The following is a 57671-nucleotide window of genomic DNA, read 5'->3' on the forward strand; positions in this document are numbered from 1 at the left end:
TTGCTTGCCGTCCTTTGGCTGCCCGGACTTTTGAGGGAGGAAGACTGACTTCTGCTCTTTATAATTTGGAGAAACTATTAAAACAACAGCATAAAGAGTAATCTTTATCATAAAAAAATAATGGAAATGCGGCTTTATAATATAAGGTTATTATTATTTTTTCTCCTGTATTTGTTTGTTGGTCATACGTTTACTTGCCATTCGCAGGAAGAAACGCCTTCGGAGTGCAGGGAACTTCTATACCTCCAGACAGACAAGGGGATTTATGAGACCGGTGAAGACCTTTGGTTCAAGACCTACACTTTGGACGCTCAGAGCCTTGCCCTCTCCGACCGAAGCAAGACGCTGTTTGTGGAAATGCTCAATGCCAAGGACAGCATCGTGTGGCAGGAGAAATACCCCATCCTTTCCGGCATTACCGAGGGGCACGTCTATGTGGACAAGGACTTGAAGGAGGGCGATTACCGCATCCATGCCTATACCCGCTTTTCTTTTCTGAATGACACGTTGCGTCCGGTCTATCCCAAGAAGATACGTGTTATAAAGAGCATAGCCTACAAAGGAACGAATCCCCCGCAGGAAAAAGACCAACCTGTTGCCCGGTTTTCCTTCTTTCCCGAAGGTGGTTATCTGATTGACGGAATTCCCACCAAGGTGGCTTTCAAAGTACTGGATGTCAAAGGAATGCCGGCAAAAGTGGCAGGCCGGTTGCTGGAGAATGGTAAGGACATTGCTAAATTAGAGTCCGTGCACGACGGTATGGGTTTTGTGTTTATCCTTCCGATAAAAGGAGCTTCATATAAGGCGGTGTTGTCCGATGGAAGGGAGTTCCCATTTGCGGAAGTGGTATCTTCGGGGTTGTCCGTCCATTTGCGTAAACAGACGGATGAGTATCTGGAGTTTCTTCTTTCCCAACCGAAAGGGGCAGCGGCGCAGGCAATCAAGCTGGAAGGCAAAATGCGCGGCGGGCTTTGCTGCACGGCAACAGGCACCTTGAGCGAGAGATTGAAAATCCGAATCCCATTGAAAGAGTTTCCGATGCAGGGCATTGCCGAGTTTACTTTATACAATGCCGATGGTCAGCCCATGGCGGAACGCTTGGTGTATGTCCATCCCGAACGGAAATTGCACATCGAGTTGAACACGGACAGTGCGCGCTACTTTACCCGTGGCAAGGGCAAACTGAACGTAAAGGTAACGGACGAGAAGGGCAATCCTGTACAGGCGCATCTGGGGCTGAGCATTTTCGACCGTGCTTATCAGAATGAACTGAATCCTGAGAATATGCTTTCGTATTGCTACCTTTCCACCGAGATAAAGGGTAATATCCATAATCCGGCGTATTACTTTGATAGCAACAACAAAGACCGCCAGGCTGCTCTCGACCTGTTGCTGCTTACCCAAGGGTGGCGCAGGTATGTATGGGAAAAAGCTGATACGGCAATGTTGGCGGACTGTTTCCTTTCGGATGAAATCAGAGGAAGGCAGATTATCGGTAAGAAAAAGAAGCAGAAAGAGTTGGGAAATGGAGAGCAGTTGCTACAAGTTTCCGGTCCGAACACTGAAAACCGTTTTGTGTTTATAGACTCTTTGGGAAAGTTCGTGGTGCCGACGGACTTGATGCTCGGATTGCGAGGCGGATATGTTTATTTGAAGCCGATGCTGGATAAAGATGAATACAAGCCTTCCATTGTGATAGAAGAATCTTTCAGTAAGGTGGATAGCTTGCGGAAGTCTTGTCAGTCTTATTTCCCATATATGAATCCTTCGCAAGTGTTTTCGGAATTGCAGCTTGATTATCCTGTTATTAGTCAGGATAATAGTATCCTTTTATCCGAGATAACAGTTACAGGTAAGAAAGGAAGAGTATTTCGGGATAAGATGATGGGAAGGTTAGATAGCTTGGCACAAATGAAGGTTGGAGCAGCATGGGTATGCTCTGGGTGTATATCGGGGGGAGGTAATATAGAGTACCTTAATGATTATAAAGGTTATTCACATCATCCTATAGGATGTCCGGTACCTCCTCCTGGAAAAATAAGCTCCCCCGTTATCGGTCGGAAATATTATCTCATAAAATATGAGCCAAAAGGAGAGAATAACAAATGGATTCTAACGAAACTAGACGAGATTATTTGGAAAGGTGAGGAATTTACCGAAGAAGAACTTCTCCGCATGAACAACCTGTGGCGTGTGAAAGGCTATTACGGCACGCGTGAGTTCTACCAACCCGATGAGCTGGACGTGCAAAGTCCGCTACCGGATGCGCGGAACGTCTTGCTGTGGAAACCGGACATTGTCACCGATGAGAAAGGAATAGCCGAAGTAGAATTCTTCTGTTCGGACATCAATACAAGCTTTGTGGGCGTGGTAGAAGGAACGGATGGCTTAGGAAACTTAGGCACATCTCAGTGCGAGTTTAGGGTACTAAAACCATAAAAAATGATAGGATGACAAAATTAAAAAATAGATGGCTCTTGTGGATATTGCCTTTGGCTTTCTTCGTTTCCTGCAAATCGAATGAAGGACAATGGGAAAACAAGCAAATTTCCTTTCCTGAAAATATTGTATTTACAAAAGCCGGAAAGGATACGATTTATTTTGATTTTGACAAGTCGAAATGGAAGTTCTTTATTTATGCAGATACAACAGACTGCATGGGGTGTAAATTGTATCTGGACAGATGGAGCGATTTGATTGCTAAAATCAAGGCGGACGAGTCATTAAGCAAATCAGTTTCATTTGCTTTCTTCTTGTTTCCTAATGACGTGGAAGAGATGAAATTTATGCTGGACTGTGATTTACCCGACTATCCGGTCTGTATTGATGCAGATAATCGAATTGGTAGATTGAATGAATTTTCTTCTGATAAATATTTTCTATTGGATGAGCATAACCGGGTTGTTTTAGTCGGCAATCCTGTCTCCAGCCCTCAGATGGAAAAATCTTATTGGGATGAAATTATAGATAAACCTGTCAAATAACTATAACCATGAAGAGGGCTCGAAAATGGATGAATAAGGCAGTTAATGCTATCTTTGGTTTGGCCGCGCTGTTGGTGCTGTATGTTTTGGCGCAAATATTATTGTTCGCTACATTCAAAATTCCCAGTGACTCGATGGAGCCTACATTGATAGAAGGGGATGTCATATCTGTCTGTAAACCGGCTTTAGGCGCACGGATATTTAACATTTGGACTGCTCTGAAAGGCGAAGAGGTTGACGTATACAGATTGTCTGGCTTTTCTAAGGTCAGAAGGGATGATATCTTGGTTTTTAATTTTCCTTATTCGGAGTGGAATCAATGGGATGAGAATATGAAAATGAACATATCAAACTATTATGTAAAGCGTTGTGTGGCTGTCCCCGGAGATACTCTGTTTATCCATGACGGAATCTATATGATTGGTGATGGGAATGTATTGGCCGGCAATATTGAATCTCAAAAGCGAATCATGAAATTTAATCCTGATAATATTCCTGACGACCAATATTACACGCTTCCTTTCGACAGCATTGTCCGATGGAACATCAGAGAGTTCGGTCCTTTTTATATACCGGGAAAGAACGATTCCATTCCAATGAACAGAACAAACTACCTTCTGTACAAAAAAATAATAGTGTGGGAACAGGGTGAGGAAGTGCTGTTTCAGGATGAGAAAGTTTATTTGGGCAATAAAGAATTGGACGGATATCGTTTTAAGAGCAATTATTATTTCATGAGTGGGGACAATAGCATGAATTCCGTAGATTCGCGTTTTTGGGGATTGATACCTGAAGACTTTATTGTGGGAAAGGCCACCCTGGTCATTACTTCGCGCAGCCGTGATACGGGAAAGATACGTTGGAACAGAGTATTTAAAAGAATAGAGTAGTGTGATGAGAATTATAACCTATATAATATTGTCGTGCTTTATAGCTGCTTGTTCGCAAAGCCGTAGCGGTGGTGAACTCGAGCAAGCCTTGAAGCTGTCTGGAGAAAACCGCAATGCGTTAGAGGCAGTTCTTGGCCATTACAAGCACGATTCTTTAAAATACCGGGCATCCTGCTTCCTTATCAAGAATATGCCTTATCATTATTCGCAGGAAGACTATTATTTATCGCCGGAAGGGGAAAAATATAGGCCTGATATATGCAAGTTCAAGAACAAGGAAGAACTGGGAATGCATTGCGACTCATTGACACGGTGTGGGTATCTGGAAAAACATGATATGATATATGATGTCCTCTCTGTTAACAGTTCTTTTCTGATTAAGAATATAGATTTGGCTTTCATGGCATGGGAAAAGCCTTGGGCAAGGGATGTGCCTTTTGAAGTGTTTTGCGCATATATACTTCCTTACAGGGTGCAAACGGAGCAAATATCTTTCTTGCGTGAAGAGATGATGAAGCGGTTCTTGCCTTTGTTGGATTCCGCAGGAGTAAAGACACCGCTGGAAGCTTGCGTGGCATTGAATGAACATTTAAAATCGGTTGTAAGATACCAAGATACCGGCCTGCCTTTCTATCCGACCATCGAAGAGACTTATCAGTCCGGAATTAGCCGCTGTGACGGCATTTGCAATTTGGGTACATTTATAATGCGTGCGATAGGTATACCTGTTGCCGTTGATTTTACCATTTGGCCGAAAATGGATTTGGGGCATAGCTGGTGCGCGGTTTGGAATGACGGACGATTTTATAGCTTTGGTCCCGGAGAAGACCAGCCGGAAGTCCATGCAAGAATGTTTTCTCAAAAACGGCACAGAAGGCCTGCCAAGGTTTACCGTTACCAATTCAATCCTTTGCATTACGGCAAGATTTCTTCGACAGGCGGTTATCAGACATTCCTCAATACTCCTTTATGGCGTGATGTAACCCATGAATATCTTGATAAAACAACCGAATTTGAAGTACCTATCTTGGACAAGGAAAAAAACAATCTTCACGACAAGGCCTATTTGTGCGTACATAATTATTATGAATGGAAACCATTGGCTGTTGGCTCATATTTAGAAAACGGGATGTGTTCTTTTAAAAATGTGGTGGGTGATAATATCTTTATGGTAGCTGACGTAACAGACAATGGTGCTTTACGTTACCTGACCGCTCCTTTTTATGTGAGTTCAAATGGTGAAGTGCATTTGTTTATACCCCGGTCAGACCAAAAGTTCAGTTATACATTCGATAAGAAAAAAAGAAGTAGGAATTATACATTGCACTATTGGGATGTTGATAGGGAATCCTTTGTATCCATTCCTTGCAAAAGCTCAACAGATTCTACGCAAACATACGAACAGATACCAGAAAATGCATTATATTGGTTGACTTTGCCCGAACGGATAGTGAACCAAAGAGTGTTTTTTATAGAGCAGGATACCATAAGAAGGTATTAAACAGTTGAGAACCTCAGGAGGTGCAGAGCCTTTCCACCACCCGGCCGAGCGGGTACATACCGCTAAGGGGAATGTGTACCGGGTGGTGGAATGCTAGGCAGGATACTCTTTGAGAATGTTTACAGTTCTCTGAAGATTTCTCCTACTGTGGGGTGAGGGAACACATATCGTTTCCAATCATCCACTTTCTTGCGGTCTTCGATAGCCATGCCCGCCAACACAATCAACTCGGAAGCAGGATTACCCAGCATGTGGGCACCCAATACCGTTCCGTCGTCGGCAGTCAATACTTTGCAAACCCCGTTTACTCCTTCATTTTCCGCCACAAAGCGACCGGAATATGCCATCGGTAGTTTTATGGTATGATAAGTAATGCCGGCAGCCTGCAGAGCTTCTTCACTCATGCCTGCACCCGCTATCTCAGGATTGGTATAGACTACGCCCGGAATGGCACGGTAACTCATCGCATCTTCTTTTCCAAGAATATGATGAACAGCCACTTCCGCTTCGCGCACGGCCGTATGTGCCAACAATGAGACACCGTTCAAGTCTCCGCACACATAGACACCGGGAACCGAGGACTGCATGTGTTCGTCCACCTTGACGCACTTACGTTCCGTCAATTCCAAATTCAGATTCTCCAATCCGAAACCTTTCATTACGGGGTGACGGCCTACACTCATCAGTAACTTTTCGGCTGAAACACTTCCCGCCCCTTCTGCATTTTCGTAAGAGACCGTTACTCCGTTCTCCTCTTTTGCCACTCCTACCACCTTGGTACTCAGCAGGAACTTAATTCCTTTCTTGGCATACTCGGCACGCAACATTGCCGAAAGCTCCTTATCCATTCCACCGAGGATTTCATCCATCATCTCGACCACAGTAACCTGTACGCCCAAACTATTGAAGAAAGAAGCAAATTCCATTCCGATTACGCCACCTCCGACAATGGCCAGTGAAGCAGGCACTTCCTTATTGTCCAATGCATCACGGTGTGTCCAATAATCCACGCCATCCACTCCCGGAATGGGAGGAATAAATGTATCGCTACCGGTACAAAGCAACAGGTTCTCGCATTCGTAAATCTCCTCGCCGCATTTCACCGTATTCTTGTCTATGACAGTAGCCTCTCCCGTCACTATATTCACCTGATGGGCAGTCAGTTTCGCCTTGATGCCCAACACCAGCTTACGCACCACCTTTGATTTCCGGGCAACAATCTTGCCCAAGTCAAAAGAAGCTTCGGGCACAGTGACCGCATATTTGGAAGCGTGCTTGGCATAATCATACACTTTGGCGGAATAGAGCAATGTCTTTGTGGGAATGCAACCTTCATTCAGGCACACGCCCCCCAGACTCCTCTTTTCAAACAACACAACACTGAGGCCGGCTTTTCCGGCAACTTCGGCAGCAGTATAGCCGGCAGGCCCTCCACCGATAATCGCAATTTGATATTTCATGGTATTTATTAAAATTAATCAGTTCTTTATCAATTCAAAACCTTCGACCGCCAGGCCGGGACATACCTTCTTCAAAGCTTCCACAAACTCCAAAGGCCTGTCGGGACTTATCATCACAAATCCTTGTGCATGTTCAACTTTTATCTTTTGCATCCCAAGGACATGAGGCTGGTAAGTAATTTTCCTGATGCCATCCACACAGAATCTTTTGCCCCATACCGATTTAACTTCCAGCACACCGCTATCTTTAATCGTATAAATAGTCTTCGACTGAGAATAAAACAGCATGAGAGGTACAATTAAACCACCCAAAGCCGTCCATTCCTGCAGCCAAAAAAAGATAACAATCACGACCAATATGGCGACCCCCATTTCTACATATTGCCAATCGGGAACCCATTTTGTCTTAAATACTTGTTCCATGTTTTCCGATTTTAAAGGTTGTATGTCCGAAAGATACTAAAATAACCGGTTTCCTGCTACATATTTTCTTCAAAAAGTATCTTCATCCTCTTCTTTATGTTCCAACCGCCTGACCAATGCATTCATAAATTCCTCAGGCTTCTCCGGCAGAAGGTCTATCACCTTATCATTGTCATAATGCACCAATACATATCGGGTGAATCTCAGGTGTTTCAATCCGAAGAGACGTTTCAGTTCTACATCCGTAATCCGTGAAAGCGGAATGTTTTTCTCCTTCTGGAAACGTCCGTTATAAATCACCAAGTTTCCGTCTGCCGTCAGTGTATAGGTGGAATGAATGATACGCTCTATATTGATAATGACAATCATAGCGAAAAACATTCCTATCAGTGCCGCCCCTTTGTACCAAAAGGCAACCAGCATGATCAAAGTAAACAAAATAAGAAACAAATGAGTTGTTCCTGAAATCTTTACATGGAAAGTCCGATTCATCATAATTTTAAATTTTGGCGCAAGTTAATCATTTGTTCTCAATTATTTTAAAAGAGCTGATTGTTTTTCTTCCATCCCCACAATCACGGAACAAGATTCCCACGACCATAAAACAACAAACGAATCCATTTTAAACGAAAAGAAGAACACCAATAAAATACATATCATACCGTATCTTTCAAAAAAAGGCAGCAAATAACAGCATTAAAATGTACAATGAAAAAAGGTTTTCTTTACCTTTGCAACCATAAATCACATTATCATGGTTAGAAAATTCGATTTCCTTGTGATCGGCTCCGGAATTGCCGGAATGAGCTTCGCACTGAAAGTGGCTCACAAAGGCAAGGTTGCCCTCATTTGTAAAGCCGGGCTGGAAGAAGCCAATACCTATTTTGCTCAGGGAGGTATCTCATCTGTTACCAACCTGAAAGTAGACAATTTCGAAAAGCACATTGAAGATACAATGATTGCCGGTGACTGGATTAGTGACCGTGCAGCCGTGGAAAAAGTTGTGCGCGAAGCTCCATCGCAGATTCAAGAATTAATAAAATGGGGAGTAGAGTTTGACAAGAAAGAAAACGGAGAGTTTGACTTACATAAAGAAGGAGGACATTCCGAGTTCCGTATCCTGCACCATAAAGACAATACCGGCGCAGAAATACAGACAAGCCTCATCAAAACTGTAAAAGCCCACCCCAATATTACGGTTTTTACCGATCATTATGCAGTAGAAATCATTACTCAACACCATTTGGGTATCATCGTCACCCGTCATACTCCGGGCATCAAATGTTTTGGCGCGTATGTGCTGAACGAAAGCACCGGAGAAGTAGATACTTTCTTATCCAAAGTGACTATTATGGCCACAGGAGGCTGTGAAGCCGTTTATCGCAATACCACCAATCCGCTGGTAGCCACCGGTGACGGTATTGCCATGGTATATCGTGCCAAAGGCGCAGTGAAAGATATGGAGTTCATTCAGTTCCATCCCACTGCCCTCTTTCATCCGGGCGACCGTCCCAGCTTCCTCATCACTGAAGCCATGCGCGGTTACGGTGCCGTGTTGAAAAACCAGAGTGGTGAGGAGTTTATGCAAAAATACGATCCGCGTCTGTCTCTTGCTCCGCGTGATATCGTGGCACGTGCCATCGACAGTGAAATGAAACAGCGCGGTGAAGACCATGTTTATCTGGATGTCACTCATAAAGACCCGGAAGAAACCAAGAAGCATTTCCCTAATATATATAAGAAATGTCTCAGTCTGGGTATCGATATCACCAAAGATTATATTCCTGTTGCTCCGGCAGCTCACTATCTGTGCGGAGGCATTAAGGTGGATTTGGACGGACAGTCCAGTATCAACCGCCTGTACGCCATCGGCGAGTGTTCCTGCACGGGACTGCACGGCGGCAACCGTCTGGCATCCAACTCACTGATTGAAGCAGTGGTTTACGCCGATGCTGCGGCCAAACATGCTTTGAGTGTGCTCGACCGGTATGATTACAATGAGGACATTCCCGAATGGAACGATGACGGCACCATGAATAATGAAGAACGTGTGCTGATTACACAGAGCATGAAAGAAGTGAACCAAATCATGGAAGCCTATGTGGGTATCGTGCGCAGTAATACGCGCCTGATTCGTGCCTGGAACCGTTTGGACATCCTGTATGAAGAAACCGAACGACTGTTTAAACGCTGCAAGGCATCACGCGAACTGTGTGAATTGCGCAACATGATTAACATCGGATATCTGATTACGCGTCAGGCAATGGAACGCAAAGAAAGCCGCGGCCTGCACTACACGATTGATTATCCGCATGCTAACGCAGAAAATAAATAATAGAATGAAACGAAGCATTTTGACTCTATGCCTGCTGGGACAAGTATTGTTCCTGTGGGCACAGAATCAGTATTATGTGGCTCCCAATGGAAATGACAATCACGACGGAAGTTTTCAGAAACCTTTCCAAACCATTGAACGGGCACAATTGGAAGCTCGAAAAGCTCAGGGAGAAACAACCATCTATTTGCGTAAAGGTATCTATCGGCTGGAACGCCCTTTAATCTTCACCCCCGAAGACGGTGGAAAAGAGAAACCATTATCCATACGTGCCTTCCGCAATGAACAAGTAACGCTATCCGGCGGAAAAGTATTACACCCTGTGTGGAAGCCTTATAAAAAAGGTATCCTGACAGCTGTTCTCCAAGATGACATACGTCACCCGGATATGCTGTTGAGTAACGGAAACATCCGCCACATGGCACGTTATCCCAATTTCGATTCCACAGCAGTGCGTTTCAACGGTACCTCAGCCGATGCCACCGCTCCCCGGAGGGTAAAGAGCTGGAAACATCCCGAAGGAGGATACCTCCATGCCATGCACATAAGCGACTGGGGTGATTTTCACTACCGCATCACCGGTAAAGACAAAGCCGGAAAACTGATACTGGAAGGCGGATGGCAGAACAACCGCCAATCAGGATTACACGCCAAAAACCGGATGGTGGAAAATATATTCGAAGAATTGGACGCTCCGGGTGAATGGTTCTATCAGGCGGAATCTTCCACCTTATATTATTATCCCATGCCGGACGAAGACGCAGAAACAGCCGTCTTCGAGACTCCCATACTCAAGCATCTGATTGAATTCCGCGGTTCGGAACAACAGCCGGTCACTCACATTACTATACAGGGAATCGAACTGACACAAACATTGCGTACTTTTATGAATAAATACGAACCGTTGCTCCGCTCGGACTGGATGGTCTATCGGGGTGGTGCCGTGGTGTTTGAAGGTACGGAAGATTGCTCGCTGAAAGATTGCTATCTTCATAATTTGGGAGGAAACGCAGTCTTCTTCTCCTGTTATAACCGCCGCTCCACCGTATCGGGTTCTCATTTTACCCGTATCGGAGCCAGTGCTGTTTGCTTTGTGGGAGACCCGAATGCTGTCCGCTCTCCAAGCTTCGAATATAATGAGTTTGTACCGGCCGGGAAACTGGATCGTACACCCGGTCCTATAGGAAATAACTATCCGGCTCATTGTCTGGTATATGACAATCTGATTCACTCCATCGGTCTGTTCGAGAAACAGATTACGGGAGTGGAGCTATCCATGTGCCGACACATCACAGTCAGCCACAATAGCATCTATGATACTCCGCGTGCCGGCATCAACGTCAGCGAAGGAACTTGGGGCGGGCATATCATCGAATTCAACGATGTATTTGACACGGTAAAAGAAACCGGTGACCATGGCTCTTTCAATTCCTGGGGACGTGACCGTTTCTGGCATCCTCACCGACAGGTAATGGATTCGTTGGTAAATGCCGAAGCCTCACTGATTCTGGCAGACGTCACTTCTCCCATCGTATTACGGTATAATCGTTTTCGCTGCGACAGAGGTTGGGACATTGACTTGGATGACGGCTCCGGTAATTACCACATTTATAACAATCTGTGTCTGAACGGAGGCATCAAACTGCGTGAAGGCTTCTATCGGGTAGTAGAAAACAATATCATAGTCAATAACTCTTTCCATCCTCACGTATGGTTTAAGAACAGCGGTGATGTGTTTACCCGTAATATTGTGATGTCTTCTTACCGGCCGATTCAAGTCCGCCATTGGGGTCTGGAAGTGGATTATAACATCTTTACCGACAGCACTGCTTACCAAAAAGCCCGCAAACAGAATACCGATGCACATTCCATTGTATGCACCCCTGCCTTCCTTAACCCGAGCCGGGGAGATTATCGGATTGACAACCATTCGGACGCTGTTTTTCGTTGTGGCTTCCGCAACTTTGACATGGATAGATTCGGAGTTGTCTCACCCCGATTAAAAGCTTTGGCCAAGACGCCCGAATTTCCCAAACCCATTCTCATGGAAGAAGGAAAAGCACATGCCACTATCGAATGGCAAGGACTACAAATTAAAAACTTGGATACCCTGGGCGAACGTTCTGCCACCGGTATGGATACGGAACGCGGCGTTTATGTCATTTCGGTCAATGCACTGGGTAGTGTGTTGCGTGACTATATCCGCCCCAACGATGTGATTTTGGAGCTGGGCGGCAAAACCGTGAATAACCTGGCTGACTTGCAGAAAGCAGTTCAAGAAACAGATTTAAAGCAACCGCAAACCATGGTTATCTTCCGAAGTCAAAAAGAGAATAAACTGACTTTACCGGGAAATTTGCTGAAATGAATATCTACTTCGGATATAAAAAATCATTGTAGTATATCGAGGTATGAAAATGATGGTTTACAAAGAAGTGTAACCCAAAAACGAAGGGAGTGTGTCAAAACGTGGATAATGCTGTCGTTTCGCTCGTAGGGGCGAGGTTCGCTCGCCCGAAAACAGTTGGCTTGTGTCTTCAGGCAGGCAAACCCTGCCCCTACAGCTGACAATTCTATCAGAATAAGGCAACTTGCAATTTCTCACGAGGAGAAACAATCAAGTTCTCCACCTCATATTGAACCTTGCCTGTGTTATTGTCATCTTTAGACAAAACAACTGTCACAGAATGTCTTGCCGGTATCTCTATCCGTTCGGGATATCCTTTCCGAGCTTTATCCACTTTCTTCAATCTGAAAGGTACATCACTACTGTTTTTTATTTCCAGATAATTACGCTTTTCACTGCTATAATAAACCGGACTTACTTGAACTGCTCCCCAAAAGAACTTATCCAAATATTCTTTCTTGCCCATCAAATTATCGTAAAAATAGACCATAGTACGCCGATTAAACAAAGCATCCTTTATTCCCTCCTCTGTCCTTTCTTTAGCCAAAACCAAAGTCATAGGGCGATGAGTGGTTGTTTGAAAATCATACAAACGCTCGATAACATCGTGCACATCTGTATTGCCAAGCAATGTCAGGTTCTTTTCATTGACCCAATCCAAAGCCACCGGATACCACTCGAACTCATTGAACACTTCAATGCCGTTCAACCACCCTTTCTTGTATAATTCCTCGTGCACATCGTGCCACTTGATTTCGTTCACTCCCCATCCCGGATGATTCCACTGGATGAACGCTCCCTGATTGTGCGCTTCCTCGATGGCTTTCATATAGTCTTTTTGGTCGAGCACATTCAGATCTTCCACAAACAAAGCATTCAAATGTCCGGGAGGCATGGAACGGGTAATTTCTCCTCCCTTTATTAAAATGATATTTCTCCGGAAAGCCTCTTCACGAGCAGCATCAAACGAATAATTGTGATTACCTGTCTGCAACCCCCGGCGAGCCGGCTGGCCCTCAATATGATCAGTTATTGCAATGGCGTCCAATCCTTCTTCCCATGCCTCCTGCACACGAAGCGAAGGCCACACAATACCATCGGAAAAAATAGTGTGGATATGAAAATCACACTTCAGCAACTGATAGTCATCGATTTGTGGCAGACATATTTCATGACGCGCCTTTATACGTTCTTTACCTACTTTGACTTCCTTGGGCAATGCTTCCTGAGCCTGCACACCTATCTGACCGCACAACAAAGCTGCCAGTATCCATACATTTCTTGTTTTCATATACATTAGTTATTATTATTTCCTACACTCCATCCATAATCCACATATTCCCAACTGAAACGGTTATTCTCGTCCACACGAACTAGCAAATAACCTTCTTCCGTTTCAAGGAAAGCGCCTCCCCACCAATATGCCGACACTGCTCCGGCGGTGACAAACCAGCGGTTTCTTTCCTGAATTTGCTCGTAAATATGCTGATGTCCTTGAAGGACAAGCTGCACATTATAACCATTCAGCACCTCAAAAACGTCCTTAGTGTTGCATATCATGTCGGCTCCCTTGAAATTACCTTCCACCACCGGATAGTAAAGCGAAAGCATAGGCACATGAATGGATACTACCACCGGAACTTCTTTTCCCACTTTTTGCAAATCGCTTTTCAGCCATTCCATTTCTTCAGGGCTTACCGAATAAGGGCCTTTTTCGCAAGGGAAAAGACCGTTTAGTGTAATGAAATGCACTCCTTTATGGTCGAAAGAACCGAATGTGTTTCCAAAGTACTTTTCAAACAAGCCGAATCCCAATGTATCCGTCTCGCCATTCCGACGATAATAACGGTCATGGTTTCCTATCGTGAAATAAAGCGGGATTCCAGCCTCATCTACAATCGACTTGAAACGTTCATGCAAAGAATCTGCCGTATGCTCTGCATCTCCCAAAGCATCGGTATCCGCATTATCTCCTCCAAACAAAATAAAGTCCACCCTTTTGTTCTTTGCGTCAGACAATGCCATGCGCAAAGCAACATCACCATTGCCACGATTATCCTTGTTCAAATGAACATCTGTAAAATAAGCAAAGGTAAACTTCTCTTTCACTTCCGGTTCTTGCCCGGGTTTCACTTTGTTTGCACAACTGCCCAACAAAAATAAAAAGGCAGCCGACAAAAACCAATTCAAACAATTTTTCTTCATAACTATTCTTATATTTATTATTCCCAACCAAATAATTGAGGACCCAAATTCGGGTTCAAATCCATTTCATGCTTGGGCACCGGACGATAATAGTATTTAGGCTCTTGAAAAGTACCCATATCTTTAATGGTTAATATATTGCCTTTGGTTCCTTCGCGCAAATAAACCGTTGCATTTACATCGTCAATGCTTCCTGTTCTGTAGTACACCAGTTTCTCTCCCAACGAATTGGTTTCCTTATCGGCCTCGGCAGGAATGTTCGCATCCGAAGGAATCAAATAAATGTCTTCTATACCGTCACCCGTCAAGTCGTATTTGCCCAATCCCGGAAAATAAAGTCCTTCCGGTTCCTTTTCCAACAATTTTCCGGCTTTCCAGCGCATCAAATCGTCAAAACGGAATCCTTCAAATACCAGTTCCACCCGACGTTCGCGACGTATCTCCAACAGCAAAGGAGACACTCCGGGAAAAGCTTCCTGCAAAGCAGGGTCAGCCTGCGGAGAAAGCAACATGTGAGGCATACCGGCACGGTCGCGGATTAAATTGATTGTATTATCCAAATCACTCTGAGTCAGTTCATTCAGTTCGGCACGTGCTTCGGCATAAGTCAACAACACCTCGGCATAACGAATGACCGGATAGTCAATGCTGTAATAATAATCTTGATCCTTGTTGTTGATAAAACCTTTTATTTGATGATAACCGGAGAAATTCTTATTCAAGTTCTGCACATATATACCTGCACCGGGTGCATAAGTCATGGTATTCACCAATTCCCACCCCGGATAAGCCAATGTTTGGCTCATACGAGGATCTCTATTCTGAAACTCCTCGACAAATTGCTTGGTCTCATATCCCGGCTGGGCAGAATAGTAAGAGCCGTCACTCATCAAGTAAGCCTGCACCAAGTCCTTGGTAGGACAAGGGATATAATTTCCGAACATATAAGCCCAGAATCCGTTGCTAGCAGTAGCTTTTTCATAATAGTGGGCCTGAATTATCTCAGGATTAGTAGTCAGATCCAACGAATTGAACAAGGTTGAGTAATCACTTTCAGGATTTCCCGTATTATATAAACTGAAACCACCCTCTTCCATAATCTGCGATGCAGCATCCACTGCTATTCTAAGATAAATATCTGCCGTATTCTGCAAATTCAATTCTTCGTGATATTTGCGGTATGTACCTTCATAAAGCGCATGACGTGCCATGGTAGCCAGCACAATCCATTTGTCTATGGTTCCTTTGGGTTGCCCTGTTTTTACATGCTCTGCTGCAAACTGATAGTCTTCGAATATCTTGGTAACCACATCCTCCCGTTTGTCACGCCCTTTGTATAAGTCCTGGTCATCAGTGGTCAATGTCTTATCATACCAAGGAACATCCGAAAAACGCTTCACCATATCCATATAAAAGGCAGCCCGGTAGTAACGGGCTATTCCCTGATAATGTGCAAGCACATCGGAAGGAACGACAGCCTTTTCGCAACGTTCCAAGAAGAAATTGATATTGTACAGGCGTTCCCACGACCAACCTGCAGAAATAGTTACCGACGTAGGATTGGCCGAAGTCATGATGTTCTTTACCTCTACATTATCTGTAGTAGCCTGGTCATCTGTACCGGCATCTGCCGTATAGTTATAACCAGGTGTGTTGATCAAGCCATAACAATACATTTTCAAATCTTCTTCCGTATTGAAATAACTGTCCGCACCTATTTCTGTATGAGGCTGACGGTCCATAAAGGCATCATTGCATGAAGTAGCCAACAAACCTGCTACCAAACTAAGCCATATATAAAATCTACTTTTCATTATCATGTTTCTATTAAATATTTCTTTTTTAGAGAGTTACATTTATACCAAACGAATATTGGCGGTTGAACGGATAGACATATCCGTAAGAATCGGAATTGGTTACCGCTTCGGGATCGAAATATTTCTTCAGCCCGCTCCATTCAAAGAGATTGTCGCCACTGACATAAATACGAACACGGTTCAAGTGCGTCTTCTTAGTCCAACGGGCCGGTAATGTATATCCTATCGTTATATTCTTAATTCTCAGATAAGAACCGTTCAACATATAGTTGGTTTGCGGAATGGCAAGCCCCATACCGTTAATGCCTGTTCCCAAATTCTTATCGGCCAGCCAAGACTGGAACACCGGATATTTAGAATCCAGATTCTGATTAGCCAAGCCCGCATTGATGTAAGACTGGGAATGTTTGGCCATTTCTACATCGCTGTCTGTCGTAGGGCGATAGAAATCAAAAGCATGCACCTGTCCGCCGGTATACGGTTGTTGGTAGAAACTCCAATATAGATAGCTGACAGGGTAATAATCGCGCTTGCCTATTCCGTGCAAGAAAGCCGATACGTCAAACCCGTTCCATTCTGCATTCAGGTTTAAACCAAAACGAAAGCGAGGTGATGAATTTCCTATAACACTCAAGTCACCCGGTTTGTCTACAGTAGTACCCTTCGTTATGCGCTGGTCGCCATCCAAATCTTTGTATTTAGGCCATCCTTCCACGATTTCCAATGCACCCCAAGGTATAATTTCTGTTTCATCCAACGCAGCAATTTCTTCCTTGCTCTTGAACAGCCCATCACTTTGCAATCCCCAAATTTCGCCCAATTCCTGTCCTTCATAATATTGACTAAGGTTTTTGGTAGGATTGTCAAACTTTGTAATCCATGAACGATTGTCGGACAATACGAAGCGTGCCCCCCAATTCAGAGGTTTACCTTTCAGTTGAAACTCATCCCGATAAGCGACAGACAATTCCCATCCTCTTGTCTTCAGGTCGGCGGCATTCTCTTTCGGCTCTGTCTTGCCCAACACACCCGGCAATTCTTTTCCTAATGTAAGCATTCCCTTTGTATCACGACGGTAAATGTCAAAAGAGACCACCAATTTATTGTTCCACAACGCCAAGTCAATACCTCCGTTCAATGTACGCACCTGTTCCCAAGTGTAATCGGGAGAAACCAAGCCCGGAGCTGTAACGGTTTGTTGCAATTTTCCATCAATCAGGTAACTGCCCAATGACGAATTCATAGAAGGAATATATCCATATTCGGTTACCAGCTGATTGCCCAATGAACCATACGAAGCACGTATCTTGAATTGTGAGAATAAAGACCGGAGCGGTTCAAAGAAAGGTTCCACATCGACACGCCATGCTACCGAACCCGAAGGGAAAAAGCCATATCGTTTGTTTTTGGGGAAACGTGAAGTTCCATCATAACGGCCGTTCAATTCAAAAATATAACGGTTGTCATACATATAATTAGCACGGAAAAACAAGCCACGAATAGCCCAATCCTTATAAGTTTCGTCTACATACTGTTCGCCTGAGGACAAGCCGATGGAAGGCAAAGAGGTAGATATGATGTCGTAACGGTCGGCAGTGAATTTGTCCCAACGGCTATATTCTTGATTGAAACCTAACACACCGCTCACCAAATGCTTGTCGAACGACTTGGTCAACGTGGCATACAAGTCAAGCACGGTATATAGTTCGGAAGTACTGCCTTTGTAAGCACGGCTTGTACCCTGTTCGCGAACATCATCCGGTCCGTAGCCAATGCGATACTTAGTCTTATACCAGTCGTAATCTTCATGGCTTTTTGAAAAAGTAAAGTTAGCGTTCAGCACCAACATTCTTTCCCAAAAATTCATTTCGGCCGAGAAAGTACTTTGCAAACGGTCGTAAACGGTTTTCTCCTCGCCTCCGTCCACCAATTGTGCCAATGCAATACCCAGTTCACTGTTTGCCCATGTACCGTCGGGGTTCACGTCCATGTCGTGAGGCTCTGCATCGTAAAAATCACTCAAATTATAATAACTCGGTTTTTTACGGGTAGTAGAGACAAAAGAGGTATTATTGGAAACAGACAACCAGTTCCAAATCTGATAATTAACTTTGCCTCGCATACTGTAACGAATATACTTGTCATTTTTTACCACACCTGAGAAAACACCGTCTTCACTGTCCACACCTCCCGACAAATAAAACTTGGTTTTCTCTGTCGCACCGGAAATGGAAAGCTGATGTGCCTGACTGAATGTACTCTTATCCAGAAAATAATTTGTCCAGTTGCGATTACCCATATACTCCCACTGCGTGTTGTCCAACGGATTCAGGCGTATGGCTTCCGTTCCATCGGGATTGTCAGAACGTTGACGTGCCCACTCCAAACGCTCGTCACTGGTCACATGACCGGAGCTCCAAGGAGTGTTTAACACCGCAATGTTCTTCAGTTTCAAATAAATATAAGGATCGGAAGTTTTTTCAGTCAATGAAGAAGGACGCTTCCACGAGAAATTATTGTTATAATTCACCTGAATTCTATCGCCCTTCCCTTGCTTGGTCGTAATCAAAACAACCCCAAAAGCGGCACGGGCACCGTAAATGGCAGCCGAAGAAGCATCTTTCAATACCGAAAGACTCTCTACATCTTCGGGTAACAAGCGATTCATCTCTTCAGCATCCGAAGCTACGCCATCTATCAGAATCAGCGGAGAACCACCGTTGATGGAAGCTTCACCACGAATATTAATATTGGCAGCCTGTCCCGGCTCTCCACTGGTAAAATCAACATTCAAATTAGGTACCATTCCCTGCAATCCTTTCGACAAATCCGTCATAGGTCGTTGCTCCAACTGGGTTGAAGTGATTTGGTCTACCGACCCCGAAAGATTGGCTTTCTTCTGAATACCGTATCCCACGACCACTACCTCACCAAGCGTTTCCGTATCGTCTTCCAGTTCTATTTTAAAAGATGTTTTCCCATTCACCGCAATAAGTTTGTCCCGATATCCCACATAACTTACCACAATTACGGCATCAACAGGAATGGAAAGTGTAAACTTTCCGTCTACATCGGTTATTGTTCCGTTTCCACTTTCTTTTTCACGAATCGTTGCACCAATCAATGGTTCGCCATTGCTGTCCACAACAACTCCAGACACCTGAATTTTTGTACGAACCTGTTCTGTAATAGGACTTTCCTTCATTTTATCATCAGCAACAGCATAAGGCACAGCCAATCCCCACATACCTGCTGATAACAACAGAATATTCCTAAACCACAAATAATTGAACTTTCCCATAAATACTTTAGATTAATTTGCCGCAAAAGTACAGTCGGGACGTTACGATGGCATGAACAGCCAATTTCATTATCTTAACCGAATGGTTAATTTTATATTACAAAAGCATTTGTTTTAATTTCAATCGGGCATTATAAAAAAACTCCAAAGTCTTTTCAACCCTGCATCATTACGCTTAAATCATACAGGATATTCTAATGAAACAAAAATCCGGCTTCCCCCAATCGGGAGAAGCCGGACACGGTAAACGGATAATTCTATCTCAATTAATAATTGTTCTTCTTTACTTCAAAGTAAGCCTGCGGATGCAAACATGCCGGACATACTTCAGGAGCTTCTGTACCTACATAAATGTAACCACAGTTACGGCACTGCCATACAGTCTCTTCTGCTTTTTTGAATACTGTACCTTCTTCCACATTCTTCAATAAAGCCAAGTATCTTTCTTCATGGCCCTTTTCTGCTTCAGCAATTCTGCGATACATCGTAGCAATAGCAGGAAAACCTTCCTGATCGGCCACATCAGCAAAGTGAGGATAATCAGTCGTCCATTCTTCATTTTCTCCGGCAGCAGCGGCTTTCAGATTTTCCATTGTTGTACCGATCATACCTGCAGGATAGCTGGCAGTAATTTCTACCATACCACCTTCCAACCACTTAAACATACGTTTTGCATGTTCCTTTTCCTGATCAGCTGTTTCTGTGAAAATAGCAGCGATTTGTTCATAACCTTCTTTTTTTGCAGTACTTGCAAAATAAGTATAACGCATTCTAGCTTGTGATTCACCTGCAAATGAAGTTAACAAGTTTTTCTCTGTCTGTGTACCTTTAATGCTCTTAGCCATAATTATTTGTTTTATTGGTTAGTTATTATTTTATTACCCTTGCCTTATACCACAAAGATATATATTATATTTCAAATTTGTATTTATTACAATTATAATTTTATGTTTAATTAAACATTCTATTTATATAAAATAAACGCAATACGGCTTGAATATGTTCATCAACTACAAAAGTTTCTTAAACAAGAAAGCTATTTATGCTCAAACTCCCCAATAATATACGAAGAACACCCTTCATGCAACAAAAATAAGAACTTAAAATCAATAATCCCTTAATTTATAGATAAATTTTGTCTAATTTTGCACCTCCATTCTGTGTTGAACACATTTCGTAGCATAAAGTAAATTATAAAATGAAAGCATTTGAATTTAAACCGAAGCTCTTCACTACATTAAAAAATTATTCGAAGGAGAGCTTCATGGCCGACCTCATGGCCGGCATTATCGTAGGTATCGTTGCACTTCCTCTGGCTATTGCATTTGGTATTGCTTCAGGAGTATCTCCCGAAAAAGGTATTATCACTGCTATTGTTGCAGGCTTTATCATTTCTTTATTGGGAGGAAGCAAAGTACAAATCGGCGGACCGACAGGCGCGTTTATCGTTATCATCTACGGTATCATACAAGAATATGGCATCAGCGGACTGACAGTGGCAACACTGATGGCAGGTGTACTCCTTGTTTTATTAGGAGTGTTTAAACTGGGAGCTGTCATCAAATTCATTCCCTATCCCATCATTGTCGGCTTTACCAGTGGTATTGCCGTTACCATCTTCACTACACAGATAGCTGATATCTTCGGACTCAACTTTGGCGGAGAGAAAGTCCCCGGAGACTTTATCGGCAAATGGATGATTTATTTCCGCCACTTTGATACAGTAAACTGGTGGAATGCCATTGTCAGTGTGGTCAGTGTATTCATCATTGCCATCACTCCCAAATTCTCAAAAAAGATTCCCGGTTCGTTAATATCCATCATCGTAGTGACGATTGCAGTCTATCTGATGAAAACATACGGAGGAATTACCTGCATTGATACGATTGGCGACCGATTCACCATTCAATCACAACTTCCCGATGCAGTGGTACCCGAATTGAATTGGGAAGCAATCAAGAACTTGTTTCCCGTAGCCATCACAATTGCTGTATTGGGTGCCATCGAATCATTACTTTCGGCTGCCGTTGCCGACGGTGTAATCGGTGACCGTCATGATTCAAACACAGAGCTGATAGCCCAAGGTGCAGCCAATATCATCGCTCCTCTTTTCGGAGGTATTCCTGCTACCGGAGCCATCGCACGTACCATGACCAATATCAACAATGGGGGAAAGTCTCCGGTGGCCGGCATTATTCATGCTGTCGTATTACTGCTCATCCTGCTCTTCCTGATGCCGTTGGCACAATACATCCCGATGGCTTGTCTGGCCGGCGTGTTAGTCATTGTATCTTATAACATGAGTGGCTGGCGTACCTTTAAAGCATTACTCAAGAATCCGAAATCGGACGTGACAGTGTTATTGATCACTTTCTTCCTGACAGTCATTTTCGACTTGACAGTCGCTATTGAAGTAGGATTGCTGATTGCCTGCGTGCTATTTATGAAACGCGTTATGGAAACCACCGATATTTCGGTTATCAAGAATGAAATCGATCCTAATAATGAATCCGATTTGGAAGTGCACGAAGAGCATCTCATGGTTCCCGAAGGCGTAGAAGTATACGAAATCAATGGTCCGTATTTCTTCGGCATCGCCACTAAATTTGAAGAAATCATGTCTGAACTGGGCGACCGCCCGAAAGTGCGTATCATCCGTATGCGTAAAGTGCCGTTCATTGATTCTACCGGTATTCACAACCTCACTAACCTTTGTGAAATGTCTAAGAAAGAAAATATCCATATCGTACTTTCAGGCGTAAACGAAAAGGTGCATAAAGTATTGGAGAAAGCCGGTTTTTATGACTTGCTCGGCGAAGACAACATTTGTCCCAATATCAATGTAGCTCTGGAGAAAGCCAAAGCCATTGTAGAGAAATAAAACAATTATACCAAAAATAGGTGTCGTTACTCGTTCGTTTAGCTACCTTCATGGTTAATTATTGCCATGTAGGAGGCAAAACAAACGAGTAACGTTCATTTTTACTTCTTGCAAATCAAGTACCATACCACAGAAGAAGCGTCTAAAAAATAGACAGCAAAGAAATCCCTGTATTGTGATACCCAATCAAAATGAAACGAACAAAATAAAGAAAAGGCGTATAATACCCATAGCCCCCATCCTATAGCTCTTCTTTTTTCATTGACTAACCTCCCAACGATTATTATCATCCAAACAAATTACTGAGTCAAACGGAATACTAGCCTCAGTATTACAAACCTGGACGTTGGGCAAACTCTGCATTGATTTTACACCAACATCAGAAGCTTCTTCCGGGAAGCAGAAAACGAACAAACTCCCTATAGACACAAATAATGAATAAACAGAGAAAAAATGCATACCTATAAGTTTTTAATTAGTTAGTAAATTGTATTCATGTTAATATCACAAATGTAAATCGCTCTTCCCAAACTCTGTGTTATTGGATTGTTATCGTCATGTTAATTGTGTATCTATAGAATTTGAGACTTTGATGTTGCTAATTCAAAACAATTTCTAAGTCCGCTAAAGAGTGGCATGAATAAAATGCCAATATCCGTTCTTTCAGTAAATAGGTATATTTAGCTTGTGATTGTTGGGACAACGCATCTGCCAATTTCATTTTTATCTCATTATACTCATATACAGCCGACTTTCCAGCCATATACTTCTCTAACGCATACCGATGCGCCTCCCGATTGGCAACTACCGCTTTGGTAGTAGACTCGTATTTCTCAAAAGCTGCCAGCGCATCCATATATGCTTTCTCAATATCCTTATAGAGGCTTTTCTTTTCATTTTCCAATGACAAGCGGGCATTATTCTCTTCCAAACGCGCTGTTTTTACCTGATTCCTGGTAGAGAAGCGGTCAAAAAGAGGGATGCTTAATGTGAAATAAATGCTTTTCTGCATATTGTTTTTAAACTGCTGATGAAAAGATGGATTCATTGCACCACGAGAATAATAGTAACCGGTATTGATTCCGGCACCCAAAGAAAGCTGCGGGTAATATCCTGACTTGACAACTTTTATACTTTTCACTTTACTCTGCAAAGAATAATGAGCTTGCTTTATTTGAGGCATACAGCTTAATGCCGAGGCATAAATCCCCTCAGGAGTGACAGACTCCATAGAAACTATACTTTCATCCAAAGAATCTACATCAAAATACTCCTCACCCTTCAACTCCATCAATTGCATCAAGTCAAGAAAAGAAAGCCGCAGCGAGTTCCTGGCTTCTGTTGCCACCAGTTCATCATCAGCTAATTGAGCTTTTATATCATATAATTGAGACTGCGGAACTTTTCCATTCTCTATCAGAATCCGTGTTCTGATTTCTTGTTCTTTTGTCAACCGGATTTGTTCTTGAGCGATACGATAAATTTCTTTATTCAACAGTATCTGAAAATAATAGTTGGTTACATTGAGTGACAAGTTGTTTTCTATCAATTCCTTATTTGCCTCGGCCGCCAATACATCGAATTTATTTCGAGAAATGGATGCACTTGTTTTGAATCCGGTAAAAAGAGGCATTTCGGTACTGGCAGAGAATGAAGAATTTTGTATGTTTCTATCCTCATAGGTATTATCCTGATTCAAAGCCCTGCCAAAAGAAAAACGTTGTGAAGCTCCTACATTCAGATTGGGCAGAAAACTGCTCTTCAGTGTATTTCTCTCTACTTTTAAACTTTTAATCCGGTTTTGACTCTGTTTCACCTCTATATTGTGCAGTATGGCATAATCTATACATTCTTTGAGACTCCACTTCTTATTTTGTGCTTGCATATTTGCTATCAATGCGATGGCTGCAACAGTTACAACTATTAACTTTTTCATACTATTCATTCTTTAACCTATTTCATCAAACTGTTCCTTCCACAAACGATGATACATTCCATCCGAATTGAACAATTCTTCATGAGTACCTGCCTCAACTACTTGTCCCTTATCAATCACCACAATCTTATCTGCATTCTTCACTGTACTCAACCGATGAGCAATCACGATAATCGTTTTCCCCTTCCGTGCCAATGCATCAAGTGTCTGCTTTACATAGCGTTCGGAAATAGAATCAAGCGAAGATGTCGCCTCATCAAAAATAAGTATCTCCGGCTCTTTATATAAGGCACGCGCTATAGCAAGCCGCTGCCGCTCGCCACCCGACAAGGATGCACCATGTTCACCGATATAAGTCCGGTACTCCTTAGGCAAACCATCTATAAAATCCTTTAAACCTAATTGTTCCGTCAAATCTACAATTTTCTTCATGTCCGGATGCAAATCGCCTACCGCTATATTCTCTGCAATGCTGCCGGCAAATAATTCAATCTGTTGAGGTACTGTTCCCACCCGGCGACGAAGACTGCGGTTATCTATTTGCGCAATATCATAATCGCCTATGCGAATGCGGCCCTCCTGTATAGGATAAATATGCTGTAATAACGAAATCAAAGTCGTCTTGCCCGACCCGCTTTCTCCCACTATAGCAGTAGTCTTCCCCTTTTCTATCTTCAAGCTCAATTCCTTGAACACATCCTTGCGCGAACCATAGCGAAACGAAACATTCTCAAACATAATATCGCCCACCATATCCGGTTCTAATATTATCTTTTGGTTATTATCCTGTTCACGTTCCAAGTCCATAATCTGGAATAAGCGGTCGGCAGCAATCAGTGCATCCTGGATAGTCTGATTGGAAGAAATCAGCGAGCCGATAGGAGAAATTACATAACCAACCAAAGAATAAAACACCATCAGAGCGCCGGGTGTCAACTCCTGATCAACCACCAAAAGACTTCCTAACCAAAGAACGGCAATCGTAATGCCTGTAGATACAAACTGAATGCCGCCTTGCGCCATAATGGAACCATATATACTGCGATATGTATTCTTTAATAAATGTACGAAACGAGTTTCCGTCTTCAAATTAGCATATTCTTCTATACCGAATCGTTTGATAGTAGAAATAGAATTAAGAGATTCCACCAATTGCGCTTCCAAATCAGCACTACTTTCCATAATACCGCGCTGATATTTCCGGTTCAATTTGTTAAACCCCCAGAAAATAAGCAGGAATAAGGGAGCAGACACTAAAGTAATCAATGCCAACTCCCAGGAATAAACAAACATAAGGCATACAGAGAAAACAAGAATCATGATGTTAACCACCAAATCCAACGAAACATTATTGATAAAATTACGGATTTTCACTGCATCATTGACGCGCGAAATAATTTCACCTACGCGCATCGTATCAAAGAATTGTTGAGGTAAAGTCAACAGATGCTTATAATATCCCAAAATAAGTGCAGCATCAATCCGTTGCCCTGTTTTTAAAGCCAGAATACTTTTCATTGCTCCGATAAAAGTCCGCAATAACAGGATGACCAGCATGATAACTCCCATGAGATTAAGCAAATTGATATTTTTATCTACCAATACATAATCTGTAATTTTACCTACATAGATGGAGGTAGATAAACCCAAGATACTATAAATAAGCGCACCAAACACGGCTTGCAGCATCACGCTTTTATGAGGAGCCAGCAGAGAAAAGAACTTCTTTGTCATACCGGTTTTCATGTTTCCGGTCTTGAAAGTTTCTTCCGGTTCCAATAACACCAGTACACCGGTCCACATTTTCTCAAATTCCTGATTGGTCACGCGATGCATCCGCCCGTCACCCGGATCCATATATTCTATGTATTCTTTCTTTTTCTCCACCTTATATATCACTACAAAATGCTGAAGTTGTTCGTGTACTATAACATGAGCAATAACAGGTTTAGGAACAATATACAATGCCTCGAATTTAGCTCGCACTCCTTTAGCTGACAAGCCCAACTTATTAGCAGCCTCTATCAACCCCAAAATATTTGTTCCCTTCTGGTCGGTAAACGCATATTGGCGGATACGTGCAATGGGAAACTGCAAACCATAATAGGCACATACGGAAGCCAGACAAGCCGCTCCGCAATCCGTAATATCAAACTGTTTGATTTTAACTCCTTTTTTCATCTTGCATTCGTGTTTAAAATTTAGCCATCATTCTTTTATTCTCATATTGTTTGGGATTCGCCCAGTCGTCTATCTTCTGATACAATAAATCAAACAATGAGCGCCGGGTTATCATAAAATGAGCACTGACGGTCATACCTTTTTTCAAGACTCCTTTTTGTCCGCTTTTCAGCATCAGATAGTTACGTTCCATCCGGCATTTCACTTTATAGAATGAGTTTCCCTGACTGTCCGTCAGAAAGTCCGATGAAATTTCTGTTACTTTTCCGGGTAATGTTCCCCATTCATTATAATTAAATGATTCCACCTGTACATTGACCGGCATCCCGATATTCATAAAACCTATGTTCCTGGGCGTGACATATATCTCCATACACAAGGTAGAATCCGGACTGACCACTGCCAATGACTGCCCTGCCTGTATGCTGCTTCCTCTGTATATGCCCGAAAACTGGTCAATGGTTCCGCTCACCGGACTACGGACTATATAGAGTTCTTTATCTTTCAACTCCTGCTGCAAGGTGGTATTCATTTCACTACGGGAATTACGATAGGTATTCATATCTGCCTGCCATGTACTCAACTGGCTTTGTATCAATGAAGCCAATTCATTTTGCTGGCTCTGATACTGGAAATAATATTTATCATATTCTTCTTCTGAAATCACCTTCTTATCAAACAGGTTTTTATTGCGCATATATTCTTTTTCCGCCTGCGCCAAAGAGGTTTCCAGTTCTTTTTTCTTTTTGATAAAATAGGTATATTCCTGCTGACGAACCGGAGAATGGAACACCACAGGGCATTCACCTTTTGCCAGATAAGCTAAATCTGTCAAATGTGCTTGATAATCATTCAGACGATTAGTCTGATAATTGATTTTATAATCGGAATTATTAGTTCGGAAACGGAGAAGGACATCTCCTTTGTTTACCCGATCGCCTTCGCGTACATAAACAGAATCTACCAATTCTGTTATAGCCGATTTTATTTCGGTTTTTTCAGTCACCGGCCTCACTACCCCACTTCCCTGCACGGAAATGTCTACATAGATAAAAGGCAATGCAATAATAGCGGCAGCAACGGCAGCCAATACCACCCAATAGATAATCTGGGATTTTGTGGTGTGTTGATAGATGTATGTTTCAATACTGTTCTCTATCCATTCGTTTGGTAATAACATAACATTTCTACTTTTACTGATTTATACCGCAAAAGTAAAAGGAAAGAAAAAGGAAATGTGTTATCGGATTGTTATCATTAGGTTAATTATTTATCCATAAAACATGATACATAATTCTTATAATTCTCTATTCTGCTTTCACTGTACATTTATATTCTATCGCCATCCATTCCCAACTGCTTTATCAAACTAAAATTATTCAGAAAGATAATGCTACTTCCTATTATAAGGAATTACGGGAAATTTTATTTAGATATTTTTTTAAGTAAAGAAGCTAGGACAGAAGAGCCAACAAGAGCAAAAGCACCCCCACTGAAAGATACAATTAAATCTTGTACACTATAATACCTCCAAATGACAAAAAGTAATAACATGCACATAATTATATAAATAATTCTGTAGATAAAAGTTTTGTCGCTATATGGAAAGACTATTATAGAAGGGAAAAAAAATAGGATATAAAATGAACTGTCAATGTCGACAATGCCGATACCGAGAATCTCCAGTCCCCGTTTCATTGCAGAAGCGCATCCCGACCAGAACTTGCCGATATAAGGAGTCTTCTTTCCCGACTTTGAAATGTAGCTTGCGTCGATGGCAATGGATTTTCTTGTACTTTCACCAAAACGCTGCCGCATGAGGAAGAGGTTGAACTGCATCCGGTCAAACTCACGTTCAAACAACTGGCGGAAGCGTTGCTCTGAGCTGTCTGAGTAACGCCCCATTTGGGTGAAATTAATCTTTCTTGGCAGTACCATATACAAAATCATGAGTTGGATGAATGCTGTTTTAAAACTTTTGCGTAACTTCGCAGAACAACTTTTCAAAGCATCGGTTACGATTTCCTCATATTGGTCAAATGCTGTTTTGTTCATTACTTTAATGTGTGGTGGTTTACCATTAAAGATGCTGAAAATCAGTTACTTGACCTATTTTATCTTGCTAAATTATTTAAATTAACTTGTTTATTTTCAACGGATTAGTTACAAATTTAACGAAGTATTAATCTTTCAAATTCATATCTTTTACAAATATCACCACAACAAGTCAGTTTCTGAGAAGTAGGTATACCTATCTTCTAATTAACAACTATATCGAATAACCATTTTATTGATTGCATAAGATAATAAAGCACCTATAAAAGTTGCAATTATATCTTTATAATCAAAAGTCAATCCTATAACTTCATAGCATATCAGCCCCAAACAAACTGCCATACTATAATATATTTCCTTATATACCAATTTCTGTGTCAATGCCATGCCCAAACAAGTCGCTATAGGAACTCCCCAAATATTAGTAAAGGTATCTGCAAAATAAAAATCATATATACCATTTTCATAAATATAGGGTCTATAAGCAAAATTGATAACAGAAATAACAAGGAGTAAAGAAACACAGACTATAAAAAATACTAATCTTGTTCTTTTAGACAAATACATAACATTGTCTCTTTTGAAAATAATCAGGCGTCCCATAATATCTTAATTGAATGCGCCATACTAATATGGCACATTCAATTTTAAAGTTAAACAAATTATTTATAAGGCATTACAGAAGGAGCAAAATTATTTGCCTCAAATCCATTATACTCACATTGGAATAAAAAGCCAAGTAGTTCCCAAACATTTTTTAAACCACCTGCGATATTTATTTCTTCATATTTTGATAAACTAATATAATACTTTTCCATTTTTTTAGATGATTATTTATTCCACATAGCATTAGCTGCATCTCGACCGGCATTAAATGATTCTATGGTTTCGCCAGTATGAAATGTTAAATCATAAAGCATTCCACCTAAGAATGTACCAACAACCCAATCCCAAAAGCCTCCAGAAATGTGTTTCTGTGCTTGCAAATCTAACTCTTTAATTAAATTATCCATAATATTAAATATAATTATTGTTTTCTATTTTATAAAATTTATCGATTCAATCATTCTGCATCTAGATAGAAGCTACCAGCAAATAAGATCTGCTAATGGCCCATATATTTTACGAAGTTCTTCCATCTGTTCCTCCGTAGGAGGCACATAACCTCCCGATACCTGTACATGTTCCTCACCACTGAGTGGCTTCATCATGTAATAATCATTCTTTTTCATACTTCATTTTGTGTTTTGTTGTTATATACTAAAAAATAATTCTCTAAAACGGCTGGGTACTACAAATACACTAGTCAGACTAGTACTGCTACTGTAAATATAGCATCCACCATAAATATTCATACATTCTGCTAACGTCAGCGTTTCCATTTTATTAAATTTTTATCGTGTTTTGTGTTTGTGTTATTATTTCCCTTATTTATAGACTCGGGCAGTCCCTTATTCTTCGTCTGAACAAGCGGTGAGCAAAAAGATGAGGCATGCCATTCATCCGTTTCCCTTCCTGATCTTGTTCGTTTATACTCGTTTATTTCATATCTCTCTGCTTGTTTTGATGCAACAAAGATAAGCTGTCTTTTCTTACCCCTTTGTTATTGAATTGTTATTTTCACATGAACTACTTTTACACGCTAAAATCAAGCGAAGAATTTCTGAAAAGTAGGCATACCTATCTCTTATTCACTCGTTTGAACAACAGAAAAATTAAATAAGTTAATAATCCACTGATATATGTTGCTATCAAATCATAAAAATCAAAAGTTCCAAATGGAATTATTTCATATAAAGTAAAAACAAAAATACTATAAAGAATAGCTTTAGATAAACTCTCATATTTTCTCATAGCCAATAATAACAAAGAGAGAGAAGGCACTGCTACCAAATTTCCTATTGTATCAGCCAAATGAAAATCAAAAATATGATTCTCATAAATATACGGTCTGTAAGTATTGGATAATACAATACCTAAGATAAAGAAAAATCCAGAACCCATATAATACAGCTTTTTCCTCATAATGCAATCTTTAAAGAGATGAGTACATCTTTATAAAACACACTCATCTTTTTGTTATCAATTAAAATACTCTACCACAAACATCGGCACCATTTTCTTGTGTTAGTCCATGACATAATTTGCCAAACATCTAATGCAACAAAGATAAGCTGTCTTTTTTTACCCCTTTGTTATTGAATTGTTATCTTTATGTTAATTGTTTGTCCATATAACTTGAGGTTTTGGATTTTTATCCTTCCTTGGTTCCCAATTATAGATTCTTTTCATGTCTCCTCCATAAATAGAAGTTTGTTCTTTACTGCTTAATGTTACTATTGTTTTTTCCATAATATTATATCTTTAAATTATATGTATGAGTTTTAGTTTGATGTTGCAAACATAATAGGAAATTGTATAATAATATGTTATAAAAATGTTATCCGATTTTAAGAATAAGTTATTATATTTGCTACATGATAAAGACTAAGTACTTGAAAATAATCACTGCCATAAGCTTAACCTCCATATTAGCATTACAATTAATGTGGTTATGCAATACTTATATACTTATCAGAAACAATATATCTGAAGAAATAAATCAAATTCTATATACAGGAATGGAAGACGAGGCTATTACTCGTCTTAATAAGACCCCTAAAGGAACAAATATAAAAGGAGAAGCAGCAACCGACAGCATCCCCGAAATCACTTATTTAGAAGAAGGACTCTATAACTTAGGTTATTATATCTCTATAGAAGACGTGGACTCCATCGCTTCCACTCTCCTCTTAGAGCATAAAATAAGCAGCGATTTCATATTGAATCTTATTAATCCGAAGACCGGAGAAGTGCTTCAACAAAGCAAAAAAGGAAACTTTTGTCTATGGAATGCCATTCACTCTAAGGAAATTCCTATCCGCACAGACCTATCACAAACTGTACAAATGATATTGGTGAATCCGCATTGGAGCATATTTGCACGCATGGGAATCTTGTTGCTGTCTACAGCGGTTATGGTAGTATTCGCTTTCATCGGATTGTTTTACCAAATAAAAATCATCATCACAGAAAGGAAAATAGCCCGGCTGAAAGAAGATTTCTCCTACGCCATGATTCATGACATGAAAACGCCCATCAGCTCTGCCATCATGTGCACCAGCAGGCTGCATAGCGGAAAGCTGGATGATAAGCCGGAAATAAAGAACCATTATTTTACTATTGTGGAAAATGAACTGGAACATTTGTTGGCTCTTTCCAACAAAGTGCTGACGCTGGCGAAACTGGAACAGCACAAACTGGAGATGAACAAAAAAGAAGTTCCATTATCTCCCATGATAGAAGACTTAATTGAAAAGTTCACCATAAAAACTGAAAAAACAATCCATTTCACTACAGACTTAAAAACAGAAAAAGTATATGCCGACGAAGAGTTTCTGAAGGAAGCAATCAGTAATCTGATAGACAATGCCATAAAATATTCCAAGGAATCGGTAAAGATAAACATCAGTTCTTCAAGTGATGCCAACCATGATATTATCAACATATACGACAATGGTATTGGAATTCCGCAAAAAGACCAAAAGAAGATTTTCGAGAAGTTTGAGCGTGCATCGGCCATTAAACAAACCCGAAAAGGAGGCCCTTCAGGATTCGGACTAGGGTTGAACTATGTTTATCAGGTAATGGAAGCCCACGAGGGAAGAGTATATATTAACAGTATAGAAGGGGAATTCAGTGAATTCAGCCTGTTAATACCTAAAATAATAGAAAGCTATGATTAAACTATTATTAGTGGAGGATGATTCCACTTTCAGCTACATCGTAAAGAATGAATTGCAGGAAATTATCGGTGGCTACGAAGTGATAACCGCTACCAATGGTGCGGAAGGACTGAAAGCTTGGAAAGAATATCATCCTGATATTATTATTTCGGATATCGATATGCCTGTGATGAACGGTTATCAAATGGTGGAACGTATCCGCGAAATGGATGGGGATATTCCTATCTTGTTCACCTCTGCATTGACATCTCCCAAAGACGTGAAAGAAGGATATAAACTGGGGGTTAATAACTATGTGAAAAAGCCCTTTGTGCCCGATGAATTGGACGCACATATACACGCCATCCTGAAAATGAAGGCAGGAGTCAAATTACGCAATGAAAATGAACACTATGCATTGGGACGCTTCACCTTGGATGCCAAACATGCCACACTGCATAACAATGAAAACGGAGAGAACAAAACCCTGACGGTGCGCGAAGCCCAAATACTTCAGCTCCTGTGCGAAAACATAAATGAAATAGTGGAAAGGAAGGCTATCCTAAGTCGCTTTTGGAATACGGAGGACGATTATTTTGCCTCACGCAGTTTGGATGTCTTTATCACGAACCTGCGGAAATCACTGAAAGATGAACCTCTCATCGAATTGAAGAATATCCGGGGAGTAGGCTTTGTATTATTGCTAAGCTGAAAAACACTCCCATGCCGCATTTAGTGATGTTAGAGCATACTGTCACTTCTACCTTCATAAAAACTAAATTGTTTCTTACTGTCAGCTAAGGACTTTTAAACGTAAGATTATTACAGTCACAGTCCATTATGGAAAACTATACGGTCCACTGCGGGAAACTGTAGTAATTCTGCTTATAGAAAGGCTTAACCAACGTTCATTGGGGATTAATATCACTGTATCGAAGGAAGTATATTCTTGGCCGATTGAACCAATTCGGAAGGATAACCACACAATTCCAATATCCTGATGGCATTTCCCTCCTGCGCCACTCCTTTCTTCAGTTTATAATCAAATTGAAGTTTGTCATCGGCTATTGTTTCACTAAAGTGATATAAGTCATACTGACTATGAAGCAATGCGGTCAGTTCCAAATCATGTGTTGATGCAAGGACCAAATTATCCGTCTTTGCCAAATCCGAAAATACGGCAGAATTAATCGCTATTCTCTCCACTGTATTCGTCCCTTTGAACAGTTCATCGAAAACCAATAGATAATTTCCCTTTTTTCCTTTATCAAGAGCTGCTTTCACATTCTCGACTTCTTTAAAGAAGTAACTTTTCCCTTCCAACAGATTATCTTCTGTGTGAATCACAGAATAAAGATGTCTGTTTATATCTATCCGAAAGTCTTTTGCAAAACAAGTATTCAATGTCTTTGCTGTCAGCAAGTTAATGGCAACAGTGCGAATAAAACTGGTTTTTCCCGACATATTGGAGCCGGTTATAAGCATGGACTTATCCGATAACGACACACTGTTAGAAACACATCCCCTTATCAATGGATGATATATACTATCGGCATACAAGCGTTCGCCCGATTTATTATCGGAAGGCTTGCAATAATAAGGAATCTGTTCACGCAAAAACGATATGGAACACAGCAAATCCAAAAAACCTACATAACAAAACACTTGTTCTATTTCTTCTTTTTCCTTTTGAATAAACCGAAAAGAGGTTACAATATTGATAGTGGAATATAACGTAAAAATATTAATAAGCTCAGTCAGCAGATAAACAATCATGGCCGAGTCGCTTTCTAACGCTATACCTAAACGGAATGAGCCCAGTTTGCGGACAAGCTCTTTCAAATTTCGGATAGTGTTCTCTATTTTAACATTTACAGACAGGAATGAGGGAACAGCACTTAAGTAATCGGCTGTTTTCAACAACTTATATAACTGGGGTACAGAGAAATAATAACATGAAAGAATGTTTTTCTGTTTAAAATGTAAGTATCCATTAAATATATAAGATACTAATAAAAATAAAAGAGGAACAGGTGAAGAAGGAATTTGAAACATCAAGATTAGAGATACAGCAGGTAACCACCTGCATATTTGGAGCAACAATAAATAACCGCGCGAATAGGTATGTTCTTTTTCGGCCAAAATATCCACTATGGAGTAAGCATCCGGTTTATTCAACTTCTGAAGAGCATTTACCAGTTTATTCCGAAGCAGATAATCTGTTTGCAGTTGCTCTATGAATTGTTCATGCGCGGTAACATCGGAAATCTTATCGGTACATAAAATATGATAAAGATATTGTCTTCCTACACAAGAAGAGGTGTAATCTAGCTGCTCGCACAAATCATCTAAGTTCAAATCTTCACAAACAGTCTCTGATAACGCTTCCTTTGCATCACCGAAACTTAAATATGAATGGTATGCTTTTATTCCTTTCTCCATATCCTGACAATTTTCCTTATTTACTTATACCCACAAAGATAAAATACTTTTCCGTAACTCTGTGTTATCGGATTGTTCATTCATATTCCTGTTTCAGTTTCAATACGAAACCGAAACAGGAATATTTGCTTCTTTTACCAACTCTGCAATTCTGTCCAACTCTTCGTGAGCAGCTTTTTTCAAATCATGGTCAGGAGTTTCACGGTCTATTGTATAAATCATCACTTGGCGGGGAGCTATTTCTTTTACTGCCTCCAACCAGGGAAGAACATATTCATCTGTCGTATTGTCCACACTTTTTCCTTGGCTTTCCCCCTTCATAAACATAGTTTGAATAATCAAATTACCCTTGAAAGCTTTCATCTCTTCTATAATCTCGTTTACATCATAATGTCCGGTAGGACGGTCTACTTTATTGATATAATCAACATTCACCGTATCCAGCTTCAAGATATTATTGTCTATCTTATTTAATGCCTTAAAAACCTCCGCTTTATGAATGAAAGTAGAATTACTCAACACGCTCACCTTTGCTTGCGGAAAGTATTTATCACGAAGCGCTAACGTATCATCTATAATTCCGGCAAACTCAGGATGGGCAGTAGGTTCACCATTGCCGGCAAAAGTCAGGACATCCGGTTTTGGACCGTTTTGCTGCATATCGAGCAGACGGGCTTCCAAAGCTTCACGAACCTGCTCACGGGCAGGTAATTTCTTCTTCGGACGATGGTCTTTATTAAAACCACACTCACAATAAATACAGTCGAAAGAACAAAACTTGCCGTCTTCGGGAAGAAGATTGATTCCCAAAGAAACTCCCAAACGACGGCTATGCACCGGACCGAATATAGGAGAAGGATAAATGACTGTTGACATAGTTATTTTTCTGTTGATAACAGTGCAAAAATACATAATGTTTTTAGAATTTCATCCTCAACTGCAAATAAAGATCACCCTTTGTACTTCCATCAATGGCCTCCAACGCCGAACCGATAACATCCCGATTTAAATAATGCGTCATCCCGTATTTAGCTTGAACCATGATATGCTTATTCAATTCATAACGTACATTTATTGCCAGTCGCGTACCTTCATAATAAAATGAAGGCATGGAAAAAGCATAAAGCACATTCTTTTCATAAATGGTTAACCGCGAATCATAATCATCCGTATTAAACCAAACACAACTTATATCACATTGGAAAGGCAAATCATTGAACTTATAACCGGCACTCTGCGACAATAAGAAGCCGGTGGAAGCTGACCGGTTTCGATAGTTTACCCGAACATAATCTGCTATTGTTTTCAACAACAGTTTATCCTTCAGTGAATAATTCAACTGATAACGACATTTCTGTTGTATATAAGGAATCGTTTGCTTGATTTTATCCTCTGCCGTGAAATCCTTTTTCTTGTTTTTATAGCGATACCTTATGAACATTTCCAGTTGATAAGTAGGTGAATAACTTAGCTGAATCAAGCCGTCAAAACCTTTGGTTCCCGGTTCGCTAACCAAATACTTCTTCCATGGAAAATAAAAAAAGTCTCCATAACAAGTCATCCTTATATATCGTAATAACTTAGTTTCCAATCCAATATAAAATCCACTTTCATTCTGTACACTACTTCCTTCTCCTATAGAACGACCATAAATACTTTGATACTTTGCATCATAATATCTGTTCATAACTATCAATTGTGTTCCTCCCTTCGGTGAATAACTCAACATATTCATAGTGGCAACAGCACCACTTTTATCAATAGCAGTCTCACCCAAAAAGGAAAAGTGCTTCCAAAAAAATTTGTAATCTCCTCCTACATTATAAAAGTCTTTGCCCCGAGGATAGAATTTATTATAAGGTTTTAAGTCAGGATTCAACGGCTTGTTGAAAACATTATAAACCGCTGTTAATCCTAACTCACAATACTTCCCATTATAATTTAAATTACTACCAATCACCTGATTAGTAATCATATTCTTCTTTTCAAATTCCCTGTATAAACGATGATATCCGTCCTTTTTCAACGAAGTTATAAACCGGTTATTCACAATACCGTCCATCTTCCGGTAAGAATAAAAAGCATCTGTCGTCCACCTTTTCGACAACTTATAACTGGCTGCCGCTCCCTGAAAATAATTATATTCGTCTGTCGAAGAATGTTTGCGAATTCCCCGATTCTTATTTCCCAATGTAGAAAGCGTAGCTGTTTTACCCATTCCGAAATCAGTGTTAATAACTAGTCCATAACCATAGCTTAAACGATAATTACCGATAGCCAATGATTTGATTCTGCCCATATTACGAATGAACAAGTACGGTGAATAAAAATCATATCCTTTTCTGTTCTGTCCGGCAAAGAAAGGTTCGCCGGCATCTTTTTCTGCCGTAAGTCCCAAATATATCTTATCCCGATAATGAAAACTATATCTCAGACTGTGATAATACCCATACCCCAAGTATTGTTTATTAGGATTCTTCTTCAATTCTTCCTTGGTGTGAAGCTTATACCCTGATTTAGTATAAAAAGGCATATCCACACGTGTTGATAACTCTTGTTTTCCATATTTCAACACTTGTTTCAAAGTAGGCTTATATTCCTCTTTTTCAGTATGTTTAAAGCAAATAAATGGTTGTAAACAACGAATAGTCTGCCTGTTAATATCTTCAATCATCCACAATTCATTCTCACTAAGCATCGGTCCATACTTATAAAGATAATACAAGATATTTTCAATCAGCTTGTCAGACAAAAAAGGAAATCTCTCCAACTGCTCTTTTGTTGCCGTATTGATATTGATAGGATTTTCTCTTAACTCCGATAACTCTTCAAAATTATTCTCCCACTGAAAAACTTCTCCTCCTTCTTCATCAATTAATTGCTCTGCCAATTCCTCCCAAGCTTCTTGTGCTGATAAGTTATTCACAGAAAAGCCTATTGTAATACAAGTAATTAACATTGATTTCAACAATCTGTTCATTTTGTAATTTATTGGTGTGTTTTAAGTTAAATAGTTTTATTCAAAGCAAGAGTAACCACATTTCTTACTACTTTTGCATAGAAATGAAAAGGAAACTCTATATAGCTTTATTTCTTTCCTTTATAGTCATTGCTGCCTATTCTCAGCAATCGACAACGACTATAAACGGATACATGGTGCCTGTATGTGTATACAAAGGGGATACCATTCCTTCACTACGGCTACCTAATGTATACGTATTCAAGCCATTAAAATTTAAAAATGAAAAAGAAAGACGGGAATATTACCGCCTGGTAAGGAATGTAAAGAAGACTTTGCCTTTGGCTCGTGCCATCAACCGTGCCATTATCGAAACCTACGAATATCTGGAAACACTCCCTGATAAAAAAGCCAGAGAGAAACATCTGAAACTCGTTGAAAAAGGACTGAAAGAGCAATATACTCCTGTCATGAAGAAATTAACTTTTGCACAGGGCAAACTGTTGATAAAGTTGGTAAACCGCGAAACCGATTCTTCCTCATACGAATTGGTAAAAGCTTTTATGGGTCCCTTTAAAGCAGGGTTTTATCAGACTTTTGCCGCATTGTTCGGCGCAAGCCTGAAAAAAGAATATCATCCCGAAGCGGAGGATAAGCTGACGGAACGGGTGGTATTATTGGTGGAAAACGGACAAATATAAATCCGGTTAGTTCCTCATTCTTTTATAGTTACTCTTTTCTAAACTTAATCAATTTATTTGCAAACTCCCAAAGTACAATGCCGGTAGTAACCGATACATTCAATGAATGTTTTGTGCCATATTGAGGAATTTCGATGCAACCGTCACAGGCATCAATTACTTCTTGTTGAACACCTTTCACTTCATTTCCCATTACGATGGCATACTTTTTATCCGGCTCAAGCTCAAGCTCGTCAAGCATGGTACTTCCTTCCACTTGCTCTATAGCCAACACCGTATATCCTTCATTATGAAGTTCTTCCACTGCTTCCAATGTATGCTTCACATACTTCCAGTCAACAGTATCTTCGGCTCCTAATGCCGTTTTGTGCATTTCAGGATGGGGAGGAGTGGCGGTAATACCACATAAATAAATACGTTCTACAAGAAAAGCATCCGATGTGCGGAATACGGAACCGATATTATGCAAACTGCGTACTTCATCCAATATCACTGCCAACGGTAACTTGTTTGCTTGCTTGAATTCATCTACTGTAAGACGGTTAAGCTCCGTTATTTTCAATTTTCTCATCTTTTTCTACATGCTATTAATATATATTGCAAAGATAATAACTAATTCACATAACCCTGTTGATAACGGTTGAAAACATGTAAAAAGAATGAGCATATCATTTCAAAAGTATTTCTTGCATATTTCAATAAAAGATATATCGAATGACAGAAATCAACAATCCAAAGAATAATTCAAGAACTTAAACCGACAATATCAACACAATTTAATCACTATTTTAGGCGTTCATAACCATAAAGTTTTTAACTTTGCATATTATCAACAGTTTGTTAATAGAAAAGATAAAGACTGTATTATCAGACTTTAAGCCCGTTGATTACTTATTCATATCTCTGCACCATGAATGAATAACTTCTCAGGCAAGAAAAGCAGTCTACTTTTTACTAACACTATTAACCGACAATTATCATCACTATAAATTCTTTTTTTAAGAGAAGAAAGAAAAAACATAGAAATAATGAATAAAGAGGAATGGTTGAAAAAGGGGTATGTTGCCGAACCGGTGGACAAGACCTTAGATTTGAAAGCAGAGATAAATAAGTTGCGTAAAGAGAAGAATGCACTTATTTTGGGACATTACTACCAGTCGGGTGAAATACAAGATATGGCTGACTTTGTAGGTGACAGTCTGGCATTGGCACAATGGGCGGCTAAAACAGATGCCGATATTATTGTGATGTGCGGTGTACACTTTATGGGAGAAACAGCTAAGATTCTTTGTCCGAATAAAAAAGTGCTTGTACCTGATTTGAATGCCGGTTGTTCTTTGGCCGATAGTTGCCCTGCCGATGCTTTTGCAGAGTTTGTTAAAGCACATCCGGAGCATACCGTAATTTCATACGTTAATACAACGGCTGCAGTAAAGGCTGTGACTGATGTAGTGGTGACTTCCACCAATGCCAAGCAGATAGTGGAAAGCTTCCCGGCAGACGAAAAAATCATCTTCGGACCGGACCGTAACTTGGGAAACTATATAAATTCGATTACAGGACGTAATATGCTGTTGTGGAACGGTGCCTGCCATGTGCATGAACAGTTCTCTGTTGAAAAAATTGCAGCTTTGAAAAAACAGTATCCCGATGCGGCTATTCTGGTACATCCCGAATGTAAAGGGGCTGTTGCGAAGCTGGCCGATAAAGTAGGTTCTACGGCAGGTCTGCTGAAATATGCCATTGCCAGTGATAAAAAGGATTTTATCGTTGCTACGGAAAGTGGAATTTTGCACGAGATGCGTAAACAATGTCCTGAAAAGAACTTTATTCCCGCTCCGCCCGAAGACAGCACTTGCGCTTGCAATGAATGTAATTTCATGCGGTTGAATACCATGGAAAAGCTGTATAATACACTGAAGTATGAATGGCCGGAAGTGACAGTGGATGAAGCGATAGCCCAAGAAGCGGTAAAACCTATCAAGAAGATGCTGGAAATCTCGGAGAAACTGGGATTATGAAAATAAAAAGTCGTTTATTCCATACGTTTCAGAGTAAGGGCGACTTTTTGGGATATTAATAAACAATTTACTTTGGCGGAATAATGTGTCCTTAAGGAATCGTTTATTCCGCCAAATTTATTTTCGATAGGAAAATAAAAAGGATTATAGAATGAAAAAAATACTATGGAAAAGAATGACGCTCCTTTTCAAGAATCGTAGGATAGGGGATTTTGTATGCAATTTTACTGCTGTAGTGCTGGGTATCATCCTTACTTTTATGGGAAGTGACTGGATAGAGAAACGGAATACGCAGCGGGATGTGAAGAGTGCGCTTCATTTGGTAAAAGCGGAACTACAGACTAACAGGGAAACCATTTTAGGCGGAAAACAGAGAGTAGAGCGGGAAATACGCGCTGCACAATTTTTATTAAGAAACAAGGATAGTCTTTTGGTGGTATCGAAAGATTCATTGGAGTATTATTCCAATATGCCTTTCCAAACTTCATTTATTACTTTTACTACTGATGCTTTGGAACTGATGAAGAGTTCGGCGCTTTTTCCACAAATAAAAGATAGGCAGCTGGGGTTGAGTATTATTCAGGCTTATGCTTCTATAAAGTCGGCTGATGTGCTATATACTACTTATCAAACCTTGAAAAAAGAACGGAATGACTGCCTGGATGCAAAACCGGAAGTGAAGCGTATCTATGCCCAGAAACTTTCTTTCGCTTTGTTATGGAGCCGCTTGTTGGCCATAGATGAAGGATATGATTTGTTGGTTCAGATTCCTAATATGATAAATCCCGAATCTTTTGATTATTTTATAAAAGAGATAGACTCTACTATACAAGCTATAGAGAAATATGAATGAGGATTGATAGAAGTAACAAGTGATAGAACTATAATTTGCAGAAATAACTTAGGGATATATGAAAAAGTTACAAGTTGGTTTTGATGCAATGTTACGTGCTACACCTACTGCATTTCATAAGTATATGTTTAATCGTATCAATTGGAACAATCCATCAACTATAAGGACAGAGTCTGCCTGCCCGAATGCATGAAGTGGACTATTTTCGGGCGAGCGAACCTCGCCCCTACTAGCAAAATGATATTTTTATACTACCCTTTTCACTTTTTACGCCTTCAGAAACCGGCAAAGCTTTTCCACCGCCAATGCACGATGGCTGATTTTATTCTTCGTCTCATTTCCCAGTTCGGCAAACGTTTGCTCATATCCTTGAGGCATAAAGATAGGATCATACCCGAAACCGGAGTCACCGCGTTTCTCTTTGATAATCTCACCTTTTACTACGCCTTCGAATAAATGCTTCTTTCCATTCGTTATTAAACAAATAACAGTGCGGAACTGTGCTTTTCTATTTTGTACTCCTTGCATATTCTGCAATAATTTCTGCATATTGGCTTCCGCATTATGTCCTTCTCCTCCTGCATAACGGGCAGAGTAAACACCCGGTTCTCCATTTAGTGCCTCTACTTCCAGACCCGTATCGTCGGCAAAACAGTCCAAACCGTAGTGTTCATAAATATACTCAGCTTTCAACATCGCATTACCTTCCAATGTATCAGAAGTTTCGGGGATATCAATATCGCAATGGATATCTTTCAAGCTCAATAATTCTACTTTCTCTCCTAGAATAGCGGATATTTCATCCAGTTTATGAGCATTGTTTGTAGCAAATACTAATTTTCGTTTCATCTTACATCGTATTTATTGAATGCAAAGATACTGAGAATGAACCAAAATAAGGTGATTCCTGACAGAATAAATATAGCCGGCAAGGAAGATAGCAGTCTATTTTGTTATGTTTACTTCGGATAGCAATCAGACTCCATATATAAAGCCAATCGGCTCTTGATATATTCGTTAATTTCTACCACCGATTTATTAATCGGTGGTAGTGATTAATAAATCAGTGGCACTGATTATAGAACCGATGGTGATGATTAATGAATGCAACGGTTCGTTGTAAAGAATGTATCAGCTCGCCGGACGAAATATCTATTGTCCCGTTTAGGTTATTAAACTGGCATCTTGTGTGTTACTGTGGAAACTCCCCCTACAAACTTATCTTATATGTAATGACACTCTAAATAAACTTATAAATATAGTTAATTAATAGTTCTTTTTCGCCTTTAAATGATAATGACTAAAAATTTAGTCATATATTTAGTTCGTACTTATCAATCTAATAAGTTATGGAACTAACAAAGGCAGAAGAACAAATATTGCATTATTTATGGAAGTTGGAGGAAGCTACCGTACAGGATATACTTTCGTGTATGGATGACGCAGGAAAACCTTCGCGCACTACCGTATCCACTATTATTCGTATTCTTGAAAACAAAGGGGCGGTCAGTCATAAACCGGGTACAGGGCGCGGTTACATTTATTATCCTTTGGTTAAAAAAGAAGAGTACTCCCGCAAACAGCTTTTTGGCTTTATCAGCCGTTATTTTGATAACTCCTTTTCATCCTTGGCTTCTTTTTTTGCCAAAGAAAGTAATATGACGGCAGAAGAGTTGGATGTACTGTTGGAAGAAACCAGACGGAAACTGAAAAATGAAAAAGGGAAGGAGTAATTATGTGGATATTACTCTTAAAAATTTGTTTGCTGACCACCCTTTTTTATAGTTTATATCATTGGGCATTGCGTGGAAATACCTTTTTCAGATTTAATCGGGTATATCTTTTAGCGGGAATGTTTATAGCTTTAGCACTGCCTTTTATCCCTCTATATTATGCTGTGCCAACGGTCAGTGAGACTGATTTGCCGGAAACGGCTTTTCGAATTGGCAATATCATAAGTATAGAAATGAAAGTCAATGAATCTGTCAATTTCAGTCAGATAGGTTGTCTCATTTATATTTCGGGACTTATTGTACTTTTGTTATCTCGTATGTGGACTGTTTTCCGGTTGTTCCGATGTATTCGCAACGGTTCAAAAGAAGTTTTTTGCGGTATTGTTTCGATAGAGACACCGATGGTTCAATCTTCTTTTTCTTTCCTTCGTTATATAGTGCTTCCACAAGGGATAAAAGAAGTGGATAAAAATGTGATTCTTGCACACGAAGAGACTCATATTCGCCAATGGCATTGCGTTGATTTATTGTTGGGAGATATTTTTTGTATCATACAGTGGTTCAACCCTATTGCTTGGCTGTATAAACGTGACTTGGTGGAAAACCATGAGTTTTTGGCGGATAGTAATGCCGGGAATGTGGCGGGAATGGATGTTTATAAGGAGACACTTACCCGATATTGGTTATATGGAACCATGAAAAGCTTGGTTAATCCGTTTGCATATTCTACCCGATTAATGCGTCTTTCCATGTTGAAAAAGCCTTCTTCTCACGGCATACAAAAATGTTGGACAGTAGCTCTTGTTCCTTTATTATTGCTGTATGTCTGGATATTTGCAGTTCCGGTATCGAGTGCAGAGGTTACAGATTTTCAGCAGGTAACGCTTATGGGGAAAATTACAGATGAAACAGGACAGAAAATAGTAGCTGCATCTGTATTTGTTTCTCGAAAATCATTTGGAACTATCAGTGATATCGATGGGAACTATCAGTTGTCGGTTGGGAAAAAGGATACGGTTTATGTTTCGATAGCCGGCTATGAAAAACAAAAAATATGTGTGTCCGATTATGCTGTAGAAAATGGTAAGTTAATGATTGATGTGCTTTTACAATCTCTAAAATAGTTATGTTATGAAACAGTGTATACTATTATTTACTTTTTTATGTGTGGCTATATTGCCATCCTTTTCACAGCAGAAAATTGATATATTGGGCAATGCAGGAAAAGAACAGGAAATCAAATTGAGTGAGGTAGCCAAAAGTGTTCGGGTAATTCCATTGGAAACAACGGAGGAATGTCTATTGGGTACTGATTTAAAAATATACTATGGTGAAGAATATATTTTTGTATGTGATCAAAGACAACCGGGAGCTTTTTATCGCTTCTCAAAGGATGGAAAGTTTCTTAATAAGATAGGCTGTTCGGGAGAAGGACCGGAAGAGTATATTCGTTCCCTTTCTTTTTCTGTGGATGAGGATAAAAAAGAGCTTTGGGTGGTTGATAGTAGAGGAAACAACTTTGTTATTTACTCGTATGATGGAAAATTTATGCGTAAAATACCTATTCATAATGCTTATACTTATCAAGTGGTGTTGAGGGAAAATGATATTATTTATGCTAATAATATGTTTTATCATAGTTCAAAAAATTATGAACTGTTGAGAGCTTCTCGTCAGGATGGAAAATTAATACAACGAGTACGTTCTACTGTTCCGGAAGATTATAAAATCAGATTATTATTGAGAGAGCCTTTGCTATATACTTATCAAAATGAGGTGTATTATAAAAATCCGTTGAAGAATGTTATTTGTGTATTGCGTGATGGTTTGAAGCAGTATAGAAGATATGAATTGAATATCGGTATGGTGGATAATGAGAATCGGGATGACTATTTTAATCCCAAAAAGAATCGAAATATGATAAATATAGCCGGTGTATATGAAACAGAAGATTTCTTGTTGTTTTTTTATGGTTATAAAGAGAAAGCTTATTGGATGCTGTGTTCCAAGCAAGACTGGATGTGCAAGGCTAATAATTATGAAGATTGTTTCACAGATGACCTTTCCCCTAGTGAAGAAAAGTTTGTTTGTCGTTCGTTTACTTCTGTTACTCAGCGTCATCTGATATCAATACGCGAAGATAAGGAAGGAGATGCTAATCCGACTCTGTTGGTAGCGGAATTAAAATAAAGAACATTATTAATTTAATAAAAAATGAATATGAAGTATCTGTTTTCTTTTTTATGCTTGTGCTGTGTTTTGTCGGTTTCAGCTCAAAAACCTGTGGTCATTAATTTGGCAAAAGCCATCAGTGAATCTCCTAAAGAGATAATGTTAAACGAGTTGGCTTCAGATATCAGGTATGTGCCTTTGGAGACAACCGATGATTGTCTGATGAATAATGAGTTCTACATCATGCAGTATACAGGGGAAGACATTATTACAAGTGGCATTTTTCATTTTGATAAGAATGGAAAGTTCCTCAATAAGATTGGAAGTAAAGGTCAGGGTCCGGAAGAATACTTGCAAGGTTTATTTGCTTTCGGCGATTGGAAAAACAAGTTATTATATGTTCAGAACTGGACTACTTTGACTTGTTATGGATTTGACGGAACGTTTGTGAGGAGTGTTCCTACACCCCAATTAAATATGGGAGCAGCCGGATTGTTTGACAAGAATCATATTTTGTATAGTAATGATATTTATTATGCTGACAAGGCGAATCCGATACAGTTATATATGGTCGACAGTCAGAATGGAAAGACTGTAAGTAAGTGGCGTGGTCATTTGGAGGAGAATAAGAAATACGGTATGATTCTGACTTCCCGTGATTTTATGTATAATTATGATAATAGTTTATTCTATAAGCCGGCCTTGGAGAATGTAATATTTAAGATTTTATCGCCCAAAAAACGTCAGTTGGTTTATAAATTCGATTGTTCCGGCAAAGATATTGATGTATCTGCTGATGAAGTTGACCCTAAGAAAAGATTTCAGTTTCTATCGGTGTATTGGGCTAAGGAAACAGCTCAGTATTTGTTTGTGAATTATGGAATGAAGAATATTTCTCGTTTGGGAATATATGATAAAGAGAAGAAAACCTTTACTAATGTTACTATTAAAGACAATCTGGCCGGTGGCTATGATATCCATCCTGCATGGACAAGTGATGACAATCATTTACTGATGGTCTATTATGCCGGTGGACTCCTGCAAGATAAAGAAAAGCGTTATTCAACCGGTCTCTTGCCTGAGAGAAAAAAGGAACTGGATGAGTTGCTGAAAAATATAAAAGAGGATGATAATCCGGTTGTCATTTTAGTGACTTTGAAACCTAAGAAAGATAATAAACAGTAATAACATTTATTGCAAGATGGTCGGACTTGATTTTCCAATGAGGGCAGATATATCGTCTTGTTCACATAATTCACATTCGATGAGCATGAATGATGTCTTTCACAATGATTTCCCATAAACAGGCGGTTTCGGCAGTTGTTATGTGTGAAAGAAGATATGCAATAAACTTTCTATCGGGTTAGTTCTTGCTTTTTTGTGATGAGAACGGACGATAATTCTTCATTAAAAAGACCTTGAGATTTTAAAAAAAGTTCCTGGAGTTTTTTGAAAATACTTCCATCTTTTTGATATGCCGTTGGCATGTACTTATTTATATAGATTGTTTTAAGAAAATAACAGTCCGAAATGATTGCCAAGCAATAGATTTTATTAAATTTGCATTTGCGGTATATTTAAAACAGAAGGGTTTATGAAGTGGAAATCGGATTTATTTAACAATATAGTCCGCATGGGAATATATTTGTTGCTTTGGGGCGTTTCATCAGACATGGTTGCTCAAGAGGATGTGAAACGCATTGTTCGTGACAGTGTGCGGACATCGTCCGAAATACAGGAAGGAAACTCTTTTTCTGTTTCTTTTCTGCATGAAGATTTTTCTGTGTCGGATGAAAAGACTTTAAGTTTTCCTCTGCCCCAACCTACTCCAACCGATTCTTTACTTCGTCTTTCTTTAAAGAAGCCACTTGTTCTTCCTTATTATACAAATCCTTCACCTATGTTCAGGGGAGATTACAGCACCGGAGGGATAATAAAAGGATTTGAAAATGGAGTGTTTTATGGTTCGGGAGAGCAGACTGCTTTGCCTGGTATCGGACTGATGAATAAAGCTTCGTTGGGATACATGTACAGGTTCAATCCCCGATGGAGCGTACAGGTGGGTGTCGATGCCATGAAAATGAATATGCCTTTCGCTGTTGGGCAGTCTTTCGGAACTTCGGGTGCAGTGATGTATCGGGCTTCAGACCGTGTTGCCTTTAAAGTATTCGGTTCTTATTATAGAGGTCAGACGTATGGTATGGAATCGCACAGTTATGGTGCCAGCATGACGGTGGATATGAGCGAACGGTTCAGTGTGGAAATGGGAGTGCAGCGCTATTACAATCCTTTGCGTGGAGGTTGGGAAACGGTTCCGGTAGTAGTTCCTTGTTATAAGTTCAATAAGTTTAATTTAGGGATAGATGTAGGCGGGTTGATTTACGAGATTCTTCACAAGGTGGTGATTGACAAGGACAGGAGCAAGATGGGTAATCCTACCCTTGGGCCGCCGTCCCACTTTCAGATGCAGGGACGGTGAAACAAGGGATAGAATTTATTTTATTTTCAATTTATCGAACCCTTCGCCATACACTCCCACTACATTGCTTTGTGAGATGAATGCATTGGGGTCAATATCTTTCACCAAACGGAATATATCCAGTGACTGGCTTTTTTTTGCCAATACCACAACGACCTTTATGTTTTGCTTGCTGTACCAACCGGTGCCGTCCAGCAATGTTACTCCGCGGTCGATTTGCTTGGTGATGCCTTCGGCTATTTCATCATGCTTACGTGAAAAGATGAGGAATTGAACAGACTGACGTGTACTGTTGATTACATAATCAATCACAATACTCATGATGAACAAGACACAAAATCCGAATAATACTCGCTTCCAATCGTGAAAGATAAAATAGCAGGAAGAAATAATGACGATATCACAGTACATCATCATTCGGCCTAACGTTACATCCTTATATTTATTGATAATCCAGGCTATGATATCTGTCCCTCCGGTACTTCCGTTATTGCAGAACACAATGCCAATGCCGAAACCTAACAATCCTGCACCTACTACACAAGCCATGAACTCTTGTCCGGGACCTAATAATTGTGGTAAGTTACCATCCGGCCCTTTTAATATTGCCTGAAAAAGCCAAAGCAGAAATGTCAGCATGAAGATAGCGTAAACTGTTTTCAAACTAAACTTGGGGCCGAGTATCTTCAATGCGAATCCTAAGAAGAGGGCATTGATTATGAAATAGGAAACTTGAATTTCCACACCCGTCACATAATAGATGATAGCCGAAATACCGGTTACTCCACCTGTGGTTATTTGATAGGGCAGCAAAAATGCTGCCCATCCCAATGCATAACACATCAGTCCGAAAGTAATGGACAAATAGTCCTTTACATCTCTACCAAGTCTGATTTTTAGAATCTTATCCATAGACGATTATAGTACGATATTTACAATCTTCTTCGGAACGATAATTACCTTCTTCGGAGTCTTGCCTTCAATCCATTTCTGTGCCTGCTCGTCTGCCATAACGGTTGCCTGAATGGTATCATTGTCAGCATCAGCAGGGAATTCCATGGTAAAGCGTGCTTTACCGTTGAATGAAATAGTATATTTCACACTATCTTCCTTCAGGTATTCTTCATTGAATACAGGCCATTGTGCATCGCATACGCTGGTGGTATTGCCCAGTGCTTCCCACAGTTCTTCGGCGAAATGGGGGGCGAATGGTGCCAACAGGACGATCAGATGGCTTAATACTTCCTTGTTGCGGCATTTCAGGCTGCCCAATTCGTTGACGCAAATCATGAAAGCGCTGATAGATGTGTTGTAAGAGAAGGTTTCAATGTCTCCGGTTACTTTCTTAATCAGTTTATGGATGGCTTTCAATTCTTCTTTGGTCGGTTCTCCTTCTACCGGCAGGAATTCATCTGTACGGCTATAGAAGAGGTTCCAGAGTTTTTTCAAGAAACGGTGTACACCGTCAATACCATTGGTATCCCAAGGTTTGGATTGTTCTACCGGACCGAGGAACATTTCGTACATACGCAAGGTGTCGGCACCGTATTTTTCGACAATCATGTCGGGATTGACTACATTGTACATTGATTTACTCATTTTCTCTACTGCCCAGCCGCAGATGTATTTTCCATCCTCAAGGATGAATTCGGCATTGTTGTATTCGGGACGCCATGCCTTGAATGCTTCGGTATCCAGCACATCGTTTGAAACAATGTTCACATCCACATGCAGCGGAGTAGTTTCATACTGGTCTTTCAGGTTCAATGATACAAAGGTGTTGGTATCTTTGATACGATATACAAAGTTGCTTCGTCCCTGAATCATTCCTTGGTTTACCAATTTCTGGAACGGTTCTTCCTTGATACTTATGCCCAGATCGTGAAGGAACTTGTTCCAGAAACGGGAATAAATCAAGTGACCGGTGGCGTGTTCGGTACCACCTACATAGAGGTCTACATTCTGCCAGTAATGGTCTGCTTTTTCCGATACCAACGATTGGTTGTTGTGCGGGTCCATATAACGCAGATAGTATGCGGATGAACCGGCAAAGCCCGGCATGGTGTTCAGTTCGAGCGGGAATACATGGACGTTGTCAATCAAAGAATTTTCCACTACTTCACCTTTTTCCACATCCCAAGCCCACTTGGTGGCATGTCCCAATGGAGGTTCGCCTGTTTCGGTAGGCAGGAACTTGGCAACTTCGGGAAGTTCAAGCGGTAACTTAGATGAATCAATCATGTAAGGCATACCGTCTTTGTAGTATACCGGGAACGGTTCGCCCCAATAACGTTGGCGTGAGAAAATGGCATCGCGAAGACGGTAGTTCACTTTTACACGTCCCAAATTGTGAGCTTTTACATATTCTTTGGTAGCTGCAATAGCTTCTTTGATGGTCAGACCGTTCAATGAGAGGTCACAGTAAGGGGTAGCATCTTTGCGGGGAGAGTTGCACACAATTCCTTCTTTGGCATCGAAACTTTCTTCGCTTACATCGCAACCTTCTACCAGTGGAATGATAGGCAGGTTGAAATGCTTTGCAAAAGCATAGTCACGGCTGTCATGGGCAGGAACCGCCATGATAGCGCCTGTACCATATCCGGCCAGTACATAGTCGCTAATCCATACGGGAACGGCGTCGCCGGTGAACGGGTTGACAGCATACGAACCACTGAATACGCCGGTCACACGGCGGTCGGCGATGCGTTCGCGTTCGGTACGTTTCTTGGTGCGGTCCAGATAAGCGTCCACTTCTTCTTTTTGTTCAGGAGTGGTAAGTTGGGCGACCAGTTCGCTTTCGGGTGCCAGTACCATGAAGGTTACACCGAACATGGTATCTGCACGAGTAGTGAAGATAGTGAATTCGATATCGCTGTCTTTTACCTTAAACTGTACTTCCGTACCTTCCGAACGGCCAATCCAGTTGCGCTGGGTTTCTTTCAGTGAGTCTGTCCAGTCCACCGTATCCAGTCCTTCAAGGAGCCGTTGTGCATAAGCCGAAACGCGCAGGCACCATTGACGCATTTTTTTCTGTACTACGGGGAAACCGCCGCGTTCAGAAACTCCATCCACCACTTCGTCATTGGCAAGAACAGTTCCTAGTTGCGGGCACCAGTTCACCATGGTTTCTCCCAAATAGGCAATGCGGTAGTTCATCAGGATTTCCTGTTGTTCTTTTTCGCTCTTGGCATTCCATTCTCCGGCTGTGAAGCTGAGTTCTTCGCTGCAAGCTACATCGAGTCCTTCGGTTCCTTTCTGTGCGAAGTGCTCTATCAGTTTGCTGATAGGTTGTGCCGATGAACAGGTATTGCAATAAAAGCTGTTGAACATCTGCTGGAAAGCCCATTGTGTCCAATGATAATAACCCGGTTCACAAGTGCGGACTTCACGGTCCCAGTCAAAACAGAAACCGATTTTGTCCAATTGTTCGCGGTAGCGGTTGATATTGTTGACGGTAGTGATGGCGGGATGCTGTCCGGTCTGGATAGCGTATTGTTCGGCAGGAAGTCCGTAAGCATCATATCCCATCGGATTGAGGACATTAAAGCCCTGCAAGCGTTTGTAACGTGCATAAATGTCGCTGGCAATGTATCCCAGCGGGTGTCCCACATGCAATCCTGCTCCCGATGGATAAGGGAACATATTAAGCACGTAGAATTTCTTTTTTGATTCGTCTTCAGTCACCCGATAGGTTTTATTTTCTACCCATCGTTGCTGCCATTTCTTTTCAATCTCTCTGAAATTGTATTCCATGATTTATTTTTGTTATTTAATATCTTTGTTATTAAGTGGTTGCAAAGATAATGAAAGTCGGGGAGATAACAGAAAGAACGGGGAAAGAAAATAATCCGGTACATGGGGCTTCTGTGTCTACATCATTCGGAGCTTCTTTCTACCTTTTCGTAGGTTACGTTGATGCGGGTATAAGTCCATTGATGGTTGAAGAAGTCAAAGTAACGGGCTGTCATTTCTACAACAAAAGTGTCTTTGCCGGTTCTTTCCAGTCGTTCCACCACACCCAGGCGGACCGCACCGGGATTGACCAATCTTAAATCCACTCTCGAATCTTCGGTGAGTGTATATTCGTAATCAGTCAAGTCGTGTGTGTAGAATGCCAGATAAGGTTCTGTTTCTTTCCGGTTCTGAAAAATGATTTCTTGCAAAGGAAGTCTTAGTAGCAGCAGTTGATAATCAGGTTGGTCATCGAAAGCCGGGCGGACTTCGGCGTAGTTGCTCCATTCTTCAAAATGATAGAAAGGAATAGGCGTCTCGTCTTTATTATTGCCGTGTACGGGGGCAGCTATCTCTTCATAAAGATTGGAAGAACTGATGCCGTCATTGTTCAGGTCAAGAGGTTGGTCTGATTCCATGGCGGTAATCTTGTAATGCCCTTTAAAGTTATTTTCAATTACGGTTTCTTCATTGTTTTGGCAAGAGCTGAATGCCAATAGTACTGATAACAGCAGGTAATGGATGTGTTTCATATTGTTTTTAGTTTTCTAATGTTTTTATTGATGGGATAGGTCTGCTTGCCCGAAAAAGTTCACTTTGTGTATTGGTGAATGTATTCGGGCAGGCAGACCCTGCCCTTACAGTTGACGGTTTGATAGACCATCTTAATTTTGACACTCCTGAATGCATAGAGCAACCGGGTGATATTTATTGTTTCAATCCCAAGTCCTTGAATGTTCTCGGAGCCGGAACTTTAGGCAATGGTTTGCGGTCTTTCAGCTCTTGCATAATGACCTCTATGGCTTTATTCAGTTGCTGGTCCTCTCCCATCTGTTCTTTTATCGGGTCATTGTCAATCAGGATATCGGGGTCTACTCCATGGTTTTCCACAATCCATTGACCGGTCTTGGCATCGAAGTTGGTAAAGAAGGGAACACGTACGTCCGTATCGTCCATATAAGGCAGCGGACCACTGATTCCGACAATGCCGCCCCAAGTCCGGGTACCGATTACTTTACCGATTTTGTTTGCTTTGAAGCTCCAAGGGAACAAGTCACCGTCCGAAGCCGAATACTTATTGATTAGCAATACTTTCGGTCCTACCAGTGTGGCATCGGGAATAGTTCCCACTTTTGTGGATGTGCGGCTCATGGTCAGACGATAAGGCCGGCGAAGCAAACGTTCGATAATCATGGGTGAGACATTGCCGCCGCCATTGGCACGGTCATCGATGATGAGTGCTTCCTTGTCCAACTGTGGATAGAAATAACGGGCAAATTCGTTCAGTCCGTCAGGACCCATATCGGGGATATAGACATAACCTACACGGCCGTTGGTGGCTTCTTCTACTTTCTTGATATTGTTTTGCACCCAATTGTAGTGATACAACGGATATTCATTGTCGATCGGGTTTACTACTACTTGACGTGCACCTTTGGCTGATGGAGTACTGTTGATACTTAATTCGGTCAGTACACCTGCTTTGCCTATTAGTAAACTATAAATATTGTCTACAGTGGTAGTCGGGATACCGTCGACGGCAGTGATGTAGTCACCTTCTTTTACGCCAAGACCCGGTTCGGTAAGCGGAGAGCGGAGCTTCTGGCTGTAAATGGCTCCCGGTAAAATCTTTTCGATACGGTAGAATCCACTTTTATCGCGGTTCAGCTCGGCTCCCAGCAAACCCATCTTGATGCGTTCGGGACCCTTGATTTCTCCGGGGTTCACATACGCATGTCCACAGGCTAATTCGGCAATCATCTCACCGATAATGTAGTTGAGGTCTAAACGGGTTTTTGCGTATGGAAGCAAAGCGGCATATTTTGTTTTGATGGCTTTCCAATCTACTCCGTGCATATTTTCCAAATAGAAACCATCGCGGAAAGCCCGCCAGGTTTCATCGAAAATTTGTGCCCATTCTTGTGGATAGTCTATCGGGGCAATCATGTTGTCGAGGTTTACTTTCTTGTCCAAAGAAGCTTTGTTGCAAGGGAAATCACATACATACAAGTCGCCGCCTTTGTAGAAGATGGCTTTTTTGTTTCCTTCGGCTACGCTCATGTTGGCTCCTTCGGCCACGATTTCTTCTTTTTGTTCAGCCAAGTCGAATACTTTGGTGTTGCCGGAGTTGGAATACCATACTTTTTTTCCGTCGGAATAAAGTTGATAATAATAGCCTGCCGCAAGAGGAAGTTTGAGCAAGCGTCCGGGCAATCCTTCGGTATCGATGGTTACTCCGGTTGCTTGATCGGCTTTGTTATCCGCTTTATTTTCTTTGGTTGCGGCTTTGTTTCCGGGAGCATTATCTTCGATGCTGATTTTTTCGTCTGATGGCAGGAAAGGAGATGGGGTATCTTTGGCGAGTAAAGCAATATATACTCCCCCCATACGGTTGTAAGCATGATTCCATTCTGTCTGGCTATAGATGGGGTTGAAATCGCGCTCGGAAGTAAAAATGAGATATTTGCCGTCAGTGCTGAAACAGGGTGATGAAGAGTCATACCATTTCTCTGTTACAGGATATTCTTTACCCGAAGTAAGATGGTATACATAGACCACAGACATGTTGTTCTTGCCCGATTTGGTATAAGTAATCCATTGGCTGTCGGGAGAGTAATTGACTGAATAAAACTCTCCTTCAGGGTTTTGCATGACAGTTTTTTTGGATTTTGAGTTGACATCTACTTCCACGATACGGTTTTTGCGGTCGGTGTAGAGCACTTTTTTGCTGTTCGGACTCCACATCAGTTGGCGGATGTAGGTGTCGTTGTTTTCAGTCAGTTGGATAGGTTCTCCGCCTTCGGAGGGTTGCAGCCAGACTTCAGTTTCTCCGGTCCGGTCGCTGATATAGGCGATGTATTTTCCGTCCGGGCTCCAAACTGCATCGCGCTCGTTGGCCCCCGGAGTACGAGTAATGTCGCGGGTTACTCCTTTATCTGCCGGAACATCAAACACCTCGCCGCGAGCAGTTACCGCTACCCGGTGTCCGTCGGCAGAAAGACTGACTGCAGTCAGATTTCCCCCTACTTTTTTCATTTCCTTGCGGGCAAGGATATTATCAGATTTTAAAGTAATGGATATTTTTTCGGTTTGGCGAGTCTTCGGGTCGAGTTTATAAAGGTATCCTCCATTCTCATATACAATGACTTCGCCGTTCGAGCTGGGGAATTTGACATCGTAGTCTGTATAGTTGGTAACTTTCTCAGTCTGTTTCGTTTGGGTATTGTAGACAAAGATGTTCATGGTCATGTCACGGTCGGAGATAAAGAAAATCTCGTCGCCTATCCACATGGGGACAATGTCTTGCGCCACATTATTGGTAATGTTTTCCACTTTTTTGTTTGCAGGATCGTAAATCCAGATATCGTCAGCCATTCCGCCACGGTAGTATTTCCAGTTACGGAATTCACGCATTACACGGTTGTAAGCCAGCTTCTTACCATCTGGAGAGTAAGAACAGAATCCGCCTTCGGGCAATGGAATGAGTTGAGACATGCCTCCGTCCTTGGATATCGTCCAGAGTTTTCCGTCAAATCCGTCACTGATACGATTCCGATAGACGATGTTCTTACCGTCGGGGCTCCACGTCATGACGATATTGTTAGGCCCCATACGGTCTCCCAAGTCATCACGGCTGTTGGTGGCAGTGTAAGTCAGTCGGGTCGGTTCTCCTCCATCGGCAGATATCAGATACACTTCCGTATTTCCGTCATATTGTCCGGTGAAGGCGATAGATTTGCCATCGGGCGAGAAACGGGCAAACATTTCATAGCCGATATGCGAAGTGAGGCGTTGTGCTTCTCCGCCTTTCAGGGGAGCTTTGTACAAATCGCCTGCATAGGAGAACACAACTTCCTGTCCGTTTGTAGCAGGAAAGCGTAGTAGTCTGGCCTCATCGGTAGCATGTCCGACGGAGGTAGTCCCTGTCAGTAACAGGGTGAATAATAGTTTTTTATTCATTTTACTTGCTGTTTGTAATATGGTTGCTTATAAGAGCAAAGTTAAGATTATTTTTTTATTCATGTTCTTTGTTGTCTGAAATATAATTCATAAATTGCACTGTTTATCAATAATATTAGTTGCTTTTGTATACCTTTGCGTTTAACCTTTAATAGATATATAGAATGAACAAAAAACTTTTATGGCTGGGCAGTGGACTTGCCCTTACTTCATTGGGTGCTTATGCACAAAAGAGTCATGATGTGAAGCCAAATATCATATACATTATGTGTGATGATATGGGATATGGTGACTTGGGTTGTTACGGTCAATCATATATCAGTACTCCTAATATTGATAATATGGCCAAAGAGGGTATGCGCTTTACTCAGGCTTATTCAGGAAGTCCGGTCAGTGCACCTTCCCGTGCTTCGTTTATGACAGGACAGCATACCGGTCACTGTGAAGTGCGTGGAAATAAAGAGTATTGGCGTGACGCTCCCATCGTGATGTATGGTAATAACAAAGAATATTCAGTGGTGGGACAGCATCCTTATGACCCCGAACACATAATCATTCCCGAGATAATGAAGGATAATGGTTATACTACCGGTATGTTCGGTAAATGGGCAGGAGGATATGAAGGTTCTGTTTCTACTCCCGACAAACGGGGTATTGATGAGTTTTATGGTTTTATATGTCAGTTTCAGGCTCATCTTTACTATCCTAATTTTTTAAACCGTTACAGTAAGTCATTAGGTGATACGGCTGTGGTGCGTGTGATAATGGATGAAAATATCAAATATCCCATGTACGGCAAAGAATACTATAAACGTCCGCAATACTCTGCCGATATGATTCATCAGGAAGCCATGAAATGGCTTGATAAGCAAGATGGTAAACAACCGTTCTTTGGTATTTTTACTTATACATTGCCTCATGCAGAATTAGTTCAACCTGAGGATTCTATTTTGGAAGGATATCAGAAAAAGTTCTTCCATGACAAGACATGGGGAGGTTCGGAAGGTTCTCGCTACAATGCTTCTGTTCATACACATGCGCAGTTTGCCGGTATGATTACCCGTTTGGATCATTATGTGGGTGAAGTACTGAAGAAGCTGAAAGAAAAGGGAATGGATGAAAATACACTGGTTATCTTTACCAGCGATAACGGTCCTCACGAGGAAGGTGGTGCAGATCCTACATTCTTTGGACGTGACGGTAAGTTGCGCGGTTTGAAGCGTCAATGTCACGAAGGAGGTATCCGCATTCCGTTTATTGTTCGCTGGCCGGGTAAAGTAAAAGCCGGACAAGTTAATGACCATCAGTTGGCGTTTTATGATTTGATGCCGACATTCTGTGATGTGGCAGGCGTGAAGAACTACGTGAAGAAATATACCAATAAAAAGAAAAAAGGTACTGATTATTTCGATGGAATCTCCATCTATCCTACTTTGACCGGACAGGAAGGACAAAAGCAACATGACTTCCTTTATTGGGAATTTGACGAAACTGACCAGATAGGTGTCCGCATGGGTGATTGGAAGATGGTAGTGAAACGTGGCAAACCTTTCCTTTATAATCTTGCCGAGGATATTCACGAAGACCATGATGTAGCAGCCGAACATCCTGAAATTGTAAAACAAATGAAAGAAGTAATCAAGTCACAGCATATACCGAATCCTAATTTCTCGGTTACTTTACCTGACTTTGATTAATATCAATTCAAGGCTTTTGGTGAGGCTATTGAAGAATGTTGGTATCAGAGCTGATTATCGAATCATTCTAATGGTTTGGTGATTAGTTGGTTTTATCGAAATCACCCTTGCTACAACTACCTGTGGCGAGGGTGATTTTTAGTTTATGAGAGTTTCGATACACCTTCCTTCTCTTTATGGTATTGGAGTGTGGGATAACGGGGTCGCATTGTTTTCTTGGGGATTTAAAGCTCATTCAGAAACAAAGGGAAGAGTAAGCCGTTTCTTAGGGTCAGCCAAGGCTTTTTAAGCAGAAGACTGTAGTAATTCGACTTACAGACAGACGTAATCGAAAGGACGAAAACGCTTAGTCCGGCTAATGAAACGGCTTAGGGGGCTCAAAACGTATGCAGCGTTTGAAAATCGGAGGAGACAACATCCGGTGACAGGTGAATAATGTATTATAAGTAAATTTATCGTTTGCTTTTGTATATCACTGAAAAACAATTATCTTTGTCCCCGAAATCTAAAAGCATTCCGATGAGAATCTAAACATCTATTTTTAAACAACTATTTATTTCATG

46 protein-coding genes (1 of these 46 cut by a window edge) are annotated in these 57671 nt (G+C 40.9%); 19 read left to right on the forward strand and 27 right to left on the reverse strand.

Annotation, left to right across the window (positions count from 1 at the left end; all coding sequences use genetic code 11):
• The 5 genes in view from HMPREF1534_RS0119405 to HMPREF1534_RS01210 are tightly spaced (at most 29 nt apart) and all read left to right on the forward strand, a layout consistent with a single transcriptional unit that may run on beyond the window.
• Positions 1-101, forward strand: the 3' portion of a protein-coding gene (locus tag HMPREF1534_RS0119405) for a hypothetical protein (protein WP_032937216.1). 88 nt of this gene lie to the left of the window's left edge; only the last 101 of its 189 coding nucleotides appear in the window; the start codon falls outside the window, past its left edge; it ends in the stop codon at positions 99-101.
• A 19-nt stretch (positions 102-120) separates the two neighbouring features.
• Entirely contained in the window at positions 121-2439 is a 2319-nt protein-coding gene (locus tag HMPREF1534_RS01225) for a hypothetical protein (RefSeq protein WP_018451841.1), read from the forward strand.
• 11 nt (positions 2440-2450) lie between these two features.
• Complete coding sequence (locus HMPREF1534_RS01220; protein ID WP_018451842.1) at positions 2451-2984, forward strand: hypothetical protein; 534 nt, start codon at positions 2451-2453, stop codon at positions 2982-2984.
• 29 nt (positions 2985-3013) lie between these two features.
• A complete protein-coding gene (lepB, locus tag HMPREF1534_RS01215; protein WP_229031824.1) occupies positions 3014-3874 on the forward strand; it encodes a signal peptidase I in 861 nt (286 codons plus the stop codon).
• Positions 3875-3878: 4 nt separating this feature from the next.
• Positions 3879-5375, forward strand: a complete 1497-nt coding sequence (locus HMPREF1534_RS01210; protein ID WP_005945018.1) for a transglutaminase-like domain-containing protein — start codon at positions 3879-3881, stop codon at positions 5373-5375.
• A gap of 119 nt (positions 5376-5494) precedes the next feature.
• Here HMPREF1534_RS01210 and lpdA read toward each other — a convergent pair whose 3' ends face one another.
• The 3 genes from lpdA to HMPREF1534_RS01195 all read right to left on the reverse strand — a co-directional run bounded on the left by lpdA (position 5495) and on the right by HMPREF1534_RS01195 (position 7750).
• Positions 5495-6835 (reverse strand): dihydrolipoyl dehydrogenase, encoded by a 1341-nt coding sequence (lpdA, locus tag HMPREF1534_RS01205; protein WP_005945021.1) that lies wholly within the window; start codon positions 6833-6835, stop codon positions 5495-5497.
• A gap of 18 nt (positions 6836-6853) precedes the next feature.
• Positions 6854-7258: a PH domain-containing protein gene (locus HMPREF1534_RS01200; protein WP_005945024.1), complete on the reverse strand. Its 405-nt coding sequence runs from the start codon at positions 7256-7258 to the stop codon at positions 6854-6856.
• Positions 7259-7327: 69 nt separating this feature from the next.
• Entirely contained in the window at positions 7328-7750 is a 423-nt protein-coding gene (locus tag HMPREF1534_RS01195) for a PH domain-containing protein (RefSeq protein WP_005945027.1), read from the reverse strand.
• A gap of 262 nt (positions 7751-8012) precedes the next feature.
• On the opposite strand from HMPREF1534_RS01195, the gene nadB reads away from it, so the two are divergent.
• Together nadB and HMPREF1534_RS01185 are read left to right on the forward strand one after the other, a co-directional pair.
• Positions 8013-9593: an L-aspartate oxidase gene (nadB, locus tag HMPREF1534_RS01190; protein WP_005945030.1), complete on the forward strand. Its 1581-nt coding sequence runs from the start codon at positions 8013-8015 to the stop codon at positions 9591-9593.
• Between the two features lie 4 nt (positions 9594-9597).
• The gene (locus tag HMPREF1534_RS01185) at positions 9598-11961 is read left to right on the forward strand and encodes a PDZ domain-containing protein (protein ID WP_005945033.1); all 2364 of its coding nucleotides are present in this window, start codon (positions 9598-9600) and stop codon (positions 11959-11961) included.
• Positions 11962-12169: 208 nt separating this feature from the next.
• Here HMPREF1534_RS01185 and HMPREF1534_RS01180 read toward each other — a convergent pair whose 3' ends face one another.
• The 5 genes from HMPREF1534_RS01180 to rbr all read right to left on the reverse strand — a co-directional run bounded on the left by HMPREF1534_RS01180 (position 12170) and on the right by rbr (position 20168).
• A complete protein-coding gene (locus HMPREF1534_RS01180) occupies positions 12170-13291 on the reverse strand; it encodes an Sb-PDE family phosphodiesterase (RefSeq protein ID WP_005945037.1) in 1122 nt (373 codons plus the stop codon).
• Positions 13292-13296: 5 nt separating this feature from the next.
• A complete protein-coding gene (locus HMPREF1534_RS01175) occupies positions 13297-14205 on the reverse strand; it encodes a metallophosphoesterase family protein (protein WP_005945040.1) in 909 nt (302 codons plus the stop codon).
• A gap of 17 nt (positions 14206-14222) precedes the next feature.
• The gene (locus HMPREF1534_RS01170; protein ID WP_005945043.1) at positions 14223-16019 is read right to left on the reverse strand and encodes a RagB/SusD family nutrient uptake outer membrane protein; all 1797 of its coding nucleotides are present in this window, start codon (positions 16017-16019) and stop codon (positions 14223-14225) included.
• Between the two features lie 28 nt (positions 16020-16047).
• Positions 16048-19323, reverse strand: a complete 3276-nt coding sequence (locus HMPREF1534_RS01165; RefSeq protein WP_005945046.1) for a SusC/RagA family TonB-linked outer membrane protein — start codon at positions 19321-19323, stop codon at positions 16048-16050.
• 266 nt (positions 19324-19589) lie between these two features.
• Entirely contained in the window at positions 19590-20168 is a 579-nt protein-coding gene (gene rbr, locus HMPREF1534_RS01160) for a rubrerythrin (protein WP_005945048.1), read from the reverse strand.
• A 353-nt stretch (positions 20169-20521) separates the two neighbouring features.
• Between rbr and HMPREF1534_RS01155 the strand changes: the two genes are divergently transcribed.
• Entirely contained in the window at positions 20522-22204 is a 1683-nt protein-coding gene (locus HMPREF1534_RS01155; RefSeq protein WP_005945051.1) for a SulP family inorganic anion transporter, read from the forward strand.
• Positions 22205-22802: 598 nt separating this feature from the next.
• Here HMPREF1534_RS01155 and HMPREF1534_RS01150 read toward each other — a convergent pair.
• The 10 genes from HMPREF1534_RS01150 to HMPREF1534_RS21130 form a co-directional block, all read right to left on the reverse strand.
• Positions 22803-24140, reverse strand: a complete 1338-nt coding sequence (locus tag HMPREF1534_RS01150; RefSeq protein ID WP_005945056.1) for a TolC family protein — start codon at positions 24138-24140, stop codon at positions 22803-22805.
• A 12-nt stretch (positions 24141-24152) separates the two neighbouring features.
• A complete protein-coding gene (locus HMPREF1534_RS01145; RefSeq protein WP_005945058.1) occupies positions 24153-26321 on the reverse strand; it encodes a peptidase domain-containing ABC transporter in 2169 nt (722 codons plus the stop codon).
• Between the two features lie 13 nt (positions 26322-26334).
• Entirely contained in the window at positions 26335-27501 is a 1167-nt protein-coding gene (locus HMPREF1534_RS01140; RefSeq protein WP_005945062.1) for an HlyD family secretion protein, read from the reverse strand.
• A 245-nt stretch (positions 27502-27746) separates the two neighbouring features.
• Positions 27747-28376, reverse strand: coding sequence for a hypothetical protein (locus HMPREF1534_RS01135; RefSeq protein WP_005945065.1), 630 nt, complete (start codon positions 28374-28376; stop codon positions 27747-27749).
• 207 nt (positions 28377-28583) lie between these two features.
• On the reverse strand, positions 28584-28979 hold the full coding sequence (locus tag HMPREF1534_RS01130; RefSeq protein ID WP_005945068.1) for a hypothetical protein: 396 nt from the start codon (positions 28977-28979) through the stop codon (positions 28584-28586).
• A gap of 59 nt (positions 28980-29038) precedes the next feature.
• Complete coding sequence (locus HMPREF1534_RS20780; protein WP_005945071.1) at positions 29039-29194, reverse strand: hypothetical protein; 156 nt, start codon at positions 29192-29194, stop codon at positions 29039-29041.
• 12 nt (positions 29195-29206) lie between these two features.
• Complete coding sequence (locus tag HMPREF1534_RS01125; RefSeq protein ID WP_005945074.1) at positions 29207-29389, reverse strand: hypothetical protein; 183 nt, start codon at positions 29387-29389, stop codon at positions 29207-29209.
• 72 nt (positions 29390-29461) lie between these two features.
• Positions 29462-29608, reverse strand: a complete 147-nt coding sequence (locus HMPREF1534_RS20785; protein WP_005945077.1) for a hypothetical protein — start codon at positions 29606-29608, stop codon at positions 29462-29464.
• Between the two features lie 448 nt (positions 29609-30056).
• Complete coding sequence (locus HMPREF1534_RS01120) at positions 30057-30401, reverse strand: hypothetical protein (RefSeq protein ID WP_005945081.1); 345 nt, start codon at positions 30399-30401, stop codon at positions 30057-30059.
• Positions 30402-30593: 192 nt separating this feature from the next.
• The gene (locus HMPREF1534_RS21130; protein ID WP_005945083.1) at positions 30594-30728 is read right to left on the reverse strand and encodes a hypothetical protein; all 135 of its coding nucleotides are present in this window, start codon (positions 30726-30728) and stop codon (positions 30594-30596) included.
• A 125-nt stretch (positions 30729-30853) separates the two neighbouring features.
• Here HMPREF1534_RS21130 and HMPREF1534_RS01115 point away from each other — a divergent pair, with 125 nt between their 5' ends.
• Together HMPREF1534_RS01115 and HMPREF1534_RS01110 are read left to right on the forward strand one after the other, a co-directional pair.
• The gene (locus tag HMPREF1534_RS01115) at positions 30854-32161 is read left to right on the forward strand and encodes a sensor histidine kinase (RefSeq protein ID WP_005945085.1); all 1308 of its coding nucleotides are present in this window, start codon (positions 30854-30856) and stop codon (positions 32159-32161) included.
• Positions 32154-32852, forward strand: coding sequence for a response regulator transcription factor (locus tag HMPREF1534_RS01110; RefSeq protein ID WP_005945086.1), 699 nt, complete (start codon positions 32154-32156; stop codon positions 32850-32852). Before HMPREF1534_RS01115 ends, HMPREF1534_RS01110 begins: the two co-directional genes overlap by 8 nt.
• A gap of 212 nt (positions 32853-33064) precedes the next feature.
• Here HMPREF1534_RS01110 and HMPREF1534_RS01105 read toward each other — a convergent pair whose 3' ends face one another.
• The 3 genes from HMPREF1534_RS01105 to HMPREF1534_RS01095 form a co-directional block, all read right to left on the reverse strand.
• On the reverse strand, positions 33065-34582 hold the full coding sequence (locus tag HMPREF1534_RS01105) for a MutS-related protein (RefSeq protein ID WP_005945088.1): 1518 nt from the start codon (positions 34580-34582) through the stop codon (positions 33065-33067).
• 99 nt (positions 34583-34681) lie between these two features.
• Positions 34682-35458 carry a radical SAM protein gene (locus tag HMPREF1534_RS01100; protein ID WP_018451847.1) on the reverse strand — a complete coding sequence of 259 codons (777 nt, stop codon included), beginning with the start codon at positions 35456-35458 and terminating at the stop codon, positions 34682-34684.
• Positions 35459-35501: 43 nt separating this feature from the next.
• The gene (locus tag HMPREF1534_RS01095; protein ID WP_025066802.1) at positions 35502-37574 is read right to left on the reverse strand and encodes a helix-hairpin-helix domain-containing protein; all 2073 of its coding nucleotides are present in this window, start codon (positions 37572-37574) and stop codon (positions 35502-35504) included.
• Positions 37575-37735: 161 nt separating this feature from the next.
• Between HMPREF1534_RS01095 and HMPREF1534_RS01090 the strand changes: the two genes are divergently transcribed.
• Positions 37736-38242 carry a DUF4294 domain-containing protein gene (locus tag HMPREF1534_RS01090; protein WP_005945093.1) on the forward strand — a complete coding sequence of 169 codons (507 nt, stop codon included), beginning with the start codon at positions 37736-37738 and terminating at the stop codon, positions 38240-38242.
• Between the two features lie 28 nt (positions 38243-38270).
• Here the strand turns inward: HMPREF1534_RS01090 and HMPREF1534_RS01085 are convergent, their stop codons facing one another.
• On the reverse strand, positions 38271-38813 hold the full coding sequence (locus tag HMPREF1534_RS01085; RefSeq protein ID WP_005945095.1) for an RNA methyltransferase: 543 nt from the start codon (positions 38811-38813) through the stop codon (positions 38271-38273).
• 457 nt (positions 38814-39270) lie between these two features.
• Between HMPREF1534_RS01085 and nadA the strand changes: the two genes are divergently transcribed.
• The gene (gene nadA, locus HMPREF1534_RS01080; protein ID WP_005945097.1) at positions 39271-40263 is read left to right on the forward strand and encodes a quinolinate synthase NadA; all 993 of its coding nucleotides are present in this window, start codon (positions 39271-39273) and stop codon (positions 40261-40263) included.
• A gap of 151 nt (positions 40264-40414) precedes the next feature.
• Positions 40415-41116 (forward strand): hypothetical protein, encoded by a 702-nt coding sequence (locus HMPREF1534_RS01075; RefSeq protein WP_005945099.1) that lies wholly within the window; start codon positions 40415-40417, stop codon positions 41114-41116.
• Positions 41117-41383: 267 nt separating this feature from the next.
• Here the strand turns inward: HMPREF1534_RS01075 and HMPREF1534_RS01070 are convergent, their stop codons facing one another.
• Positions 41384-41965, reverse strand: coding sequence for a non-canonical purine NTP diphosphatase (locus HMPREF1534_RS01070; protein ID WP_005945103.1), 582 nt, complete (start codon positions 41963-41965; stop codon positions 41384-41386).
• Positions 41966-42465: 500 nt separating this feature from the next.
• On the opposite strand from HMPREF1534_RS01070, the gene HMPREF1534_RS01065 reads away from it, so the two are divergent.
• The 5 genes from HMPREF1534_RS01065 to HMPREF1534_RS01045 all read left to right on the forward strand — a co-directional run bounded on the left by HMPREF1534_RS01065 (position 42466) and on the right by HMPREF1534_RS01045 (position 47500).
• The gene (locus HMPREF1534_RS01065; RefSeq protein ID WP_005945104.1) at positions 42466-42849 is read left to right on the forward strand and encodes a BlaI/MecI/CopY family transcriptional regulator; all 384 of its coding nucleotides are present in this window, start codon (positions 42466-42468) and stop codon (positions 42847-42849) included.
• A 233-nt stretch (positions 42850-43082) separates the two neighbouring features.
• Entirely contained in the window at positions 43083-43973 is an 891-nt protein-coding gene (locus HMPREF1534_RS01060) for a M56 family metallopeptidase (protein ID WP_218958720.1), read from the forward strand.
• Between the two features lie 7 nt (positions 43974-43980).
• Entirely contained in the window at positions 43981-45039 is a 1059-nt protein-coding gene (locus HMPREF1534_RS01055) for a 6-bladed beta-propeller (protein WP_005945108.1), read from the forward strand.
• Positions 45040-45069: 30 nt separating this feature from the next.
• Positions 45070-46206: a 6-bladed beta-propeller gene (locus HMPREF1534_RS01050; RefSeq protein WP_005945110.1), complete on the forward strand. Its 1137-nt coding sequence runs from the start codon at positions 45070-45072 to the stop codon at positions 46204-46206.
• A gap of 409 nt (positions 46207-46615) precedes the next feature.
• Positions 46616-47500, forward strand: a complete 885-nt coding sequence (locus HMPREF1534_RS01045; RefSeq protein WP_005945117.1) for a hypothetical protein — start codon at positions 46616-46618, stop codon at positions 47498-47500.
• Between the two features lie 15 nt (positions 47501-47515).
• On the opposite strand, the gene HMPREF1534_RS01040 is transcribed toward HMPREF1534_RS01045, so the two are convergent.
• The 4 genes from HMPREF1534_RS01040 to HMPREF1534_RS01025 all read right to left on the reverse strand — a co-directional run bounded on the left by HMPREF1534_RS01040 (position 47516) and on the right by HMPREF1534_RS01025 (position 55411).
• Positions 47516-48412: a YitT family protein gene (locus HMPREF1534_RS01040; RefSeq protein WP_005945120.1), complete on the reverse strand. Its 897-nt coding sequence runs from the start codon at positions 48410-48412 to the stop codon at positions 47516-47518.
• A 6-nt stretch (positions 48413-48418) separates the two neighbouring features.
• Positions 48419-51253, reverse strand: a complete 2835-nt coding sequence (gene leuS / locus HMPREF1534_RS01035; RefSeq protein WP_005945123.1) for a leucine--tRNA ligase — start codon at positions 51251-51253, stop codon at positions 48419-48421.
• Between the two features lie 122 nt (positions 51254-51375).
• Entirely contained in the window at positions 51376-51984 is a 609-nt protein-coding gene (locus HMPREF1534_RS01030) for a hypothetical protein (RefSeq protein ID WP_005945126.1), read from the reverse strand.
• 175 nt (positions 51985-52159) lie between these two features.
• Positions 52160-55411, reverse strand: coding sequence for a S41 family peptidase (locus HMPREF1534_RS01025; RefSeq protein ID WP_005945129.1), 3252 nt, complete (start codon positions 55409-55411; stop codon positions 52160-52162).
• A gap of 164 nt (positions 55412-55575) precedes the next feature.
• Between HMPREF1534_RS01025 and HMPREF1534_RS01020 the strand changes: the two genes are divergently transcribed.
• A complete protein-coding gene (locus HMPREF1534_RS01020) occupies positions 55576-57108 on the forward strand; it encodes an arylsulfatase (protein ID WP_005945131.1) in 1533 nt (510 codons plus the stop codon).
• Positions 57109-57671: the final 563 nt, after the last annotated feature.

It is taken from the genome of Phocaeicola massiliensis B84634 = Timone 84634 = DSM 17679 = JCM 13223, from assembly GCF_000382445.1.
Taxonomy (GTDB): domain Bacteria; phylum Bacteroidota; class Bacteroidia; order Bacteroidales; family Bacteroidaceae; genus Phocaeicola; species Phocaeicola massiliensis.

Bases quoted from the DNA above. Each gene is read 5' to 3' on its own strand.
- HMPREF1534_RS01075 (WP_005945099.1), top strand. From the start codon at position 40,415: ATGAAAAAAATACTATGGAAAAGAATGACGCTCCTTTTCAAGAATCGT.
- HMPREF1534_RS01155 (WP_005945051.1), top strand. From the start codon at position 20,522: ATGAAAGCATTTGAATTTAAACCGAAGCTCTTCACTACATTAAAAAAT.
- HMPREF1534_RS01145 (WP_005945058.1), bottom strand. From the start codon at position 26,321: ATGAAAAAAGGAGTTAAAATCAAACAGTTTGATATTACGGATTGCGGA.
- HMPREF1534_RS01170 (WP_005945043.1), bottom strand. From the start codon at position 16,019: ATGAAAAGTAGATTTTATATATGGCTTAGTTTGGTAGCAGGTTTGTTG.
- HMPREF1534_RS01105 (WP_005945088.1), bottom strand. From the start codon at position 34,582: ATGGAGAAAGGAATAAAAGCATACCATTCATATTTAAGTTTCGGTGAT.
- HMPREF1534_RS01060 (WP_218958720.1), top strand. From the start codon at position 43,083: ATGAAAGTCAATGAATCTGTCAATTTCAGTCAGATAGGTTGTCTCATT.
- HMPREF1534_RS01185 (WP_005945033.1), top strand. From the start codon at position 9,598: ATGAAACGAAGCATTTTGACTCTATGCCTGCTGGGACAAGTATTGTTC.
- HMPREF1534_RS01070 (WP_005945103.1), bottom strand. From the start codon at position 41,965: ATGAAACGAAAATTAGTATTTGCTACAAACAATGCTCATAAACTGGAT.
- HMPREF1534_RS01110 (WP_005945086.1), top strand. From the start codon at position 32,154: ATGATTAAACTATTATTAGTGGAGGATGATTCCACTTTCAGCTACATC.
- lpdA (WP_005945021.1), bottom strand. From the start codon at position 6,835: ATGAAATATCAAATTGCGATTATCGGTGGAGGGCCTGCCGGCTATACT.
- HMPREF1534_RS01225 (WP_018451841.1), top strand. From the start codon at position 121: ATGGAAATGCGGCTTTATAATATAAGGTTATTATTATTTTTTCTCCTG.
- HMPREF1534_RS01030 (WP_005945126.1), bottom strand. From the start codon at position 51,984: ATGAAACACATCCATTACCTGCTGTTATCAGTACTATTGGCATTCAGC.
- HMPREF1534_RS01090 (WP_005945093.1), top strand. From the start codon at position 37,736: ATGGTGCCTGTATGTGTATACAAAGGGGATACCATTCCTTCACTACGG.
- HMPREF1534_RS20780 (WP_005945071.1), bottom strand. From the start codon at position 29,194: ATGGAAAAGTATTATATTAGTTTATCAAAATATGAAGAAATAAATATC.
- HMPREF1534_RS01085 (WP_005945095.1), bottom strand. From the start codon at position 38,813: ATGAGAAAATTGAAAATAACGGAGCTTAACCGTCTTACAGTAGATGAA.
- HMPREF1534_RS20785 (WP_005945077.1), bottom strand. From the start codon at position 29,608: ATGAAAAAGAATGATTATTACATGATGAAGCCACTCAGTGGTGAGGAA.
- HMPREF1534_RS01020 (WP_005945131.1), top strand. From the start codon at position 55,576: ATGAACAAAAAACTTTTATGGCTGGGCAGTGGACTTGCCCTTACTTCA.
- rbr (WP_005945048.1), bottom strand. From the start codon at position 20,168: ATGGCTAAGAGCATTAAAGGTACACAGACAGAGAAAAACTTGTTAACT.
- HMPREF1534_RS01100 (WP_018451847.1), bottom strand. From the start codon at position 35,458: ATGTCAACAGTCATTTATCCTTCTCCTATATTCGGTCCGGTGCATAGC.
- HMPREF1534_RS01065 (WP_005945104.1), top strand. From the start codon at position 42,466: ATGGAACTAACAAAGGCAGAAGAACAAATATTGCATTATTTATGGAAG.
- HMPREF1534_RS01210 (WP_005945018.1), top strand. From the start codon at position 3,879: ATGAGAATTATAACCTATATAATATTGTCGTGCTTTATAGCTGCTTGT.
- HMPREF1534_RS01180 (WP_005945037.1), bottom strand. From the start codon at position 13,291: ATGAAAACAAGAAATGTATGGATACTGGCAGCTTTGTTGTGCGGTCAG.
- HMPREF1534_RS01150 (WP_005945056.1), bottom strand. From the start codon at position 24,140: ATGAAAAAGTTAATAGTTGTAACTGTTGCAGCCATCGCATTGATAGCA.
- HMPREF1534_RS01175 (WP_005945040.1), bottom strand. From the start codon at position 14,205: ATGAAGAAAAATTGTTTGAATTGGTTTTTGTCGGCTGCCTTTTTATTT.
- HMPREF1534_RS01045 (WP_005945117.1), top strand. From the start codon at position 46,616: ATGAAGTGGAAATCGGATTTATTTAACAATATAGTCCGCATGGGAATA.
- lepB (WP_229031824.1), top strand. From the start codon at position 3,014: ATGAATAAGGCAGTTAATGCTATCTTTGGTTTGGCCGCGCTGTTGGTG.
- HMPREF1534_RS01200 (WP_005945024.1), bottom strand. From the start codon at position 7,258: ATGGAACAAGTATTTAAGACAAAATGGGTTCCCGATTGGCAATATGTA.
- HMPREF1534_RS21130 (WP_005945083.1), bottom strand. From the start codon at position 30,728: ATGGAAAAAACAATAGTAACATTAAGCAGTAAAGAACAAACTTCTATT.
- HMPREF1534_RS01055 (WP_005945108.1), top strand. From the start codon at position 43,981: ATGAAACAGTGTATACTATTATTTACTTTTTTATGTGTGGCTATATTG.
- HMPREF1534_RS01125 (WP_005945074.1), bottom strand. From the start codon at position 29,389: ATGGATAATTTAATTAAAGAGTTAGATTTGCAAGCACAGAAACACATT.
- HMPREF1534_RS01195 (WP_005945027.1), bottom strand. From the start codon at position 7,750: ATGAATCGGACTTTCCATGTAAAGATTTCAGGAACAACTCATTTGTTT.
- HMPREF1534_RS01140 (WP_005945062.1), bottom strand. From the start codon at position 27,501: ATGTTATTACCAAACGAATGGATAGAGAACAGTATTGAAACATACATC.
- HMPREF1534_RS01135 (WP_005945065.1), bottom strand. From the start codon at position 28,376: ATGAACAAAACAGCATTTGACCAATATGAGGAAATCGTAACCGATGCT.
- HMPREF1534_RS01025 (WP_005945129.1), bottom strand. From the start codon at position 55,411: ATGAATAAAAAACTATTATTCACCCTGTTACTGACAGGGACTACCTCC.
- HMPREF1534_RS01165 (WP_005945046.1), bottom strand. From the start codon at position 19,323: ATGGGAAAGTTCAATTATTTGTGGTTTAGGAATATTCTGTTGTTATCA.
- nadA (WP_005945097.1), top strand. From the start codon at position 39,271: ATGAATAAAGAGGAATGGTTGAAAAAGGGGTATGTTGCCGAACCGGTG.
- HMPREF1534_RS01130 (WP_005945068.1), bottom strand. From the start codon at position 28,979: ATGGGACGCCTGATTATTTTCAAAAGAGACAATGTTATGTATTTGTCT.
- nadB (WP_005945030.1), top strand. From the start codon at position 8,013: ATGGTTAGAAAATTCGATTTCCTTGTGATCGGCTCCGGAATTGCCGGA.
- HMPREF1534_RS01115 (WP_005945085.1), top strand. From the start codon at position 30,854: ATGATAAAGACTAAGTACTTGAAAATAATCACTGCCATAAGCTTAACC.
- HMPREF1534_RS01220 (WP_018451842.1), top strand. From the start codon at position 2,451: ATGACAAAATTAAAAAATAGATGGCTCTTGTGGATATTGCCTTTGGCT.
- leuS (WP_005945123.1), bottom strand. From the start codon at position 51,253: ATGGAATACAATTTCAGAGAGATTGAAAAGAAATGGCAGCAACGATGG.
- HMPREF1534_RS01040 (WP_005945120.1), bottom strand. From the start codon at position 48,412: ATGGATAAGATTCTAAAAATCAGACTTGGTAGAGATGTAAAGGACTAT.
- HMPREF1534_RS01050 (WP_005945110.1), top strand. From the start codon at position 45,070: ATGAAGTATCTGTTTTCTTTTTTATGCTTGTGCTGTGTTTTGTCGGTT.
- HMPREF1534_RS01120 (WP_005945081.1), bottom strand. From the start codon at position 30,401: ATGAGGAAAAAGCTGTATTATATGGGTTCTGGATTTTTCTTTATCTTA.